Genomic DNA, 56,754 nt, shown 5'->3' with positions numbered 1-56,754 from the left:
CTCGAAGACCCCCCGGGGAACGTTGTGGACGGCCGCCACCGCGCGGCCCACGGCGCTCGCGAGACCGGGGCCGGCGGGCAACCGGCCGAGGTCGATCGGAGAACCCTCCACGAACGGGTAGACCGCAGCGTGCCCGACCGGGCCCAGCGCGGCATACCCGACCGGGGCCGGAACCTTGAACGGCAGGTGGCGCGCCAGCTGCCGGACGAGCTCGTCGTTGCGCTGCATCGCGGCCCCCGCGACCGCCGTGAGGGGAGCACGCACCCACCACCGGCGTCCGGTGGTGTCCTCGACCAGAGCTTGCTGGTGGTCGGGGTCGGTGCCGTCGTCCGCAGGGCCGACCGCGGCCACGGCGACGGGCTGCATGCCGGGGACGGCGGCGCTGGCCAGGGCCGCCAGGGCGAGGTCGCTGCGCTTCACCCCCACACCGTATGCGGTGGGCGTGCCCTGAGCTCGCAGGTGCACCGGCACGTCCCGGTCGGTCAGCGGCGACACCTACAGTGTCGACGTGAGCCGCACGGACGAGACCCTCCTGGACCTTGCCCTGTCCCGGGCCACCGTCGACCGGTCCGCGCACGAGCGTGCCCGGACCGGGACCATCGACGCCGCCCTGGCCGACCCGGGGACCCGGGTGCTCGAGCTGCGTGAGGGCACGGCGCCGGTCCTGGTGCCCGGGCGCGACCGGCTCGCGCTGCGCGCCCCCCGCGACCGGGACGTCGACGCCTCGCCCTGGTTCCTGGGCCGGCACGAGGGAGTCGCGTACGTCGCCGTCAGGCCCGGCCCCGGTGACGGGAGCCCCGGCGTCGAGGCGGTCGAGGACGTGGAGTGGCTGTCGCTGCGGGAGGTGGGGGCCGACCTCGACGACACCGAGGCCGGTCTGCTGACCACGGCCACCGCGTTGCACGGGTGGCACCGTGGCCACCAGCACTGCCCCCGGTGCGGCGCGTTGACCGAGGTCGTGCTCGGGGGGTGGGTCCGGCGGTGCCCTGCCGACGGCTCGGAGCACTACCCGCGCACCGACCCCGCGGTGATCATGGCGGTGGTCGACCCCGACCACCGGCTGCTGCTGGCGACCGGCAACGCGTGGCCCGACGGACGGGTGTCGGTGCTGGCCGGCTTCGTGGAGGCCGGGGAGACGATGGAGGCGGCGGTGGCGCGCGAGGTCCGGGAGGAGGTCGGGGTCTCGGTCACCGACCTCGCCTACCGCGGCAACCAGCCGTGGCCCTTCCCCGCCTCGCTCATGCTCGGCTTCCGTGCACGGGCCACCACCACGGACCTGGTGCCGGACCCCGCGGAGATCCGGTCGGCCGCCTGGTACACGAGGACCGAGCTCGCCGAGCGGATGGTCGACGGCTCTCGCACCCTGCCCTCCCGGGTGTCGATCGCGCGCCTGCTCATCGAGGAGTGGTTCGGCGGTCCGCTGCCCACGCCGCGGGAGGACAGCCCGTGACGGTCGAGCCGCCGGTGCCCGCGAGTCCCGACGACGTGCTGTCCGGCCTCGACCCGGAGCAGCGCCAGGTGGCGGCCCACCCCACCGGGCCGATGGTGGTGCTGGCGGGCGCCGGCACCGGCAAGACGCGGGCGATCACGCACCGGATCGCCTACGGCGTGGCCAGCGGCGCCTATCACCCCTCCCGCGTCCTGGCCGTCACCTTCACCGCGCGCGCAGCCGGTGAGATGCGGACGCGGCTGCGAGGTCTGGGGGTCCCGGCCGTCCAGGCGCGCACCTTCCACGCCGCGGCGCTGCGGCAGCTGCAGTTCTTCTGGCCGCAGGCGGTGGGCGGCGCGCCGCCCGAGGTGATCGCGCAGAAGGTGCCGGCGGTCGTGGAGGCGGCCGGACGGCTCCGGCTGCGCCTGGACAGGGCCGGCCTGCGCGACGCCGCCGCGGAGATCGAGTGGTCCAAGGTGAGCATGCTGACCGCCCAGACCTACCCCGCCGCAGCGCGGGAGCAGCACCGGCAGCCGGCCGGGCTGGACGCGACCGCGATGGCCCGGCTCATCGAGGTCTACGGCGAGGTCTGTGCCGAGCGCCACGTCATCGACTTCGAGGACGTGCTGCTGCTCACCGTCGGGCTGCTCGACGAGCACCCGCGGATCGCGGCGCAGATCCACGAGCAGTACCGGCACTTCGTCGTGGACGAGTACCAGGACGTCAACCTCCTCCAGCAGCACCTGCTCGACCTGTGGGTGGGAGAGCGGTCGGACGTCTGCGTGGTGGGTGACCCGGCCCAGTCGATCTACTCCTTCACGGGGGCCTCGGCCGACCACCTGCTCGGCTTCGCGGACCGGCACCCGGGGGCCCGCAGCGTGCGGCTGGTCAGGAACTACCGCAGCACCCCCCAGGTGATCCACCTGGCCAACCTCGTCCTCGGTGGCGGTCGACGGTCCGACGGGCCCGCCGCCCGTGCGCTGGCACCCAGCATCGAGCTCGTGGCGCAGCGCTCGGACGGCCCGGCCCCGACCCTCACCGCATACCCCGACGACGAGGCGGAGGCTCAGGGGGTCGCGTCCACCATCCGGGGTCTGCTCGAGAGGGGCACGCCCGCGAGCGCCGTCGCCGTCCTCTACCGGACCAACGGTCAGTCCGGAGCGGTGGAGTCCGCGCTGGCGCGGGCCGAGGTGCCCTACCTGGTCAGGGGTGGCGAGCGGTTCTTCTCCCGCGCGGAGGTCCGGGCAGCGGTCGTGCTCCTGCGCGGCGCGGTGCGCTCCGACGACGGCTCGTCGGCTCTCGGCGAGGTGGTGCGGGCTGTGCTCTCCGGTGCCGGGTGGTCCCCGGAGCCGCCCCCGGGCGGGGCAACGCGCGAGCGCTGGGAGAGCCTGCAGGCCCTCGTGCTGCTGGCCGACGACCTGGCACGGACGGCTCCCGGTGCGAGGACGGGGGACCTGGTGGCGGAGCTGGACCGGCGCGCGGCTGAGCAGCACGCCCCGACGGTCCAGGGCATCACCCTGGCCTCGCTGCACGCTGCCAAGGGGCTGGAGTGGGACGTGGTCGTCGTCGTCGGGTGCAGCGACGGGCTGCTGCCGATCACCCTCGCGGACACCCCCGGGCGCGTGGAGGAAGAGCGCCGCCTCCTCTACGTGGGCATCACCCGCGCTCGTGAGCAGCTGCACCTGAGCTGGGCGGCATCACGCGCGCCGGGCACCCGGGGAAGCCGCTCCGTGTCCCGGTTCCTGGGTCCGGCAGCGGGGATCCTCGGCGACGGCGCGGCCCCGGCGGGGCCCAGGAAGAAGGTGGCGCGCCGCGCGGACCGCACGCGCGCGCCCCGAACCTGCCGCACGTGCGGCACCATCCTGCACACGGCCGCCGAGCGCAAGGTGGGTCGGTGCGGGACCTGCCCGCCCACCTACGACGAGGCGGTCTTCGAGGCGCTGCGGGCCTGGCGCACCGTGGTCGCCAAGGAGACGGCGGTGCCGGCCTTCGTGGTCTTCACGGACGCCACGCTGACCGCCATCGCCGAGCGCGAGCCGGTCGACCAGGCTGCGCTGCAGCAGATCTCGGGGGTCGGAGAACGCAAGCTCGCGATGTACGGCGAGGCTGTGCTGAAGGTGCTGCGAGACAATGGTCGATAAATCCATTGCCGAGCGCGCCGTGCCGGTCGTAGAGTGGCACCGTCCAGCCCACGGCCCCTCGCGGCCGTCGGGGTCGAGCACGCACGAGAGGAGGGTGGGAAGCATGGAGACGACGATCGTCACCGGTGTGCGCCGCAACGGCGTCCGCGCCGCAGCACAGCCCGCCTTCGTCATGCCTGCTCTGCGTCCGCGCCCCGCTCGCACCGTCTCGGGCGCAGCCCTGCGGCGACGCGGCTTCGTGCCCGGAACCGCAGGCGTCACCGCGCCGACCACCGACCCCACCCTGGACGTGACCCTGGTCCGGACCAGCTAGGCACCGCCTGCTGCGTCTTCCGGCCGCGAGTCCTCGTCCGAGGATCCGCGGCCGTTCTGCTGTCCGACCCCGGGACCACCGTCCCGGACGTGTCAGCAGCGCGGCACCCGTAGCGCTCCGCGGATCCGCACCACCGCCCAGGAGCTGACCGCCATGACGACCACCCGACCACGACAGCGCTTTCGAGACGACCAGGAAGGACACGACGTGCTCCCGCACGCCAGGACCGCAGAGCATCCGCCGTCCCACGACCAGACGGCCCGGTCCGGGGGCGCACCGTCCACCGGGCGCGGCGGGGCGGCCGGCGCCCTCGCGGCGCTGCTCGGGCTGCTCCCACATCCGGACGAGGAGTGGCAGGAGCTGCCGTGCCGCACCGGCCCGGCGGACCTGTGGTTCGCAGAGCTTCCGCACGAGGTGGAGGAGGCCAAGGCGCTGTGCATGCCCTGCCCGCTGCGCGCGTCCTGCCTCAACGGTGCTCTCGAGCGGGCGGAACCGTGGGGCGTCTGGGGCGGCGAGCTCGTGCTCCAGGGGGTCGTCGTCCCCCGGAAGCGCCCCCGAGGACGGCCGCGCAAGAGCGACGTCGCGGCCTGACATGGTCCTGCCGGACGCTCACCCGGCGTGCCAGGGGCACGCCGGGTGGACGGTCCATCGCCGGGACACGACGTGGGGGGCCTGCGGGCCCAGCTCGTGCGCGAGCCCGGACGAGACGGGTCGTCCCTCGAGGAGCGACCCGACGAGCAGCAGCACCAGCCCCTCGACGGCCAGGGCCAGGGTGCTGCTCATCGGCACCGGGTCCACCTGGACCACCGGGTGACCCAGCTCGATCGCCAGGTCCGGCCACGCGTCGTCGCGGTCGCGCCGGTGCAGGTCGAGGCAGTGGAGGCAGGGGTCGGGGCCGGCGCCGGTCACCGGCCCGACCACCACCCGTCGGCGCTGGACCACGACCGGCAGGGTGCGGCGCCGGGAACGGGCGGCCTGGATCCCGACCTCCGGTGGCACCACGTGCTGGTGCACGAGCACGCTGAGGCTGGGTGCCGCACCGTCGTGGTCGGGCGCGACGTCGCCCAGGACGTGGGCCAGCCGCCGGGCGAGCGGCCCGTGACCCCGCACCGGACACCGGGCCCCGCCGGGATGGGCGTCGCCGCCCGCGGTCGGGCCTGCCAGCCCCGCCGCGAGCCGCACCAGGGCGGGCGGGAAGGGCTCGGCCCCACCCCGCTGCGCGGGCTGGGGCTGGGCCGGCGCCAGGCCGGGCGACGGCTCACCGAGCACGAGGGCCCCGGGTCCCACACCCACCTGCCAGCGGCCGTCCGGCCGCAGCAGCCCGGCGCCGCGTCGCCCGCCCGCCGGAGCCGCCATCGGTCCGCGGGGGCGGGCGGTCGGGACGGGGTCGTCGGGGTTCACCCCGACAGACTGGCACCGCGGGACGAACCCCGACGGGCGTCGTCCACAGGCGCAGGTCAGTCCGTCGGCGGGTGCCCGCGACCGGACGGTCCGCCGGTCGAGCCGTCATCGGGCCCTGCGTCGGGGACGTCGTCGGTCGACGCCTCCGCCGAGCGGAGCAGCTCCTCGATGTCGTCGTCGGTGACCGTCGCGCCCCCCTCGGTGCGGCGCTCGACATACCCCAGGGGGTCGTCCAGGTCCGCCCCGGTGGGGGCCAGGTCCGGGTGCCCCCAGGCCTCGTCGCGGCCCTCGGGCCCGGAGGCGGCCTCCAGCGCCCCCCACAGGTTGGCGGCGTCGCGCAGGCGGCGCGGGCGCAGCTCGAGGCCGACGAGCGAGGCGAAGGTCTTCTCGGCCGGGCCGCCGGTCGCGCGACGACGGCGCACCGCCTCGGCGAGGGCCTCCGCGTGCGGGAGGTGGGGGTCGACCGCCCGGGCGGTCACGACGTCGACCCAGCCCTCGACGAGGGCGAGGAAGGTCTCCAGGCGCGCCAGCGCCGCGCGCTGCGCCGGGCTGGGGTCGGGGGCGAAGAGACTGTCGGTGAGGGCTGCCTGCATCGCCTCCGCGTCCTGCGGGTCGACGGTGCGGACCGCCTCCTCGATACCCTCGGTGTTGATCGTGATGTCCCGGGCGTAGTCCTCCACCGCGGTGAGCAGCTGAGGACCGAGCCACGGCACGGCCGCGAAGAGGCGCACGCGGGCCGCCTCGCGGACGGCCAGGTAGAGGTGCACCTCACCGCCCTCGATCTCGAGCCCCTCGGCGAAGGCGGCGATGTTGGCCGGCAGCAGGGCCACCGACTCGTCGCCCATGAGCGGCAGGCCGACCTCGGCCCCCGAGAGCGTCTCGCCGGCCAGCGTCCCGACGGCCTGCCCGACCTGCCCGCCGAACATCCCGGCACTCATCCGACGCACCATCGGCTCCATCTGGCCCATGAGCGCAGCGGGGTTCAGCCCCGGCGGCAGCCCGGGGATCTCCGGTGCGCCCTCCTCGCCGAACTGCGACAGCTGCTGCTTCATGGCGGCGCTGAGCGCTTCCTGCAGACCCTCCGCGACGGGGGCCGTGAGCCGCTCCCAGACAGGCAGGGTGTGCTCCACCCACTCGGCCCGGCTCAGCGCGAGCGCAGGACCGTCCGGACGCGGGAGGTCGGTGACCTGGTCCAGCCAGAGCGAGGCGACCTGGACGACCTGCTCGACGTCCCGCCGGGTGGCCGGCCCGATCGACGCGTCGCCCTCGCCCTGGGCGACCACCTGCCGGGCGACGTCGTGGGCGAGCTGGGAGTTGACCGGGCCCGTGTCGGTCGCCTCGCCTCCCATGAGCATCTCCAGCTGGGCTCGCATCTGCTGGACCTGGGCGGGGTCGAGGCTGCCCAGCCCCATCGACTCCAGCGCCTCGCGCATCTGCGGGGGCACCGGCCCGCCGAGCAGGGCCTCCAGCGGGTCGGGCTCGTCGTCGGGTCGCTGCTGCGGTGGGTGCTCGGACACGTGGGTGATCCTTCCTGCAGGGGTGCTGTCGCCAGCCTGCCGTTCCTGAGAGTATGGCGTCTCACTCGGACGGACGACGGGGGTCCCGGCGTCCCTCGTGACAACACCAGGAGGCCCCGGTGAGTTCCACGACAGCCCGGACCGGCGTTGCGCCGCGCCGGCGCCACGTCGGTCCGCTGCGGATCGCGCTGACGCGGGCGGCCTCGCCGTTCGGCGAGGCGCTCGCGGCACAGCTGGGCGTCTCCGGCGACCGGGTGGTAGGGCTGGACGACCGGGCAGGGGCCCTGGGCGACGTGGACTGGCGCCCCGGTGACATCGGCTCGCCGACGGTCGTCGGTGCGCTCGACGACGTGGACGTCCTCGTGCACCTCGCCTGGGAGCCCGACCTGTCGCAGGCCCTCGGCGAGCAGTCGTCGGCGCGCAGGGCGCGTCAGCTCGCCCAGGTCCGCACGCTGACGACCGCCGCCGCCGCGGCCGGGGTCGGGCACCTCGTCGTGGTGAGCAGCGCGATGGCGTTCGGTGCCCGGGCCGACAACCCCGTGCCTCTGCCGGAGGACAGCCCCCTGCGGGCCGACGACGCGGAGGGGATGGTCGCCGACCTCGTGGCCGTCGAGCGCGAGCTCGAGGTGGTCGCCCGGCTCCACCCCGGACTGCGCGTCACCGTGGTCCGCCCCTCGGCCATGGTGGGCCCCGGCGTCGACACCATGATCACGCGCCACTTCGAGGCGCCACGCCTGCTCACGGTGCGCGGCACCACGCCCGCCTGGACCTTCTGCCACGTCGACGACCTCGCCTCGGCCCTGCGAGTCGTCGCCCACGAGGACCTCCCGGCCGAGGTCACGGTGTCCTCCTGGGGTGCCCTGACGCAGTCGGAGGTGGAGGAGATCTCCGGGATGCGCCACGTCGAGCTCTCCGAGACGGCCGCCTTCTCCGCGGCCGGGCGCCTGCACCGGCTCGGCGTCGTGCCGGTGCCGGCCACCGACCTCGCCTACGTCGTCCACCCGTGGGCCACCGACCCGGCTGTGCTCGCGGCCCACGGGTGGTTCCCCGCCTACGACAACGCGGCCTGCCTCTCGGTGCTCCTCGAGGGTGTGCGCGGTCACCACGCGGTGATGGCCCGGCGCCTGCGCTCGCGGGACGCGGTCGGCGCCGCGGCAGCCGGGGCCGCCAGCGCAGCGGTCGCGGTCGTGGCGACCGCCGCGCTGATGCGACGCCGTCGTTCGCGCGACTGATCATCCCCAGCCGGATCTCAGGCACGATGAGGCATGATGACGCGGTGACCGAGCAGTCCCCACCCATCGTGACCGACATCCGAGGGGTCGCGCTGTCCGTCGACGAGGCGCTCGCGGCCGTGTCCCACCCTCGGGCCGGTGCCGTCGCCCTGTTCGTGGGCACCGTGCGCGAGCACGACGAGGGCCGTGAGGGCGTGAGCGCCCTCGACTACACGTCCCACCCGGGCGCCCTGGCCGAGCTGACCCGGGTCGCTGCCTCGGTCGCCACCATCCCCCAGGTCCACGGGGTGTATGCCGTGCACCGCGTCGGTCCGCTCGCGGTCGGGGACCTCGCCGTCGTCTGCGCCGTGTCCGCGGAGCACCGGGCCGAGGCCTTCGAGGGTGGTCGCCGGCTCGTCGAGGAGCTCAAGGCGCAGGTGCCGATCTGGAAGCGGCAGGAGTTCGCCGACGGCGACCACACCTGGGTGGGGCTGTGACGGGGCAGGGCTACCACGAGGGCTACGCCAAGGACGGGACCCGGCCGCCGCACACGGGGATCGGGTGGCGGTCCGGGGCCGCCCTGGCCTTCGCGGTCGCGGTGGTGCTCGGCGCGGCCGGCCTCAACTGGGTGAAGGTCGACCAGGTCGTCTACAGCCCCGGCCCGGTCTACGACACCCTCGGCACCATCGACGACGAGGACGTCGTGCGCATGGACCCCGACCTGCCCACCTACCCGACCGACGGTGCTCTCTACTTCACCACCATCCGCCTGGCCGGGGGTCCCGGTGACGACGTGAGCGCCTGGGACTACGTCGTCGCCCGCTGGTTGGACCCGTCCACGACCGTGGTGCCGCGGGAGGACGTGTTCCCCGACGACGTCACCGCCGACCAGATCCGGGAGCAGAACACCGAGCTCATGCAGCACTCGCAGCAGGACGCCGCGGTCGTGGCGCTGCGCGCGGCGGGCATCGAGGTGCCGGAGGACATCGTGGTCGCCCAGGTGATCGCGGACGCCCCCGCCGACGGCGTCCTCCACGTCGACGACCAGATCCTCGCCGTCGAGGGGGAGTCGATGCACGACGCGGAGACCGTCCGGGCCCGCCTGCAGGAGGTGGATCCGGGGCAGAGCGCGACCATGACCCTGGTGCGTGACGGCGAGGAGGTCGAGATCGACGTCCCGACGAAGGCGGACGAGGAGACCGGCCGCACCATCGTGGGTGTCTACCTCGCGCCCCGCTACGACATGCCCTACGACGTCACGATCGACGCGGGCAACGTCGGCGGCCCCAGCGCCGGGATGATGTTCGCCCTGGCGATCTACGACACCATCACCGAGGGCTCGATGACCGGCGGGGAGTCCTTCGCCGGCACCGGCACGATCTCGGGCAACGGCACGGTCGGCCCCATCGGCGGCATCCAGCAGAAGATGTTCGCCTCCGCGCGCGCCGGGTCGGAGGTGTTCCTGGCCCCGGCCGACAACTGCAGGGACGTCGTCGGCCACGAGCCCCGGGGGCTCACGGTGGTGCCGGTCAGCACCTTCGAGGAGGCGCGTGGGTATGTCGAGCAGGTCGCCTCCGCGGACGACGTGGACGACCTGGCGCTGCCGACCTGCGCCGCGACGCTCGAGGACGCCGACGATGCGGACACCACCGGCGGCTGACCGTGGTCGGGCCCGACGTCGCCTCACTCCTGCAGGGTCGCCGCCAGCGCGTGGGTCAGCCCAGGGGCGATGTCCTGGCCGACGGCGACCGCGTCGTCGCTGTCGTGGTCCCGCTGGCGCAGCAGGCAGACCTGCTGACCGTCTCGCAGGCACGCGGCCAGGAGCCGCACGTCCTTGCGGCCGGGGTGCGCGGCCAGCTGCTCGGTGGCCGCGCGGGGGTCCTCGGGAAGGTCGCGCTCGGCCTCCGGCGGAACGACGATCCGTTCGATGGACAGGGCCGCCCCCACGACGTCGTCCGGCCACGCGACGCGGCCCAGCAGGGACTGCAGGTCCGAGGTCGGTGGCAGGCCCTCCTGCTCGACGGCGGTGAAGCCCTCCTCGTCGGCCTCGGCGAGCTGGTCGGCCAGGCTGGGCTCGCGCTCGCGCAGCACTGCGGTCCGGACGAGGGCGAACAGGCGCGGCGGCTGGTCCCAGCCCAGGCGCGCCACGTGGCGCTCGGTGTCGACGGCCGCAGTGAGCAGCGGTGTGGGCAGGACGACGGAAGGCTGGTCGGTGGGCACAGAAGCATGTTCCCATCTCGGGTCCAGGGCCTCCGACCGGTGTCGGTCGCAGGCCCGGTGCGCGGTTAGGCTGAGGTGGTGAGCGAGCAGGGTAGTACCCCCGACCCCGACCAGCCCCAGCGACCGCAGCCGGGTGGCGGATCCGTCCCCGGGCCCTCGGGCCCCGGTGCCGGAGGTCCCGCTGGCAACGGCCCCGGCCCGGGTGGGCCGGGCGGAGGTGGTCCGGGAGGACGAGGTCCGCGGGGTGGACGTCGACCCGGCGCACCGCGGGGCCCGCGCACCCGGGGCAGCCGCCTCATCCCCACCGCCCTCGTGCTCGTCGCCCTGCTGTCCGTCGTCGGCTACGTGGCGACCCTGTGGACCGAGTTCCTGTGGTACGACTCCGTGGGCTACCGCGAGGTGCTCACGACCCGGCTGCTGACTCAGCTCGCGCTCTTCCTCGGCGTCGGTGGCGTGACCGCGGCGATCGTCTGGTCCGGGCTCTTCCTGGCGTGGCGGCACCGGCCGGTCTACGCCCCCAGCACGCCGGAGCAGGCGGCCCTGGACCGCTACCGCGCCGCCCTCGACCCGATGCGGCGCCTGGTCTTCATCGCGGTGCCACTGGTCTTCGGCGCGTTCACCGGCACGGCCGCGGCCTCGCAGTGGCAGACCGTGCTCCTGTTCGCCAACCGGCAGTCGTTCGGCATCGACGACCCGCACTTCGGGCTCGACGTCGGCTTCTTCGTCTTCAGCCTCCCGTTCTGGCAGACGGTGGTCTCCTACGCCACGCTCGCCCTGGGCCTGACGCTCATCGGCGCCCTGCTGACGCACTACATCTACGGCGGGCTGCAGCTGCAGGGCGGCCCCGGCTCCTCGCGGACGACGGGCCCGGCGCGGGTGCACCTGGCTGTCCTGCTGGCCCTGATCCTGCTCGTCCGCGCCCTCGGCTACTGGATCGAGCGCTACACGCTCTCCATGACGCAGCACACCCGGATCACCGGTATGACGTACACCGACGTCAACGCCCTGCTGCCGACCCGCGGGATCCTTGCGGTCGCGGCGGTGCTCGCGGCGGCCTTCTTCGTCTCGACCATCTGGACCCGGACCTGGCGGCTGCCGCTCATCAGCCTCGCCGGCCTCCTCGTGGTGGCGCTCCTGCTGGGCGGCGCCTACCCCGCGCTCGTCCAGCAGCTGCGCGTCGTCCCTTCGGAGGCGCAGCTCGAGGCGCCCTACATCGGCCGGGCGATCGACAGCACCCTGCAGGCCTACGGGCTGGAGGGCACCGAGAAGATCGACTACAACGCCGAGACGGAGGCGGAACAGGGCCAGCTGCGCAGCGACGCCGCGACGGTCCCCGGCATCCGCATCGTCGACCCCATGGTCGTCTCGCCCACCTTCCGCCAGCTCCAGGGTGTGCGCAACTACTACCAGTTCGGCGACGCCCTCGACGTCGACCGCTACGAGGTCGACGGCGAGATGGTCGACACGGTGGTGGCCGTGCGCGAGCTCAACCTCGACGGCGTCTCGGCCGCGCAGCGCAACTGGGTCAACGACCACACCGTCTACACCCACGGGTTCGGCGTCGTGGCTGCGTACGGCAACCGGCGCTCGTCGGAGGGCGAGCCGGTCTTCCTCGAGCGGAACATCCCGCCGATCGGCCAGCTCGGCGACTACGAGCCGCGCATCTACTTCGGCGAGGGGTCCCCCGAGTACTCGATCGTGGGTGCGCCCGCGGGACAGGCGCCCCGCGAGCTGGACTACCCGGCCAGCGGCAACGACACCGGGGAGGTCCGCAACACCTACTCGGGCGGCGGGGGCGTGGCGCTCGGGGACGTGGTGCGGCGCGCGGCCTACGCGATCAAGTACCGCCAGATCGAGATCATGCTCTCCGACTCGGTCACCGACGAGTCCCGGATCCTGGACCACCGCATGCCCCGGGACCGGGTCGAGCGCGTGGCGCCGTGGCTGCGGCTGGACGGCAACCCCTACCCCGCCGTGGTGGACGGGCGCGTGCTGTGGATCGTCGACGGCTACACGGTCAGCGACCGCTACCCCTACAGCCAGATGGAGGAGCTGGGGGAGGCCACCGCCGACACGCTGCAGCGGGCCGGCAACGTCGAGGGGATCGGGCAGGGGCAGGTCAACTACATCCGCAACTCGGTCAAGGCCACCGTCGACGCGTTCGACGGCTCGGTCACGCTCTACGCCTGGGACGAGGAGGACCCGCTGCTCAAGGCCTGGACCCAGATCTTCGACACCTCGGTCGAACCGATGTCCGAGATCGACGGTGAGCTGATGAGCCACCTGCGCTACCCGGAGGACCTGTTCAAGGTGCAGCGCCAGGTGCTCTCCCGCTACCACGTCGAGGACGCCGGCTCCTTCTTCACCGGGCAGGACTTCTGGGTGGTCTCCGAGGACCCGTCGGTCGACGGGGAGAACAAGCCCGACATGCCTCCCTACTACCTGTCCGTGGCGATGCCCGGGCAGGAGAGCCCGACCTTCAGCCTCACCACGACCTACATCCCGACCGGCAGCGAACGGCAGAACCTCACCGGCTACTTCGCCGTCGACGCCGATCCCGGCGACCAGGCCGGAGAGCGACGGGAGGACTACGGCCAGATGCGGCTGCTGGTGCTGCCGCGCGACTCCACGGTGCGCGGTCCTGGCCAGTTCCAGAACGACATCAACTCCTCCAACGCCAGCTCCGAGGCGTTCGCCCAGACGCTGTCTCAGTTCCTCAACCTCAACAGGTCGCAGGGCTCCGAGGTGAAGATCGGCAACCTCCTGACCCTGCCTGTGGGCGGTGGCCTGCTCTACGTCGAACCCGTCTACGTCCAGTCGGAGGGCAGCTCCTCCTACCCCCTCCAGCGGCTCGTCGTGGTCGCCTTCGGCAACGACCTCGCGTGGTCGGACACCCTGGACGGGGCGCTGGACGAGCTCTTCGGGGGCGACTCCGGCGCGACCGCGGGTGACGCCGGCGACGACGGTCCCACCGACGGCGCAGCACCGCCCCCCGACGACGCGAGCGACCCGGAGGCGGCGCTGGCCCAGGCCGTCGCCGACATCCAGCAGGCCTACGAGGACGGCCAGACCGCCCTGGCCGCGGGGGACTGGGACGCCTACGGCGCTGCTCAGGACCGGCTGCAGCAGGCGATCGCGCGGGCCGTGGAGGCCAGCCCCGGGGGAGGCTCCGTCTCGGTCCCCGGCCCGGACGACGCCAGCCAGACGACGGCGCCCTGACCAGCGGATTTGGTGGCCGTCCGGCGCGGGAGTTACAGTTGGGCTTCGCAACGGCGCGGGGTGGAGCAGCTCGGTAGCTCGCCGGGCTCATAACCCGGAGGTCGCAGGTTCAAATCCTGCCCCCGCTACGAAAGATCGCGTCAGCGACACGAGAGGCCCGGACCGTCAGGTCCGGGCCTCTCGTGCTGTCCGCCCCGACCGCGGTCGTTACAGTGACTCTCCTATGCCGCTGGACTACCCGATCACCACGACGACCCTGGCCAACGGGCTGCGCGTCGTCGTCAGCCAGGACCACGCGGTGCCCTCCGTCTCGGTCAACCTCTGGGTGGACGTGGGCTCCAGGCACGAGCAGCCGGGCCGCACCGGCCTGGCGCACCTGTTCGAGCACCTCATGTTCCAGGGCTCCGAGCTGGTCGCCGAGGGCGAGCACATGTCCCTGCTCATGGCCCAGGGTGGTCGGGCCAACGCCACGACGTCCTTCGACCGCACCACGTATGTCGAGTCCGTCCCGACGGGTGCGCTCGAGCTGGCCCTGTGGCTCGAGGCGGACCGGCACGGCCACCTGCTCCCGGCCGTCACCCAGGCCAACCTGGACAACCAGCGGGACGTGGTGGTGGAGGAGAAGCGCCAGCGCTACGACACGATGCCCTACGGCCAGGCCCTCGCCCACGCCTGCCGGCTGGTCTTCCCCGAGGGGCACCCCTACCGGCACACCACGATCGGCGAGATGGAGGACCTGGCTGCGGCGGACGTCGCCGACGTCCACGCGTTCTACCGTGCCCACTACGGTCCGGGCACCAGCGTGCTCACCCTCGTCGGCGACGTCGCCCCGGAGCGCGCCGTCGAGCTGGCCGAGCGCTACCTCGGTCACCTGGAGGACACCACGGTCCCCCGACCGCCGGCCACCGGCGCCCTCGGACCCGCCCCGGCCCCCGTGAGCCTCGACCTGGTGGAGGACGTGCCCTCGCAGCGGCTCTACCTCGCCTTCCGGCTGCCCGGCGTCACGGACCCGGAGTTCCTGCCGTGCGCGATGGCGCTCGACGCGCTGGCCTCCCTGGACGTCTCCCGGTTGCAGCGACGACTCCTGAGGGGGGAGGAGTCGGTCAGCGGCTGCCACGCCTCCGCGCTGGGTCTGGTCGACGGCACCTCGCTCGGGCTCCTGGTCCTCGACGTCTCGGAGGGTGTCGATCCCGGTGTCGTGGAGGCCGCGGTGCACGAGGAGCTGGTCGAGCTGGCGCGCGCGGGTCCCTCGGACGTCGAGCTCGAGGCGTCACGGGCAGACACGGAGCGCTCGTGGCTGGAGGCGCTGGCCAGCTTCGACCAGCGGGCCGAGCTCCTCAGCCGGGCGGCGACCCTCTTCGGCGACCCGCACCAGGTCAACCGCTACGTCGACGAGGTCGTCGCGGTCACGGCCGAGCGGGTGCGCGCAGCAGCCGCGCGCTGGCTCAGTCCGACCGCGGCCGCCACCGTCCGCTATCTGCGCCCCGCAGGCGCGGTCGCCGCCCCCCGTGCGCTCGACGGTGCCGGGCAGGCCGCCCTGGTCCTGGAGGAGGACGCCGTATGCACGTCCGCGTGACCGCTCGCCCCGGCGTCCGCCCCGCGCCCGCCTGGTCCTTCCCGGTGCCCACCGAGCACCAGCTGCCCAACGGTCTGCGCCTGCTCCTCGTGGACCTGCCCGGGCAGCACGTGCTCTCCCTGCGGGTGGTGCTGCCGCTCCCGGTCTCCCAGGAGTCCCCGGGCACGGAGGGTGCCACACTGCTCATGGCGCAGGCGCTCGACGAGGGGACGGCGCAGCACACCAACGAGGAGCTGGTCGAGCTCACCGAGCGCAACGGCATCGCGTGGGGTGCAGGCGCGGGCGAGCGCGGGGTCCACCTGAGCCTGGAGGTCACGGCCCGGGGACTGGGGCCTGCCCTGGACCTGCTGACCGAGTGCCTGTCCAGCCCGGTGTTCCCGACGGTGGAGGTGGCTCGGCTCCTGCGGAACCGGCTGGTGGACATCGCGCACGACGAGGCCGACCCCGGTGCCCGGGCCTCGCTGGAGTTCATCAGGACCTACTTCGACGAGCGCGACCGCGCCCACCTCCCGCTCGGCGGCACCCGCGAGACCGTCGCGTCGACCACCCCCGACCGGTTGCGCGAGCGGCACGACCAGCTCTCGGCCGACGGCGGGACGGTGATCCTCGTGGGCGACCTGTCCACCACGGCGTCCCCGGTCTCGGCGGTGGCCACCACGCTCGGCGCGTGGCAGGGTGCCGGCCGGCGGTCCGGGCCGCCCGGCCCCGCGCGGCGGGCCGCCGACGCCTGTCGGGTGGTGCTGGTCGCCAGACCCGGACTGGCCCAGACCGAGCTCCACCTCGGACGACCGGGTCCTGACCGCCGGACCCCGCACGGGTGGGGCACCTACCAGGCGCTGGCGATGCTCCTCGGGGGGTCGCCGCACGCGCGGATCGACCGGGTGCTGCGCGAGGAGCGTGGGTACACCTACGGCGTGCGGGCGGGTTTTCGGCCGCGGTCCGTGGGGGGACTGACCGTGGTCGGTGGGTCGGTCCGCGCCGACGCGACCACGCCCGCGCTCGCCGAGCTCCTGGGGATCCTGCAGACCCCGGGCTCCGCGCTCACCGACCGCGAGGTCCGGGAGGCGGCCGACTTCGTGGCGATGACCGCGCCGGGCCGTTACGACACGGCGGACGCTGTCGCGGACGAGCTCGTCTCCCTGGTCTCCGACGGGCTCCCGCTGGACACCGTCACCCGGACCCTGGAGCAGCTCGGGGTTCTGGACGCGTCACGGGTCGCTGCGGCCTGGGACGAGGTGCGCAGCGGACCGGGCTGGACGGTGGTGCTCGTCGGTGACCCCGCGCACGCGCAGGGGCTGGCCGACCTGGGGGTGGGACCGGTCACGGTCGTGGAGTGAGGGCGCGGGTGCGGTGCGGCCCCTCGTCGTCGTCAGCGGTGCCGGGGCCGTCAGCCCGCCGGCCCGTCGGAGGGGGCCAGTGCCGCGAGCACCTCGTCGTGCAGGTGCGTGTTGGTGACCAGCACCGGCGTGCCGCGACCGGCCTCCGGCCCCGTGACGTCGGCGCCCCACGGGTCGCTCAGCCGGCCACCGGCCTCGCGCACGATCACGCTCGTGGGGGCGATCTGGAAGCCGTCCATCCGGGCCGCGAGGGCGACGTCGGTCGCGCCCTCGGCCACGAGCGCGTTGGACCAGAAGTCCCCGAAGGCCCGCGTGCGCCAGACACGGTCGGTCAGCTGGGCGAAGCCGGGGCCGAGCCCGCCGAACAACCACGACGCGACCTCGTCGACCGAGACCGACGCGTGCTCGAGGACCCGCGTGTCGCTCACCCGCACCGCGGAGGCCCGCGAGAGGCTGCGCCCGGTCCAGGCGCCGGAGCCGACCTCGGCCCACCATCGTCGGCCCAGCGACGGTGCCGCGATCAGCCCCAGGACCGGCTCGTCCTCGACGACCAGCGAGATGAGCGTCGCCCAGACCGGCACGCCACGCACGTAGTTGGCCGTCCCGTCCAGGGCGTCCAGGACCCACCGGCGCTCGCCCTGGCCGGTCGGCTCGATCATCCGCCCCTCCACCCGGTCGCGTGGTCGGGTCCGCTGGAGCTGGTGCCGCAGGAGCTCTTCCAGGCGGGTGGCGGTGCCGGTGGTCAGGCTTCCGTCGTCGCTGACCACGATCTCGAGGTCGGCGGAGCCGAAGAGCTCCAGCGCGGTGCGCTCGACGGCGTCCACGAGGACGTGCGCGAGGCGGAGGTCGTCGTCATATCTGGGCACCGGCTCACCGTAGCCGCTGGTCGTCGCCCGGCCCGTGCCCCCCGCCGGTGCCGCCGGGCGCCCACCCCATACCCCCGTTCAGTCCGGGTCGCGCTCCTCACCGGTCCGGCTGCGCAGCAGGCGTCGCAGGGACTCCAGGCGGGCGCGGCCGGACGGCCCGGCGTGGCCATCGGCGACCCAGGCGTCCAGGGCGCACTCCGGCTCGTCGTGGCCGCACCCGCGCGGGCACCCGTCGGCGCCGGGGGACAGGTCGTCGAAGTGCTGGATGAACGTCGAGGGGTCCACGTGCCCCAGACCGAAGGACCGCACGCCGGGAGTGTCGACGACCCAGCCCCCCTCGGGCAGCTCCAGCCCGACCGCCGAGCTGGAGGTATGCCGTCCGCGACCGGTCACGGCGTTGACCACCCCGGTCGCCCGGGCGGCGTCCGGGACCAGGGCGTTGACGAGCGTGGACTTGCCGACCCCGGAGTGGCCGACCAGCACGCTGGTGCGTCCGACCAGGTGCGCGCGGACCTCCTCGACGCCGGCGCTGTCGAGGCCGCCGTCCGGTCCGCTGCGGCTGACGACGTGCGGGACGTCCAGGGCGGTGTAGTTCTGCAGGAAGGTGGCCGGGTCGGCGAGGTCGGCCTTGGTCAGCAGGAGCAGCGGGTCCAGGCCGGCGTCGTAGGCGGCGACCAGGCAGCGGTCGACCATCCGGGCCCGCGGCTCGGGGTCGGCCAGGGCGGTGACGATGACGAGCTGGTCCGCGTTGGCCACGATGACCCGCTCGACGGTGTCGGTGTCGTCGGCGCTGCGGCGCAGCACGGTGTCCCGCTCCAGCACGCGCACGATCCGCGCCAGCGCGTCGGGCTCGGCGGAGGTGTCGCCCACCATCGCCACGCGGTCGCCGACCACGATGCGGGTCCGGCCCAGCTCGCGCGCCCGCATGGCGATCACGGTGGTGCCGTCCAGCCGGGTGGTGAACCGACCCCGGTCGACGCCGGTGACGGTGCCGACCACGGCGTCCTCGTGCGCCGGCCGGTCCTTGGTGCGGGGCCGCGAGCCCCTGCGCGACGGGCGCTCCCGCACGGACGACTCGTCGAGGTGGTCGTAGCGCCCGCTCACGGCGCGACCGTCCTGCCGACGCCGACGGCACGCTCCCACACCCGGTCGAAACCGGGGAAGGTCTTGTCGGCCGTGGCGACGTCCTCCACCTCGACGCCGCGGACCGCAGCGCCGACGACGGCGGCGAACATCGCCATCCGGTGGTCGTGGTAGGTCCGCAGGCGGGCGCCGTGGAGGGGCGCCGGTTCGACGACCAGCCCGTCGTCGGTCTCCCGGGCCAGGCCGCCCAGCCGGGTGATCTCGGTGACGAGCGCGGCGAGCCGGTCCGTCTCGTGCCCGCGCAGGTGGGCCACGCCGCGCAGCCTGCTCGGGGAGGAGGCCAGCACCGCCAGCGAGGCCACCACCGGGGTGAGCTCGCCGATCTGGGACAGGTCGAGGTCGGCCCCGTGCAGCGCGCCGCCGACCCGGCCCCGCACCGTCAGTCCGTCCTCACCGAGCGAGGAGGTCGCGCCCATCGCCGTCAGCACCCCGCGCATCTGGTCGCCCGGCTGCGTCGTGCGCGCGGGCCACCCGGGCACCGTGATCGTGCCGCCGGTCACCGCGGCCAGGGCGAGGAAGGGGGCGGCGGAGGACAGGTCGGGCTCGACCGCGACGTCGAAGGCGTGGACGGGCCCCGGCTCGACGCGCCAGGTGCCGCCGGCCGGCCGGGTCACGTCGACCCCCACGCTGCGCAGCACCTGCACCGTCATCTCCAGGTGCGTCCCGCTGGGCAGCGCCGAGCCGGTGTGGACCAGCGTGAGCCCGTCGTCGAACCTGGCGCCCGCGAGCAGCAGCGCGGTGACGAACTGCGAGCTCGCCGAGGCGTCGACCTCGACGGCGCCCCCGCGGACCCCGCCCCTGCCCCGCACCGTGTAGGGGAGGGTGCCGCGCCCGCTGTCCTCCACCCCGACCCCGAGGTCGCGCAGCGCCTTCAGGACCGGCCCCACGGGGCGGCTGCGCGCCGAGGGGTGACCGTCGAAGCGCACCGGGCCGTCGGCGAGGGCGGCCACCGGCGGGACGAAGCGCATCACCGTGCCGGCCTGGCCGCAGTCGACGTCGACGTCGCCCCTCAGCCGGGGCGCGGGGCGCACGGTCCAGACCTCGTCCGAGGACGTGTCGACCTCCGTTCCCAGGCGGGTGAGCGCGCCGACCATCGCCTCGGTGTCGCGCGAGCGCAGCGGACGACGCAGGGTCGAGGGCCCGTCGGCCAGCGCCGCCAGCACCAGCCACCGGTTGGTCAGCGACTTGCTGCCGGGCACGGGCACGACGGCGTCGACGGCACCGTGCGGGCACGGTGCCGCCCAGGTCGGGTCCTCGGTCATGGGTGGTCCTCCCGGACGGCGGGGGCGAGGGTGGCGAGGAACTCGGTCACGTGGGCGCGGACGGCCCTGAGGTCGCGGCTGGGCGAGTGGGCTGCGGGCACCGCGCACAGCGTCAGGAGGTCCCCGCGCACCGCGGCGGACACCTCGTCGGGGGAGCCGAAGGGGTCGGTGCTGCCCTGCACGACAAGGGTGGGCAGCCCCGCGCCCACGGGGAGGGCGAGCTCGTCAGCACGGCTCCGGTCGGGTCGGCCCGGCGGGTGCAGGGGGAAGGCCAGGCAGAGCACGCCGCCGACCCCGGACCGGGGATGCCCGTCGACGACGCTGGTGCGGCAGGCCACCCGGGCACCGGCGCTGCGGCCGCCGACGACCCACGGCCCGGGCAGGGGTAGGCCGTGCGCGTCCTGCCAGTCCGGGCTCGCGAGGGTCGTCAGGACGTCGGTCCAGGCGCGGTCCAGGCTCGCCGGTCGCGTCGCGACGTTGCGTCCTGCCACCCGCCACGGCTGGTCGACGAGGACCACGGTCCAGCCCAGGTCACCCACGTCGGTCAGGGCCAGGACGTCGGCGGCGTCGCGCTGGCCCCCGGCCCCGTGGCCGAGCAGCAGCGTCCCGGACCTGCCGACGGTGGGGTCCGGGACGTGCGCGCGGACCTGCGCCGGGCCCTCCCCGGTCGCCACGTCGATGCGGGGGACCGCGGGCGGGTGCGACGTCATACCCCGACCACCTCGCCCGTGGTGGGGTCCACCGCCCCCTCGAGCTGCTCGCGCGCGAGGGGTTCGAGCAGCCGGGGGCCGTTGGTGCGGGAGGAGTTGACGGCGGTGCTCACCGGCCAGGCCTGGAAGCGCCCGGGGACGTGGGAGGCGTCGAGCAAGGAGCGCACGTCGTCGGGGGAGGTGAGGCCGGGGTCGAGCCAGTCCTCCCACTGCGCCGGCTCCAGCGCGACCGGCTGCCGGTCGTGGATGCGGTGCAGCCCGGGCTCGGCGGCGGTGGTGACGATCGTGTAGGACACGATCCAGGACGACGGGTCCTCGGCCGGGGCGTCGGGGGCCTTCCAGAACTCGTAGAGCCCGGCGAGCGCCAGCGGCACCTGGTCGGCCCGGGTGACGAAGAAGGGCTGCTTGCGCGGCCGGCCGCGGGCGTCGCGGGCGACGGGGCTGGCCTGCCACTCGTACCAGCCGGTGACCGGCACCAGGGCGCGGCGCCGGGCCGCTGCCCGCGCGAACGCGGGCTTGTCGAGGACCGACTCGGAGCGGGCGTTGGTCATCCGGGCGCCGACCGAGGGGTCCTTGGCCCACGATGGCACCAGGCCCCACGTGAGCAGACGGAGCTGACGCACGGCTGCGGCGTCCGCACCGGCGCCACGGGGGGCGCGGGTGAGGACGACGGGTGCCTGCTTGCTGGGGGCGACGTTGTGGTCGGGCGTGCCCGGTGGCGGTTCCTGCGGGTTCTTCAGCACGCTGCGGGAAGGCTCTGCGGTGGCGTCCAGGGCGACCTCGTAGGCCTCGACGAGCTCGTCGGGGGAGGCCGTCGCCGCATACCTGCCGCACATCAGCGACCCGACCTCACTGGGTGTAGCTCGCCAGGAAGTTGCCCATCCGCTCCAGCGCGGCCCGCAGGTCCGTGGCCCAGGGAAGGGTGACGATGCGCAGGTGGTCCGGGGTCGGCCAGTTGAAGCCCGTGCCGTGGACCACGAGGATCTTCTCGCGCTCGAGCAGGTCGAGCACGAGCCGCTCGTCGTCGTGGATCTCGTGGACCTCGGGGTCCAGGCGGGGAAAGACGTAGAGGGCGCCCTCGGGCTTGACGCAGGAGACCCCCTCCATCGCGTTGAGCATCGACCAGGCAAGGTCGCGCTGCTCGGCGAGCCGGCCCCCGGGTCGGATGAGCTCCTCGATGCTCTGGTGGCCCGAGACGGCCACCTGGATCGCGTGCTGGGCGGGGACGTTGGGGCACAGCCGGGTCGAGGCCAGCAGCTCGATCCCCTGCAGGAAGCCGCTCGCGTGGGAGGTCGGTCCGGTGATGGCGACCCAGCCTGCGCGGTAGCCGGCGACCCGGTAGGTCTTGGACAGCCCGTTGAACGTCAGGCAGAGCAGGTCGGGGGCCAGCGCCGCGATCGAGACGTGCTGCGCGTCGTCGTAGAGGATCCGGTCGTAGATCTCGTCGGCCATGATCAGCAGCGAGTGCTCCCGCGCGACCTCGGCGACCTGCTCGAGCACCTCGCGCGAGTAGACCGCGCCCGTGGGGTTGTTGGGGTTGATGACGACGATCGCCTTGGTGCGGGGCGTCACCTTGGCGCGGATGTCCTCGACCGAGGGGTTCCAGCCGTCCTGCTCGTCGCACAGGTAGTGCACCGGCGTGCCGCCGGCCAGGCTGGTGGCCGCCGTCCAGAGCGGGTAGTCGGGGGAGGGGATGAGGACCTCGTCCCCCTCGTCGAGCAGCGCCTGCAGGGTCATCATGATGAGCTCGGAGACGCCGTTGCCGAGGTAGACGTGGTCGACGTCGAGAGGGGGGAACTCCGGGACGTCCTCGTACCGCGCGACGACGGCCCGGCGCGCGGACAGGATCCCCTTGGACTCCGAGTAGCCCTGGGCGGTGGGAAGGGCGGCGATCATGTCTTGCAGGATCGTGTCCGGGGCCTCGAAACCGAAGGGCGCCGGGTTGCCGATGTTGAGCTTGAGGATGCGGTGCCCCTCGGCCTCGAGCTGGGCGGCCCGGGCGGCGACCGGCCCACGGATCTCGTAGAGGACGTTCTGCAGCTTCACCGGCTGGGTGAGGGGCCGCAGCTGGAGGGGTCGGTGCGCGGGGGTCACCGGACCAGTTTCGCACCCCCGGCCCCGGGGCGGTGGGACGGCACCCTCGCCTGGGTCCGGTCGCCGCAGGAGAGCGGCAAAGGTGCCCACGTCGCCCGACATCGCCCTGACCCGGGTCCGGGGGAATGCCCCATGGGGGGAGGGCGTTTCCCGCAGGTCCCCGCACCCCGCACAGGAGGCCACGCGTGCTGATCACCTCGCTCACCCACGGGGAGCGGACCGGAGCGAGCGCTCTGGTCGACGTTCCCGGGCTAGGCTGGTCGTCGATGGATACCGACCAGCCCACGATCGAGGACCTCGAGGCCGCCGCCCTGGCCGAGGCCGACGCCTCGGCCGACGTGTCGACCGAAACTCCCCACGAGCGCGCCGCCAGGTTCGAGCGGGAGGCGATGCCCCTGCTCAACCAGATGTACAGCGCCGCGCTCCGCACGGCGCGCAACCCCACGGACGCCGAGGACCTGGTGCAGGAGACCTACGCCAAGGCGTTCGCGGCCTTCCACCAGTACAAGCCGGGGACCAACCTCAAGGCCTGGATGTACCGCATCCTCACCAACACCTACATCAACACCTACCGCAAGAAGCAGCGCCAGCCGCTGGAGTCGGACGCCGCCGACGTCGAGGACTACCAGCTGGCGCGGGCGGCGTCCCACACCTCCAAGGGCTTGCGCTCGGCGGAGATGGAGGCGTTGGACCACCTCCCGGACAGCGACGTGACGCGTGCCCTGGCCTCCATCGGCGAGGACTTCCGGCTGGCGGTCTACCTCGCCGACGTCGAGGGGTTCTCCTACAAGGAGATCGCCGAGATCATGGAGACCCCCATCGGCACCGTGATGTCCCGGTTGCACCGGGGCCGCAAGCAGCTGCGCGAGATGCTCACCGACTACGCGGTCGGGCGCGGGGTCATCTCGCCCGCGGAGGAGGTCACGCGATGAACCACCACACGGACCAAGGACGTCAGGCCGACTGCGCGGACGTCGTCCTGCGGCTCTTCGAGTTCCTCGACAACGAGACCGGGCCCCTCGACCAGACGCGGATCCAGGCGCACCTCGACGAGTGCGGCTCGTGCCTGGCGGAGTACGAGCGGGACCTGCTCGTCAAGGCGCTGGTGCGGCGAGCCTGTGCCTGTCAGGAGGCGCCCCCCACGCTGCGCACGCAGATCATGACGCGCATCACCACGATCGACGTCGTGCGGGGACGCGACGAGGCCTGACCCACCCGGCCCTGTCGTGAGGGGTGACCTCAGGCGTTGGGCTTGCGCCCGTGGTTCGCGCCCTTCTTCTTGCGGTCGCGACGCTTGCGTGCACGCTTGCTCATGGCTGCCTCCGGGGGTCGTAGGTCGTCGGCCGCCTCGGGTCACGATCCGAGCAGGGTCGGATCCTCCTGGCGGCGGGGACGTGGGGTCACGATTCTCGCACACCGGACGGTCAGGGCCCCACCTTGCTGTGACCTACGTCACACTGTAGGTAAAGACTTGTTCAAGAAATGCCCGGCAGGCCGTCGCCGGCTCGATCGGGGTCGACCCCTGTGTCAGAGTGATAACAGCGCCTTATCCCGTGGCCGCCACCGACTGCCTTCCTGGCATTCCGAAAGGAGCACGACGTGCTTCAGATCCTGACCGACCTGCTCACCAGCGGGGTCCTCGACTCCCTCGCCGGCGTCATCGACATCATCTCCTGGGAGGACTGACGACCCAGGACCCACGGACGCGGGGGAGGCGCACTGGCGCCGACCCCGCGTCTGTGCGTGTCTGGCCCTTCGTGGCCCTGCTCGCCGCGACCGCGGTGCTGCTCGGCTGGTGGGGATGGGTCCTGGACGGGTCCCAGCCCGTCGACGTCACGGTGGTCGTGCCGCTCACGGTCCTCGGGGTTCTCGGGGTGATCCTGCGAGAGCGCAACCTGGGCCCGCACATCGGTGTGTCCGTGGCCACGGTCGTGCTCGCCACCGCGCTCCCGCTCGCAGGGTCTGTCGGTGCCGTGATCGTCGGCTTCTCCTCCTACGCCTGTGACGTGCGGCAGCAGCGGTTGAGGACGCGGGCCTTCAACGCGGCCATGTCGGCAGCGGTCGGCGCCGCGGGCGCGCTCGCCTACCTGGCCACGGGTGGGGTCCGGATCGCCCACATCACCCCCGGTCCGGCCGAGCTGGTCCTGAGGGTCGGCCTGCCGCTTCTCGTCGCGTACGCCGTGATGACCGTCGTCAACGCGGTCGCCATCGCGGTGATGTCAGCCCTCGTGCGGGGCACCCGGGTGCTGGAGCTGCTCGACCAGGTGTGGCGGAGCGTCGGGTGGGGATACCTCAGCCACGTGGTCATCGCCTTCCTCTTCGCGGTGCTCTGGGGCCCGGCCGGTCTGGGTGCCCTCAGCGCCGTCTTCGTCCTCGTCCCTCTCGTCGTCGCGCACTGGTCCATCGGTCGGGAGGCGCTGGCCCGTCGTGAGCACCAGGAGACGGTGACCACCTTCGTCGCCGCCCTGGAGCAGGCCGACCCGCACTCCGTGGGTCACAGCGCACGCGTGGCGGCGCTGGCCGACCAGCTCGCGCCCGCACTGGGGATCGGGGGTCAGGACGCGGAGGACCTCCGGTATGCCGCGCTCCTCCACGACATCGGTCTGGTCGCCGTGCGGTCCGAGCTGCCGGCCGACCCTGCCGCCCAGGAGATCGCCTACCTCTCCGCCATCAGCAGCCATCCGGAGGCGGGCGTCGCGGTGCTGCGGGACCTGGACTTCCTCACCGGTGCGCTGCCGGCCATCGCGCACCACCACGAACGCTACGACGGGCGCGGCTATCCCGCAGGGCTCTCCGGGGAGGACATCCCCCTGGCCGCGAGGATCATCGCCGTCGCGGACGCCTACGACGCGCTCATGGTCCGTCGGGGGCAGGGCAACCGCGGCCGGGACAGGGACGAGGAGTCGGTCGTGGCCGCGCTGCGGGCGCGGGTCGGCACCCACCTGGACCCGGTGGTGGTGGAGGCGCTCGCGGCCGCTCTCACCCGTCGACCCGGTGGGGTCCTGACGGAGCCGACGGCTGCCGGCGCCGCCGCGGCCACCGGCGCGCACGGCCCGTCCCCGGCCGTGCGCGACCACGACCACCCCAGCGTCAGTGACGCCTTCGCCGACTGGCAGCCCGAGGTCGTGGGACGCCCGTGACGCTGACCCCCGTCATCGCCCTCGTCGCCCTGCTGGCCATGCTCCTCGGGGAGACCTGGCGCGTCAGCGGTGCCGGGCTCGTCCGGGACGCACCGCTCGCGCAGGCCACTGCCACGGCCCTCGCCATGGCGACCGCCTGGCCGGTCCAGGGGCGACCCTTGGACTCGCTCGTCGGCCTCCTCGGGCCGCTGCTGCTGTCGCTGCTCCCGACGGTGGCGGTGCCTGCGCTGCGGGGAGCGTGGTCCGGTCTGGCGAGGGACATCGGGCGCACGGTGGCGACCGTGGTCACCGCCGGGCTCCTGGCGCGTGCGCCGTGGCTGGACGGCACCAGCCTGTTCTCGCGTCTGGCCGACCCGAGTGGGCAGCCGGGAGTCGTCGCGATCCTCATCCTGCTGGTGGCCGTGTCCGCCGTGATCGTCCCCGTCCTGGGGCGGGCGCTGCTCATGGCGGGGAGCGAGCGCAGCTCCCTCGTGGCACACCTCGGGGCCGAGCTCGGCCGGCACGGTCCCCTGGCGCTGGCCACCGCGTCCACGGCGGCGGTGACCGCGATCTCCCTGCCGGTGCTCGGCCCGGTCGCGCTGCTCCTCTTCCTCGTGCCCATGGGCGTGCTGCAGCCCGCGGTCACGAGGCAGCGGAGGATCAGGGCCGCCCAGCGCGAGATGCTCTACGCGCTGTCCCGGCTCACCGACCAGGCGGGTCTCACGGCCCCGGGGCACGGCACGCGCGTGGCCCGGCTGGCAGTGCCGGTCGCCCGGGAGGTGGGCGTGCAGGAGGCCGACCTGGCGGACGTGGAGGCCGCCGCCCTGCTCCACGACATCGGCCAGGTCGGGCTGACCCGGCCCATCCCGCGGGGCGCGACCGTCGAGGTCTCCGCGCTCGACCAGCGTCGGATCGCGGCCACCGGGGCGGCCATCCTGGCGCGGACCGCCGACCTGTCCCGGCTGGCCTCGGTCGTCGCCGACGTGGGCGCCCTCCACCACCGGGCTCTGGATCGGGGTGACGTCGCGCTGCCTTCCCGGGTCGTGCGGGTGGTGTCCGCCTACGACGACCTCACGGCCGTCGGCGACCGGCTCCACGGGGGACAGAGCCCGGTCGTCGCCCTCGAACGCATCCAGCGTTCGACCCCGCACGAGTACGACCCCCACGTCGTGCAGGCGCTCGTGCGTCACCTGGAGCGCCGAGGGGTCCTGGCCGCCGCCGACGTCGCCCGGCTCAGCGCGGTGGGGTGGGGGCTCGAGAGCTAGCCTGGGCAGGTGCTCCTCGCGATCGACACCTCCACGTCCGCCATCGGCGCTGCGCTGCACGACGGCACCCGGGTGCTGTCGTCGGTCGTCCACGAGGACCCTCGTCGGCACGCGGAGCTGCTGGCGCCGGCGATCGAGCAGGCACTGACTCACGCCGGCGTGAGCAGGGAGACCCTGACCCGCGTGGTCTGCGGCGTCGGCCCCGGACCGTTCACGGGGCTGCGCGTCGGGGTGGTCACGGCGCTCGTCCTGGCCCACAGCCTGGGACTTCCGCCTCCACGGGGTGTCTGCTCGCTCGACGCGCTCGCCCATGCCCTCGTGGGACGGCATACCGGCCCCGTCCTGGTGGCCAGCGACGCGCGGCGCAAGGAGGTGTACTGGGCGGTCTACGACGTCGGTCCGCACGGAGCGCACCGGCTGGACGGACCCGGCGTCGCGCGGGCGGCGGACCTGCGCGAGGAGGTCCGCTCCCTGCCGGTCGTCGGCCGGGGCGCGGAGCTGTATGCCGACTCCCTTCCGCACCGCCTTCCCGACGCCCCGCGGGACGTCGACCCGGCCGTGCTGGCCGGGCTGGCGCAGGCACTGCTCAGCGGCGAGCACCCGGACGCAGCCGTCGGTGGCGGCCTCGGTCTGCTCGACCCCGAGCCGCTCTACCTGCGCCGCCCCGACGCCGTCGCCGGCGTCCCGACCACCGCCGCCGCCCGATGAGGGTGCGCGAGGCCGGCTGGCGGGACCTGGCCGCGATGGCCGAGCTGGAGGCGCGGTGCTTCCCGGCGGACGCCTGGACCGACGCCACGTTCTGGTCCGAGCTCGCCCAGCGGCCACGGCGGACCTACTGGGTGGCGGTCGACGAGACGGACGGGTCGAGGCTCGTGGGTTACGCCGGGCTGGACCTGGCCGGGGAGGTCGCCGACGTCATGACGATCGCCGTCGACCCGGCGCGGCGCGGGGCTGGGCTCGGCGGGCAGCTCCTGGAGGTCCTGCACGAGGAGGGAGCCCGGGCAGGAGCGGGGGCGATGATGCTCGAGGTCCGCGCGGACAACGAGCCGGCCCGGCAGCTCTACAGCCGTCGCGGCTACGCCGTGGTGCACACGCGCCCCGGCTACTACCGGCTCGGTCCCGGCGGCGCGGCCGCGGTCGACGCCCTCGTCATGCGCAAGGAGCTGGTTCGGCCGTGAACGAACCGGTGGTGCTCGGCATCGAGACCAGCTGCGACGAGACGGGGGTCGGCATCGTGCGGGGTCGGACCCTGCTCGCCGACGCCATCGCCAGCAGCGTGGACGAGCACGCGCGCTTCGGCGGGGTCGTGCCGGAGGTCGCCAGCCGCGCCCACCTCGAGGCGATGGTGCCCACGATCGAACGCGCCTGCCGGGACGCGGGCGTGCGCCTGCAGGACGTGGACGCGGTCGCCGTCACGGCCGGCCCCGGCCTCGCCGGCGCCCTCGTCGTCGGGGTCGCCGCGGCCAAGGCGCTGGCGGTCGGGCTCGGGCGTCCGCTCTACGGCGTCAACCACCTGGCCGCCCACGTGGCCGTCGACGTCGTGGAGCACGGGCCGCTGCCGGAGCCGACCATGAGCCTGCTCGTCAGCGGGGGGCACTCCAACCTGCTCCTCGTGCCCGACGTCACGTGCGACATCACCTCGCTGGGGGCCACGATCGACGATGCCGCGGGCGAGGCCTTCGACAAGGTGGCCCGCCTCCTCGGGCTGCCCTTCCCGGGCGGTCCGCACATCGACCGGGTGTCCCGGGAGGGCAACCGGGTGGCGATCGACTTCCCCCGCGGTCTGACGACAGGACGCGACCTGCAGAGGTACCGCTTCGACTACTCCTTCTCCGGTCTGAAGACCGCGGTCGCCCGGTGGGTGCAGGCCCGCGAGGCCAGCGGTGAACCGGTCCCGGTCGCCGACGTCGCCGCCTCCTTCCAGGAGGCCGTCGTCGACGTGCTCACGCGCAAGGCCGTGCGCGCCTGCCGCGAGCACGGCGTGGACGACCTCCTGCTGGGGGGCGGCGTGGCTGCCAACAGCAGGTTGCGCGCGCTGGCCCAGGAGCGGTGCGACGACGCAGGGATCCGGCTCCGGGTGCCGCGCCCAGGCCTCTGCACGGACAACGGGGCGATGGTCGCCGCCCTCGGCGCGCAGCTGGTGATGAAGGGCCGGGACGCCTCGCGGCTGGACCTGCCGGCCGACTCCTCCCAACCCGTGGAGCAGGTCCGCGCCTGAACCGCCGACGCGGCCCGTGGGTCGCGACGCTCGCGGTGGGTGGCGGGGGCTTGCGCTCCGGGGCCGGCAGGCGGAGCATGGTCGCTCGTGCGTCTCTTCTGGGCCCATCCGGCCCGCCTGGTCACCCTGGGATTCCTCCTCCAGGTCCTCGTCGGCACCACGGTCCTGATGCTGCCGGTCTCGCGCGCGCCCGGCGCCCCGGCGGACCTGCTCGTCGCCGCCTTCACCACGGTCTCGGCGACCTGCGTGACCGGCCTGATCACGGTGGACACCGCCACCTACTGGTCGCCGTTCGGGCACGTCGTGATCATGGGGCTCATCCAGACAGGCGGCATCGGCGTGATGACGCTGGCCACGCTCCTGGCGCTCAAGGTGCGCGGCCGTCTCGGCCTGCGCACCTCGCTGGCCGCCCAGGCGGACTCGCACAGCCTGGACCTGACCGACCTGCGGGGTGTGCTGGTCAGGGTGGTGCGGCTGGCCCTGGCCATCGAGGTCGTCGTCGCCGTCCTCCTCACCCTGCGGCTGCGCCTGGGCTACGACCTGGGGTGGCCCCAGGCCCTCTGGCACGGCGTCTTCCACGCCGTCTCGGCGTTCAACAACGCCGGGTTCGCCCTCTACAGCGACAACCTCATCGGTTTCGTCGGCGACATCTGGATCATCGGGCCGGTGTGCGCGGCCCTCGTCCTGGGCGGGCTCGGCTTCCCCGTGCTGCGCGAGCTGCTCCGTGGCCGCAGGCCCTCGCGGTGGAGCGTGCACACCACGATGACGGTCTGGGGCAGCGCGGTCCTCGTCGTGGTCGGCGTCGCCGTCTTCTGGGTCTTCGAGGCCGGTCGCGGCGGCACCCTCGCCGGGATGTCCCCGTGGCAGCAGGCGGTCGGTGCCCTCGGGGGCGGGGTCTTCCCCCGGACCGCCGGCTTCAACGCGGTGGACTACGCCGCCGTCACCGACGAGGTGGAGGCCGTGACGATCGTGCTCATGTTCATCGGGGGTGGCAGCGCAGGCACGGCAGGGGGCATCAAGGTCACCACGTTCCTGCTCCTGGCGGCGGTGATCTGGTCCGAGGTGCGCGGTGAGCCGGACGTCGTGGTCGGGCGACGGCGGGTGGGCAGCGCCGTGCAGCGCCAGGCCCTCACCGTGGCGCTGCTCGCGGTCGGGCTGGTGATCAGCTCGACCATCCTGCTGATGACCCTCACGGACCTCGAACCGCTCGACCTGGGCTTCGAGGTCGTCTCGGCCTTCGCCACCGTCGGGCTCTCGACCGGCATCACCCACCAGCTCCCGGCGGCCGGGCAGGTCGTCCTCATGGTGCTGATGTTCGTCGGTCGTGTCGGCCCGATCACCGTCGCCTCCGCGCTCGCCATCAACACCCGTCACCGCCACTACCGATTCCCGAAGGAGCGCCCCATTGTCGGCTAAGAGGACCAGACCCCAACCGTTCGGCGGCACCGCCCCCGTCCTCGTCGTCGGGCTCGGCCGTTTCGGCAGCGCCGTCTGCGAGTCGCTCGTCCGCCAAGGGGTGGAGGTGATGGCCGTCGACGTCGACGAGGCGCGCGTGCAGAAGTACGCGGACGAGTTCACCTACACGGTCCGGGCCGACGCCACGGACGGCGAGGCCATGCGCCAGCTCGGGGTCCACGAGATCCAGCGCGCGGTCGTGGCCATCGGCTCCGACATCGAGTCCTCGGTGCTCAGCGTCATCACGCTCAGCGAGGCTGGCATCAGCACGATCTACGCCAAGGCGATCACGCGCAAGCACGGCAAGATCCTGACGAGCATCGGGGCCTCGCACGTCATCTACCCGGAGTACGTCATGGGTCAGCGGGTGGCCCACATGGTGACCGGAGGCCTCTCCGACTACCTCGAGTTCGAGGACGAGTTCGCGATCGCGCGCTGCTACGCCCCCGTGGAGACCTGGGACCGGACGCTCATGGAGTCGGCCCTGCGCTCGCGGCACACCATCACCGTGGTGGGGGTGAAACGGCCCGGGGAGGCCTTCACGTACGCGGTGCCCGAGACGGTCGTGCGCAGCGGGGACGAGCTGGTCGTGTCGGGACGGATCCCCGACGTCGAGCGGTTCACCGCGCTGCCCTCACGTCGGTGACGGCGTCAGGACCGGGGTCACGACGACCACGACCGGGGTCCCCGCCACCCGGGTGAGCACCAGCGTGGCCTCGCCCGCGGCCCGGTCGCCGCGCAGCCGCAGCTCGGCGCGGAACCGCTCCGGGTCGGTCGGGACGCCCCTCTTCTTGATCGTCACCCGTCCCGCGCCCCGCTCGCGCAGCCACGCGCGCACGACCTTGGCGTGCAGCGGCAGCACCTCCTCCACCGCGAACCACCGCGCCCAGGGGACGTCCACGAGCGCCGGCGCCACCACATACCCGGTCCCGGGGTCGGTCTCCTGCCCCCCGACCACGGCCGCCAGGGTCGGGGTCAGCCCCGCGGCGAGGACAGCTCGGTCCGGCTCGGCGAGCCAGGGTCCGGGGGAGGCGCCCGGGGCGAGCGGGGCGGGCGGGTCCGCGACGGGCTCGACGACGACCCATACGGTTCCGTCCCCGGTGCTGCGGCCCACCGCGGCGCTGATCCCCGGCCGCCGGACGGCGGCGCCCCACCACACGGAGCACTCCACCGCGTCCCCGTCGAGGGAGACCCACTCGGCCTCGGCTCCCGAGGGCAGGTCGCCGGCCGAGAACCCGGGTGACAGCTTGGCGCCGGTCGCTGCGGCCGTGGCTGCCACCGAGAGCACGTGCTCCCAGGACGGTGAGAGCTCCGCCAGCCGGAACGTTCGACGGGTGCGCCCCCGCACGTCGGCGACGCCAGGGGTGCGACGGGCGGGGTCGAGCCAGGCGCCGTCGCGCGTCGACGGCGCCACGTCGCCCACGTCCCCGTGCACCACCCGGGCCCGCGGGTATGCCGTGAGGTTGGCCTCGGCGGCGACGGCCACCTCCTCGTCCCTCTCGACCGCCGTCACCGCCAGGCCCGCCTCGGCCAGGGCGGTCGCGTCGAGCCCGAGCCCGCACCCCAGGTCCCACACGTGCTCGACCCCTGCCGCGACGAACCGCGCGGCGTGCCGGCGAGCCACCGCCGGCCGGGTCGCCTGCTCGGCACCGTCGACGGTGAGCAGCAGCCGCCCCGCCAGCGGTCCCAGCCGGTCGGCGGCACGAGCCCGCAGGCGCGACTGGGTCAGCGCGGCAGCCACCAGTGCGGGGTCGACACCCTCGGCCCGCAGGCGCGCGGTGAGCGCGAGCACCTGCGCCTCGTCGTAGGGCGGGAGCGCCTCCAGGAGCGCGCGGCCGGCGTCGTCGCGCAGTCGCAGCAGCAGGTCGGCCGCCTCCTGGCGGGCCGCGGGGTCAGGGGGCACCGCACCATTGTCAGGGCACGTACATTGTCCCTATGCCAGAGGTCCTGTCCCCGCGTCTCGTCCGACGACTGCGGGGCATGCGCCGCACCGCGCTGAAGCTGGCCGGGGTGACGGTCGCGGCACAGCTCTCGCTCGCCGCCGGTGTGGTCGCCGTCGACGCCGTCCGCAAGAGCCGCAGCGGCGAGGTCGCCCTCGCGCCGGACGACACCGCGATCGACGCGCAGGTGCACGGCCACACCTTCACCACCTACACCTACGGCCAGGACCTCTTCGACGCGATGCTCGAGGCGATCGAGGGGGCGCAGGACTACGTCTACCTCGCGTCCTACATCTGGAAGGGCGACGAGATCGGGCAGGCATTCAAGGACGCGGTTGTCCGCGCGGCCGACCGTGGCGTGCTCGTCTGCCTGGTCTACGACGGGTTCGCCAACCTCGTCGTGCGCCCGGCCTTCAAGCGGTTCCCCGCCTCGGTGCACGTGATGCAGTTCCCGGTGATCCGGGCGGCCGTCCCGCTCATCGACATCCGCAGCACCGGCCGGGACCACCGCAAGATCCTCGTCGTCGACGGCCGCGTCGGGTTCGTGGGCGGCTACAACATCGGGTCGACCTATGCCACCTCCTGGCGCGACACCCACCTGCGGGTCACGGGGTCGGGCGTGTGGGAGCTGCAGAACTCGTTCGTCGACTTCTGGAACAGGCACCGCCGGTCCGGGCTGCCCGAGCTGCCCGACAGCGGCTCGCCGACCTGGGACGGCTCGGTCCGCGCCGCCCGCAACGAACCCAGCCGGCTCATCTACCCCGTCCGGGCGCTCTATCTGGAGGCCATCGACCGGGCCTCCGAGCGGATCTGGATCACCCAGGGCTACTTCATCCCCGACCGGGAGGTGCTCGAGGCGCTGCTCGCCGCCGCCGCCCGCGGTGTCGACGTGCGGGTGATCATGCCGGAGCGCTCCAACCACGTGCTCGCCGACGTCGTGGCCCGTTCCTACTGGACGCAGCTGCTCGAGGGCGGGGTCCGGCTGCACCTCTACCAGGACGTCATGGTGCACGCCAAGACCGCGACCGTCGACGGGCGCTGGGCCACGATCGGCAGTGCCAACATCGACCGGCTCTCGCTGCGCGGCAACTACGAGATCAACATGGAGATCTTCGACGAGGTCCAGGCCGAGGTGATGGAGCGGATCTTCGGGCGCGACCTCGAGGACTGCCGGGAGCTCACCCTGGAGGAGTGGCTGGAGCGCCCCTGGTACTACCGCGCGCTCGAGCGCGGGCTGCGTCCGCTCGAGCTGATGCTCTGAGTCGCTGGCACTCGGCTTGACCGAGTGCTAATCACTGCCTAGATTCTTTCCTAGCACTCCGGGCACGCAAGTGCCAGCGGTCGTGAGACCGGCCGACCCCCGCGACGGCGGTCGGCTCGCGCCAGGAGTGGCATCCGCATGAACCACCACGCCGTCGGCGCCCGCCGGCCGGCTCACGAAGGGAAGGTAACCGTGTCGGTTTCCATCAAGCCGCTCGAGGACCGCATCGTCATCAAGGCCATCGAGGCCGAGCAGACCACGGCCTCGGGCCTGGTCATCCCGGACACCGCCAAGGAGAAGCCCCAGGAGGGCGAGGTCCTGGCAGTCGGTCCCGGCCGCTGGAACGAGGACGGCGACGAGCGCGTCCCGATGGACGTCAAGGTCGGCGACCGCGTCATCTACAGCAAGTACGGCGGCACCGAGATCAAGCACTCGGGGACCGAGTACCTCATCCTCTCGGCCCGCGACGTGCTGGCCATCGTCGGCTGACCTGGCTGACCTTCCTGTCCTCCCGGACAGACCCGCTGTGTGAGCGCCGCCCCGTCACACCCCGGCCCGCTCGGCCGAGGTGCGGCGGGGCGGTGGCCGTGCACACCCCATAACCCCCTGTTTGTGAAAGGAGCTGTGCGCCGATGGCGAAGCAGCTGCAGTTCAACGACAACGCCCGTAAGTCCCTGGAGCGTGGAGTCGACGCCCTGGCCAACGCCGTCAAGGTGACGCTCGGCCCGAAGGGTCGCAACGTCGTCCTCGACAAGAAGTGGGGCGCGCCCACCATCACCAACGACGGTGTGACGATCGCCCGAGAGGTCGAGCTGGACGACCCCTTCGAGAACCTGGGTGCCCAGCTCGCCAAGGAGGTCGCGACCAAGACCAACGACATCGCCGGCGACGGCACCACCACCGCGACCGTCCTGGCGCAGGCCATGGTCAAGGAGGGTCTGCGCAACGTCGCCGCCGGTGCTGCGCCCTCGAGCCTCAAGCGCGGGATCGACAAGGCCGTCTCGGCCATCAACGACCGTCTCCTGGAGACGGCCCGCGAGCTGGACGGCCGCGAGGAGATCGCCCAGATCGCCAGCCTGTCCGCGCAGGACCCGAGCATCGGCGAGCTCATCGCCGACGCGTTCGACAAGGTCGGCAAGGACGGCGTCATCACCGTGGAGGAGTCCTCCACCACGTCGATGGAGCTGGAGTTCACCGAGGGCATGCAGTTCGACAAGGGCTACCTCTCGCCGTACTTCGTGAGCGACACCGAGCGCATGGAGGCCGTCGTGGAGGACGCCTACGTGCTCCTGCACCAGGGCAAGATCTCCGCGGTCGCCGACCTGCTCCCGCTGCTCGAGAAGGTCGTGGGGGCCAGCAAGCCGCTGGTCATCATCGCCGAGGACGTCGAGGGCGAGGCCCTGTCCACGCTCGTCGTCAACAAGATCCGCGGCACCTTCAACGCCGTCGCGGTCAAGGCCCCCGGCTTCGGGGACCGTCGCAAGGCGATGCTGCAGGACATGGCGATCCTCACGGGTGGCCAGGTCGTCGCCGAGGAGGTCGGGCTCAAGCTTGACCAGGTCGGCCTCGAGGTGCTCGGCACCGCGCGCCGCGTGGTCTCCACCAAGGACTCCACGACGATCGTCGAGGGTGGCGGCGACCACCAGGCTGTCAGCGACCGCGTCTCGCAGCTTCAGGCCGAGTCCGAGAACAGCGACAGCGACTGGGACCGCGAGAAGCTCCAGGAGCGGATCGCCAAGCTCGCCGGCGGCGTGTGCGTCATCAAGGTCGGCGCGCACACCGAGGTCGAGCTCAAGGAGAAGAAGCACCGGATCGAGGACGCGGTCTCCGCGACCCGCGCGGCCATCGAGGAGGGCATCGTCGCCGGAGGCGGCTCCGCCCTCATCCACGCCTCCACCGCGGTGGACGACCTGGACCTCGAGGGTGACGAGGCCGTCGGCGCCAACCTGGTCCGCAAGGCCGTGCGCGAGCCGCTGCGCTGGATCGCCGAGAACGCCGGCCTGCAGGGCTACGTGGCGACCGCCAAGGTCGCCGAGATGTCCGCCGGCCGCGGTCTGAACGCCGAGAGCGGGGAGTACGTGGACCTCGTGGCCGCGGGCGTCATCGACCCGGTCAAGGTCACCCGGTCCGCGCTGCGCAACGCCGCGTCCATCGCCTCGATGGTGCTGACGACCGACACCCTGGTCGTGGAGAAGCCCGAGGACGAGGACGACGACCACGGGCACGGCCACAGCCACTGACCCGCACGCACGCAGGCCCCCGCCGGGACTCCCGGACGGGGGCCTGCGTGCGTGCGGGGGTGCGGTCAGACACCCGCTGCGGGGCGCGCCGCCTCCTGCGCGTCCTCGATGGCGTAGTGGGCGGCGCGCTCGTCCTCGGTCATGCCACCCCACACGCCGTAGGGCTCGTGGGCCGCGAGGGCGTGCTCGCGGCACCGGCGAAGAACCAGGCAGGTGCCGCACACCTGCTTGGCCCGCTCGTCGCGATGACGGCGGGCGGGTCCTCGTTCACCTTCGGGATGGAAGAAGACCTCGGGGCTGGCGGTCCGGCAGGCCCCTTGGAACTGCCACTCCCACAGGTCTGCCACCGGTCCCGGCTGGCGCGCGGTCTCTGCCACGTCGTTGGCTCCCCTTCTCGCGCGGACAGGCACACTCTAGTACCGAAAAGGGTCAGTGCCTCACCCCCGACCAACTAGGATTTGCGGCATGACCCCGGCTGACGACCACGCTTCCGTGCCCCCCGCGTTCGCACGCCTCGGCCTGACCTACGACGACGTGCTGCTGCTGCCCGGGGAGACCGACCTCACGCCCGACGAGATCGACACCTCGAGCCGCCTGACCAGGGAGATCACCCTGCGGGTGCCGCTGGTCTCGGCGGCCATGGACACCGTCACCGAGGGTCGGATGGCGATCGCGATGGCACGGCAGGGCGGCATCGGCATCCTGCACCGCAACCTGTCCATCGAGGACCAGGCCTACCAGGTCGACCTCGTCAAGCGCACCCAGACCGGTCGCATCACCAACCCGGTGACGATCGGCCCGGACGCGACGCTGGAGGACCTCGACACCCGCTGCGGTCAGTACCGTGTCTCGGGGCTGCCGGTGCTGGGACCGGACGGGCACCTGCTGGGCATCTGCACCAACCGCGACCTGCGCTTCACGCCGGTGGCCGAGTGGGACCGCACCCTGGTCTCGGACGTGATGACGCCGATGCCGCTGGTGACGGCACCCTCGGGGGTCGGCCGCGACGAGGCCACCGCCATCCTGCGCGCGCACAAGCGCGAGCGCCTGCCGCTCGTCGACGCCGAGGGCCGGCTCACCGGGCTCATCACGGTCAAGGACTTCGTCAAGTCCGAGCAGTACCCGCACGCCAGCAAGGACGGTCAGGGCAGGCTCCTCGTCGGTGCCGCGATCGGCTACTTCGGCGACGCCTGGGAGCGTGCCACCACGCTGGTCGACGCCGGGGTGGACGTCCTCGTCGCAGACACCGCGCACGGCCACGTCCGGCTGCTCATCGAGATGGTGCAGCGGCTGAAGTCCGACCCGGCGACCAGGCACGTGCAGGTGGTCGGCGGCAACGTGGCCACCGGTGCCGGTGCCCGGGCGTTCGTCGAGGCCGGTGCGGACGCCGTCAAGGTCGGCGTGGGTCCGGGGGCGATCTGCACGACCCGCGTCGTCACCGGCGTCGGGGCCCCCCAGCTGACCGCCGTCCACGAGGCGGCGGCAGCGACCCGCGACGCCGGCGTCCCGGTCATCGCCGACGGCGGTCTGAAGTACTCCGGCGACATCGCCAAGGCGCTGGTGGCCGGTGCCGAGTCGGTCATGATGGGCTCGATGCTCGCCGGCTGCGAGGAGGGCCCCGGCGAGCTGATCTTCGTCAACGGCAAGCAGTACAAGAGCTACCGCGGCATGGGCTCGCTCGGGGCGATGAGCTCCCGCGGCAAGAAGTCGTTCTCCAAGGACCGCTACTTCCAGGCCGAGGTCACCAGTGACGACCAGCTGATCCCGGAGGGGGTCGAGGGCAAGGTCGCCTACCGCGGGGCGGTCAGCGCGGTCGTGCACCAGATGGTCGGCGGGCTGCGGCAGGCGATGTTCTACGTCGGTGCGAGCACCGTGCCCGAGCTGCAGGAGAAGGGACGGTTCGTGCGCATCACGCAGGCCAGCCTCCAGGAGTCGCACCCCCATGACATCGAGATGACGGCCGAGGCGCCCAACTACAGCCGCTGAGGTCAGTCGAACTGCCAGGACCGCTTGGAGAGGCCGAACCAGAATCCCTCGACCGTGCTGCGGCCGGCGAGGTCGCCCGACGCCTCGGCGGCCCCCAGGGCGAGGTAGAGCGGCGCCCAGTGCTCGGTCCGCGGGTGCGCCTCCCGCGCGGCGGGCGCGCGGTGCTCGAAGTCGAGGACCGCGTCGACGTCGCCTGCCGCCAGGGCCTCGGCCGCCCACTGGTCGAACTCCGCCGAGGCGGCGGGCGGCGTGGTGTCGGGGCCCTTTCGCGGGTCGAACCAGGCCAGGTTGTGCGTCGTGAAGCCGGACCCGACGATCAGGGTGCCCTGGTCGCGCAGGGGCGCCAGGCGGCGTCCGAGCTCGAAGAGGTCGCGAGGCTCCAGGGTGGGCATCGACATCTGCAGGACCGGCACGTCGGCCTCGGGGAACATCTCCTTCAGCGGGACGTAGGCGCCGTGGTCCAGTCCCCGGGTCTCGTCCCGGTGGACGCCCCCGTGGACCTGGGCGCCGAGGAGCGCCTCGACGTCGTCGGCCAGCGCGGGCGCCTGGGGCGCGTCGTAGGTCACCTCGTAGTACTTCTGCGGGAATCCCCAGAAGTCGTAGACGAGCGGCTGCGGGGTCCGCGTCGCCGAGAGGGACAGCGGGGCGTTCTCCCAGTGGGCCGAGATCATCAGCACGTCGCGCGGCCGGGGCAGGTCCTGGGACCAGCCCGCCAGCTCGGCCGTCCACCGGGCGTCGTCGGCCAGCGGCGGGGCGCCGTGCGAGAGGTAGAGGATCGGCGTGCGCACGGCCGGGAGGGTCTTCATCCCCTCAGTATAAGTGACGCGTCACCTAGATGGCAACCGTCGGCCACCCACGGCTCCCGGGTGCGCCTGTTCGGCGCAGCGGCAGCCGCTGGGTAGCCTGTGGCGGTGAGCGAGATCGAGATAGGCCGGGGCAAGCGTGGGCGTCGTGCCTACTCCTTCGACGACATCGCCGTCGTCCCCTCCCGGCGCACGCGCGACCCGGAGGACGTCTCCATCTCCTGGCAGATCGACGCCTACCACTTCGAGCTGCCGGTGCTGGCGGCGCCGATGGACTCGGTGGTCTCGCCGGCGACCGCCATCGAGATGGGACGGCTGGGCGGCCTGGGCGTCCTCGACCTCGAGGGCCTGTGGACCCGCTACGAGGACCCCGAGTCCGCCCTGCAGGAGATCGGCGGGCTCGACCGGACGGCCACCACGGCCCGGATGCGGGAGCTGTATGCCGCACCGGTGCGCCCCGAGCTGATCACCGAGCGGCTGCGGGAGGTCCGCGCCGCCGGGGTCACGGTGGCGGGCGCCCTCTCGCCGCAGCGCACCCAGCAGTTCTGGAAGGTCGTCGTCGACGCGGGCGTGGACCTCTTCGTCATCCGCGGCACCACCGTCTCCGCCGAGCACGTCTCCAGCCAGGCCGAGCCGCTCAACCTCAAGCGCTTCATCTACGAGCTCGACGTCCCCGTCGTCGTGGGGGGCGCCGGCACCTACACCGCCGCGCTCCACCTCATGCGCACCGGAGCCGCCGGCGTGCTCGTCGGCTTCGGCGGCGGGTCGGCCCACCGCACCCGCACCACGCTGGGGATCCACACCCCGGCTGCGACCGCCATCGCCGACGTGGCCGCCGCCCGTCGTGACTACCTCGACGAGTCCGGTGGGCGCTACGTCCACGTCATCGCCGACGGCGGGACCAGCACCTCGGGCGAGCTGGTCAAAGCGGTCGCCTGCGGCGCGGACGCCGTCATGCTCGGGGCGGCGCTCGCCCGGGCCGACGAGGCGCCCGGCGGAGGGTTCCACTGGGGCAGCGAGGCGCACCACCCGGAGCTCCCGCGCGGCGAGCGGGTGGACGTCGGCACGGTCGGTACCCTGGAAGAGATCCTCCTCGGACCGGCCGTCGCGGCGGACGGCACGACGAACATGATGGGTGCCCTGCGTCGAGCGATGGCGACGACGGGGTACACCGACCTCAAAGAGTTCCAGCGCGTGGAAGTGGTGGTGGCACCGTATGGCGACCGATGACTCGTATCCCGTCGACCCTCCCGGCGGCGACGACGACTTCGACCGGGTGGACACCCGCGCCGGCCGTCGGACGCGCGGCGGCGAGCGTGGCCGGGCCCTGCAGGTGCGCCAGGAGCAGGTCTACGTGCGGCGTCGCCGCGCGGTGATCGCCGGGCTGGGCGCCTTCCTCCTGCTCCTCGTGGCGCTCGTCGGCTTCTGGGTGCTTGACCGGCCGGGGTCGGGGGACGACGCCGCGACCGCCGGGGCCGGTGACGCGGTCGAGGCCGCGAGCGGCACCGGGACCGCGTCCGAGGCGTCGGCGGACGAGGACGCGGACGAGGGGGAGAAAGCCTCCGAGGAGGACGGGCCAGAGGCCACCGACCCGCTGTGGCAGAAGGAGCCTGTGGCGGTCGAGCGGCCCAGCGACACGACCGCGATGGAGCAGGTCGACTACCTGACAGGGAACATGACGCCCAAGTCGGTGATGGCCTCCGGCCACGGGCTGATGATCGCCAACAACATGATGTACCAGCACACCTCCACCGTCTACGACGCCACCACCCGGGAGCAGGTGGCCGTCCTCGACGACTCCCTCGACCTGGCCGAGTTCGGCGTCGAGGGGCACCCCGGCATCTCCAAGGGGTCCCCGGTCGAGGCGGTGTGGACCGACGACGGTCGTTACGCCTACGTCTCGCAGTACACGATGTACGGCGAGAACTTCGGGGTCGAGGGCTTCGACGCCTGCACCAAGGACAGCGGAGTGGGCGACTCGATGGTCTACCGCTTCGACGCGGAGGAGCTCGCCTGGGACCAGGTCATCCGGGTCGGTGCGGTGCCGAAGTACCTCGAGATCACCCCGGACCAGAGCACGATCCTGGTGAGCAACTGGTGCGACGCGACGCTGTCGGTCGTCGACGTGGAGAAGGGCCAGGAGATCAAGGTCATCGACGTCAACGCCTCGCCGCGCGGCATCGCGACCATGCCGGACAGCAACACCGCCTACGCCGTGGCGATGTACGCCGAGGAGCTCTACGAGATCGACATCGAGGCCGGGACGAGCGAGGTGGTGATGAACACGGCGCTGCGCCCCCGCCACCTCAACATCAGCGAGGACGGCCGCTGGCTCTACCTCACCGCCAGCGCCGGCAACGCGATCGTCAAGATCGACACCGAGACGATGGAGGTCGTCGACCAGGTCACGCCCGGGCTGGAGCCGCGGAGCGTCACCCTGTCCCCGGACGAGACGGCGCTCTACGTCGTGAACTACAACGAGGCGTCGGTCTCCAAGATCCGCACCTCGGACATGGAGCTGATCGACAAGCAGCAGGTGGACGCGGACCCGATCGGGATCGACTACGACCCGGTGACCAACACCGTCTGGGTCGCCTGCTACAACGGCGCGATCTACGTCTTCGACGACCAGAGCACCCCGTTACCCTGACGGGGTGATCCGGACCGCCCTCAAGCCACGTTGGTTGGCGCTGCTCGCGCTCCTGGTGGTCGTCGTGTGGTCCTTCACCCAGCTCGGTCTCTGGCAGCTCGGCGTGAGTTCCAACGCGGCGTCGCGTGAGCTCGCGGAGGCGCAGGCGGCCCGCCCGACCGAGTCCCTCGGCGCGGTCACGGCTCCCCACCAGCCCTTCCCGCAGGACGGGGCGGGGCTGTCGGTGACCACCACGGGGGAGTATGTCGTGGCAGACCAGTTCCTCGTGCCCGACCGCCTTCTCGAGGACCGCGCGGGCTACTGGGTGGTGACCCCGCTGCGCACCGACGCGTCCGGCGAGGAGGCTCTGCTCCCGGTGGTGCGCGGCTTCGTGACCGACCCGGCGCTGGCCGACCGGCCGTCGCCGGCGACGGTGCGGGTGACCGGCACGCTGGCCCCCAGCGAGGCACCGGTCCCGGGGTCGCAGCCGGAGGGTCAGCGCGGTTCGATCGACACGGCCGACCTGGCCAACGACTGGGACGGCGCGATCTACAGCGGTTTCGTCTTCCTCGTGGAGGAGGAGCCCGCCGTGACCGCCGCCGCCGTGGACCGGATCCCGCCGCCGGTGTTCGGCGAGTCCGGCGTCGTCTGGCGCAACGTCGGCTACGGCCTGCAGTGGTTCGTCTTCGCCGGCTTCGCCGTGTACATGTACCTCCGGTTCCTTCGCGACGACACGCTCAAGGACCGACCCGCCGCCCCAGCCCGTCCCGCTCTCGTCCCTACCGCCAGCCAAGGAGACACTCCATGACCCCCCGCGCCAAGCTCCTGTTCTTCCGCGTGATGGCCTTCGTCGTCGGCGTGGGGCTGCTGCTGCTGGTGGCCCACATGGTGCTGCGCTACGGGTTCGACAATCGGGCGCTCGCCTGGTGGCCGGCACCGCACGGCTGGGTCTACATGGTCTACCTCGTCGCGGTGGCGCTGCTCGGCTTCGAGCTGCGGTGGGGCCTGGGCAGGATGGTGCTCGTCATGCTCGCCGGCTGCGTGCCCTTCCTGTCGTTCTGGGTCGAGCACCGCGTGCACACCGCGGCCTCGGCGCAGATCGCGGCCGGGCGCACCGACGCGGATAGGGTGTCCGCGTGACCCAGCCCCTCGACCAGCGACCGGTCCTCGTCGTCGACTTCGGCGCGCAGTACGCCCAGCTCATCGCCCGCCGCGTCCGGGAGGCGAACGTCTACAGCGAGATCGTGCCGCACACGATGCCGGCCGCCGAGATGCTGGCCAAGGACCCCGCCGCGATCATCCTCTCCGGCGGACCTTCCTCGGTGTACGCCGAGGGGGCGCCGGCCCTGGAGGAGGCCGTGGTCACCGCCGGTGTGCCGGTCCTGGGCATCTGCTACGGGTTTCAGGTGATGGCTGCCGTCCTGGGCGGGGAGGTGGCCCGGACCGGGTCCCGCGAGTACGGCGACACCGTGGCCGCGGTCACCGACACGACGAGCACCCTGTTCGCCGGACAGCCGGGCGGCCAGCAGGTCTGGATGTCGCACGGCGACTCGGTCACCGTGACGCCGCCCGGGACACGCGTGACGGCGACCACCCCCGGCGCTCAGGTGGCGGCCTTCGAGGACGACGAGCGGCACCTCTACGGCGTGCAGTGGCACCCCGAGGTGCTCCACTCCGCGCACGGCCAGGAGGTGCTCACCAACTTCCTGGTCAGCGGTGCCGGCATCGAGCCCACCTGGACCAGCGACAACGTCGTCGAGCAGCTCGTCGCCGAGATCCGTGGGACGGTCGGGGAGGACCGGGTGATCTGCGGCCTCTCCGGGGGCGTCGACTCCTCGGTGGCGGCAGCGCTCGTCCAGCGGGCCGTGGGCGACCAGCTCACCTGCGTCTTCGTCGACCACGGGTTGCTGCGTGAGGGTGAGGCCGAGCAGGTGGAGGAGGACTTCGTCGCCGCGACCGGCGTCGACCTCGTCGTGGTGGACGCGCGCGAGCGGTTCCTCTCCGCCTTGACCGGGGTCAGCGATCCCGAGGAGAAGCGCAAGATCATCGGCCGGGAGTTCATCCGGGTCTTCGAGCAGGCGGCCCGCGACGTCGTGCGCGCGCACGAGGGGTCGGACGCGGACCACCGCGGCGACCACCCGGTGAAGTGGCTGGTCCAGGGCACGCTCTACCCCGACGTCGTCGAGTCCGGCGGAGGCTCAGGCACCGCCAACATCAAGAGCCACCACAACGTCGGCGGACTGCCTGCCGACCTGCAGTTCCAGCTGATCGAGCCGCTGCGGGCCCTCTTCAAGGACGAGGTCCGCCAGGTCGGGCTGGAGCTCGGCGTGCCCGAGGTGATCGTGTGGCGCCAGCCGTTCCCGGGGCCGGGCCTGGGCATCCGGATCGTCGGCGAGGTCACCGGCGAGCGGCTGGAGATCCTGCGCCGCGCCGACGCCATCGCGCGGGCCGAGCTCAGCGCGGCCGGTCTTGACCGCGCCATCTGGCAGTGCCCTGTCGTGCTGCTGGCCGACGTCCGGTCCGTCGGCGTCCAGGGCGACGGCCGCACCTACGGACACCCGGTCGTGCTGCGCCCCGTCTCCAGCGAGGACGCGATGACGGCCGACTGGACCCGGGTGCCCTACGACGTGCTGGCCCGGATCTCCTCGCGCATCACCAACGAGGTGGAGGACGTCAACCGCGTCGTCCTCGACGTCACGAGCAAGCCGCCGGGCACGATCGAGTGGGAGTAGGCCACCTCGGCTCCTCCCCTGCGGACCCCCCCGGTCGAGGGGAGGACGGGGGCGTGAGCTGCGTGAGCCGGGTGGTCCGGCTGGTCCTGCTCGGCGTCGTGGCGCTGGTGGTCGCCGTGCTCGCGCGCGACGTCACCGGCCCGGCGGCGGCGACGCCCTCACCGGCCGAGGTCGAGGTGGTCGTCGAGTACTACTACGGCGAGGACTGCCCCGTGTGCGCCGTGACCGAGCCGTGGTTGAAGGACCTGGAGGCCCGCACGCCCGGGATGCGCCTGGTGTCGGTCGAGGTGTGGAACGACGACGTCGGCCGGGTGCGTCTTCAGGATGCGCTGGAGCGGTACCACGTCCCGGCGGTCGGCGTGCCGGTGGTCTTCGTCGGCGAGCGGGCCTGGGTGGGCTTCCGCGAGGGTGTGCACGACGTCCAGATCGAGGAGGAGGTCCAGCGCTGCGCCGAGACCGGCTGCCCCGACCCCGCGGACGTCCGACTGCCGGAGGGCACCTCCGGCACCGTCACCACGGGAGAGGTGTGCGAGGGAGACCCGGACAACCCGTTCCGGTGCGCCCCTGCGGATGACACCTCCGACGTGCTGCGCCTGCCGCTGGTCGGCGACGTCCACCTCGGCGAGCGCTCCCTGCTCGTCTCCACCGTCCTGATCGCCGTCGTGGACGGCTTCAACCCCTGCTCGCTGTGGGTGCTGACCGTGCTCATCGCGCTGTCGCTCCACTCGGGCTCCCGCCGCCGGACGATGATCATCGGGGTGACCTTCATCACGGTCACAGCCCTCATCTACGCGCTGTTCATCGCCGGCCTCTTCACGGTCTTCACCGTCGTGGCCTTCGCGCCGTGGATCAGGATGGTGGTCGCCACGGTCGCGCTCCTCTTCGCCGTGGTGAGCATCAAGGACTACTTCTGGTTCAAGCGAGGGCTCTCGTTCACGATCGCCGACGACAAGAAGCCCGGCATCTACCGGGGCATGCGGCGGGTGCTGGCGCAGGGCGACAACCTCCTGGCGCTGGTCGGGGCCACGGTCGTCCTGGCGGCCGGGGTGTCGCTGGTGGAGTTCGGCTGCACCGCCGGCTTCCCGCTGCTGTGGACCAACCTCCTCAGCGCCCAGCAGGCTACCGTCACGACCTTCGTGGTGCTGCTGCTGGTCTACATGCTGATCTACCAGCTGGACGAGCTGGCCATCTTCACCACAGCCGTGGTCACGATGCGCGCCTCCAGGATGCAGGAGCGGCACGGCCGGATCCTCAAGCTCGTCGGCGGCATGCTCATGCTGACCCTGGCCGTCGTCGTCATCGTCGACCCCGACCTGATGAGCGGGGTGGGCTCCTCGCTGGTCGTGTTCGCCCTGGCGCTGGGCGCCACCGCGCTGCTGCTGGTCGTGCACCGGGTGCTCCTGCCCCGCCTGGGAATCCACGTCGGCTCGGAGACCGACCTCGCCCCCGACGTGGACGCACCCGCGGACAAGACCAGCGCGAGCGGCACGGCGTCCCCGGCCCGGCGAGACCCGCCACCCGTCTGACGCGCGACGAGCCGCGGCCCGGACCCGGTCCGCAGGTAGGCTGCGACGGCGTCGTCCAAGGAGAGAGAAGCATGAAGAGTCACCTGTCCACACGCCCTCCGACACCGGATGCGCTCCGGTCCTGCGCCCGGCGGGCCGCTGCGGACCAGACGCCACCCTGGTGTGTTGCCCACGCGTCCGACCGGGCGTGAGGGGTATGCGGCCACGCACCACCGCCGCGCTCGTCGCGGGGCGTGCAGCTCGGCTCGCGTCGCGTCTGCGCGGCGGCGGGTCCGCCCTGCCCGGGCTCGTGGCGGAGAAGATCGACCCCGCGGTGCTGCGGCACACCCTCGGGTCCTTGCCGCGGGGCGTCGTCGTGGTCTCGGGCACCAACGGCAAGACCACGACCACCAAGATGCTCGTCGCGCTGCTGCGCGCGCACGGCTGGCGGGTGTTCACCAACCCGACGGGGTCCAACTTCACGCGCGGCGTCATCTCCTCGCTCCTGGGGGAGGTGAGGCTGAGCGGGCGGCTGGACGCCGACGTGGCGGTCGTCGAGCTCGACGAGGCGCACGCGCTGCACTTCGCGGCCCAGGTGCCGCCGACGCACGCGCTGCTGCTCAACGTCGCGCGCGACCAGCTCGACAGGTTCGCGGAGATCGACCACACCGCCCGCCTGCTGACCCAGCTCGGTGAGCAGACCACGACGGGTGTCGTGCTCAACGCCGACGACTCGTTCATCTCGCGGGTGCGCGGACAGCTGCGGCCCGGGGTCGAGGTGCGCTGGTTCGGCGTCGACCCCAGCATCGCGGACCGGTTGCCGGAGCTGCAGGAGGCCGACGTGCGGTTCGAGGGCGCGGACGAACGGCCCCAGATGGGTGACCACGACGGTCTCCTGCTTCCCGACGACGACGGACGTGCGCTCACCGTCCGCTTCCCCGGCGGGGTCGACGTCGGACCGGTGACGCTGCGCCAGCGCGGCCTGGCCGCGATGATCAACGCCACCGCGGCGACGACGATGGCGCGGCAGCTGCTCGGCGACGAGTTCAGCGCCGAGGTCGCGGCCCAGTCGCTGGCGGCCGTCAACCCGCCGTTCGGCCGGGGCGAGGTCATCGACGTCGACGGGGCCCCGCTGGAGCTGGTCCTCGTGAAGAACCCGGCCGGCTTCACGGTTGCCCTGGGCACCTACGGCACCGAGCCGGTGGACACGATGATCGCGATCAACGACAACTACGCCGACGGGCGGGACGTGTCGTGGCTCTACGACGTGTCCTTCGAGTCGCTGCGCGAGCGCGGCGTGGCGCTGACCAGCGGCGTGCGCGGCTGGGACATGGCGCTGCGCCTGCGCTACGACGGTGTCGAGGTCGCCGACGTGGAGACGGACCTGGACCGCGCGCTCGACCGCTTCCTGGCGGACCACCGCGCCCGGCCCACCCGCATCTTCTGCACCTACACCGCGATGATGCACCTGCGGCGGCGCCTCGCCGACCGCTACGGCCTGGCCCGCTTCGGAGAGGACCCCACGGCATGAGCGCTCTGCCCCCCGAGTTCGGCGACGGGCTGCCCAGCGCGATCACCGGGCTGGCCGACGTCCCCGCGGACAAGGGCGAGGTGCACGTCGTGCACCTCTACCCCCGCGAGATGAGCATCTACGGCGACCTCGGCAACACCCGCTGCCTGGCGGCCCGGCTGAGGTGGCACGGCTACACCCCGGTCGTCCACGACCACCACCCGGGTGGACCCTGGCCCGCGCGCGCGGACCTCGTCCTCGGCGGCGGTGGCCAGGACAGCGGGCAGCTGCGCGTCCAGGACGACCTCGCGACCAACGCCGACAGGCTCAGGGGGCTGGCCGAGGACGGCGTGCCGATGCTCATGATCTGCGGGATGTACCAGCTCTTCGGCGAGGCGTTCATCACCGTCGAGGGCGCGCGCCTGCCCGGGCTGGGCATCCTCGACGTCACCACCCGCGGCAACGAGACCCGGATGATCGGACCGGTCGTGCTGGACACGGAGTTCGGCTCGGTCGTCGGCTACGAGAACCACTCCGGCTCCACGGTGCTCGGGCCGGACCAGGGCGCCTTCGGTCGGGTCCGGCACGGTCACGGCAACAACGGTGCGGACGGCACCGAGGGCGCGCGCGTCTCCAACGTCGTCGGCAGCTATCTCCACGGGCCGGTGCTCCCCGCCAACCCCGAGCTCGCCGACGGCCTCCTGCGGATCGCGGCCGAGCGGGCGACGGGGGAGTGGGCGCCCGGCGTCGTCGACGACACGGTCGCGCTCGAGGCTCACGACCGGCAGGTCCGTCGGCTCCTGGGCTGACGGACCCTCCGCCGCCGGGTCAGGCGGGCAACCGGTCGTTTACCGCGGCCCGCCGGTCGGGACCGACCCACCACGACCCCAGCGCCGCGATGCCGAAGGGCACGACGAGCAGGTGCGCATAGATGGCGTAGAGCAGGGCCGTGGCCGACGCGGCTCCACCGTCGCCACCGAAGAGGACGAGCAGTCCCGCCGTCCCGACCTCGGTCACCCCCAGACCGCCGGGCGTCACGGCCACGACGGTGAGCAGCTGGCGGAAGGTGTAGGCGCAGATCAGCTCGGCCACCGGCAGGTCCAGCCCGACGACGCGCGCGGCGAGCCAGTACAGCCCGAAGAGGAACACGAACTGGCCGGCCATCCCCGCCGTCATCTGCGGCCAGCCCCTCCGCACCACGGCCTCGATCCGGTGCCGCTGGTCGGTGACGACGTGGGCGATCCCGCCGCCCTCGCGCACCGTGCGGCTGAAGGGGGACAGGAGGGCCCGCAGCACCACCGCCACCACCGCAGCCACCCGGTCCGAGAAGATCATGAGCGCGCAGACGACGACCAGCCCGGTCCCCACCGCTCCCGCCACGAGCGCGCCCTGCACGACGACCCGCGGTGCGTCGATGGGCGCCACGACGAGGACGAGGCAGCCCACCACGGGCAGCACGAGCCGGGCCAGGACGTTCCACAGGCCGGTGACCAGGAACGACGACGAGATCGCCCGTCTCGCGAAGCCCCACGACCGCAGCATCTTCCAGGACAGGGCGGCCCCGGCCGCCGCGCCCAGCGGCACGATGTTGGCGACCGTCGCGGCGACCGCGTTGACCCGCAGCGCCTGCGGGACCCGCAGCTCGGGCAACGAGCCGATCAGCACCCAGGTGTAGCAGAGCAGCCCGGCGAGCAGCAGCGCCCCCATCGCCAGCGCCGTGTGCAGCCGGACCCGCGAGAGCTGGGCCCAGATGGCCTCCCAGGAGGTGTCCATGAGGTGCGGCAGCCCGTAGGCGATGAGCAGCACGACCAGCGACAGGCCCACCAGGGACTGGACCGCCTCCCGCCAGCCCAGCCCCGGCAGTGCGGGACCGGTGCTCGTCATCGCGCCGCCCTGGCACCGCGGTCGGACAGCAGCCACCACAGGCCGGCGACGGGCAGCACCAGCGGGATGAAGAGGTAGCCCCGGCCGAACGCGCTCCACACCGTCGCGTCCGGGAACATCTCGGGCGCCAGCAGGCTCCAGGTGCCGACCACCAGGACCCCCACCAGCTCCACGCTCAGCGCCACCACGCTCACCCACCAGGCCCGGTGCCCACGCAGCGAGAGGGAGACCAGTGCGACGACATACACGCTCGCGGCGAGGGCGGACAGCGCGTAGGCGAGCGGGGCCTGCTCCCAGCGCGTGCTGATCTGGGCCGCCGACCTCGACACTGTCCCGATGACGAAGATCAGGTAGAGCGCCAGGATGACCCGCCCCGGCCCGTGGCGGCGGTCGCCCGGGTCGGCGCGGGGTGCTCTCACGGCAGCATCCCGACGCCGTGCCAGATCTGCGCCGTCCGGGCCCCCATGACGGCGACGGTGAAGGCCGCGACCGCGAGCACGAAGGTGCTCCAGCGGGTCGGCTCCTCGCGCGCCCAGATGAGGGCCAGGGCCGGCAGGAAGGCGATCGTGACGAGGTAGGCCCACAGCTCCCAGCCGGGCCCCACCGGTGAGGCGCCCGAGACCTGGCGCACCAGGTAGAGGCCCGCGTAGGCGAGCACGCCGGCCTGCAGCAGCACCATGAGACCGACGGTGACCCGCCCGGGTGCGCGGCCGTTGAGCCCGCTGACGAGGCACAGGAGGGCGATCACCATGCCGGCCACGAGCAGGGCCGTGGTCGGGGGGTCGAGGTAGGCCGAGGAGCCGTCGGTCATGGGCGCCCACCTCGGGCGGTGCGTGGGGAGGTCACGGGCATCAGGGTATGCCGCCGGCTCCTGTGGACGGGCCAGGGGCGTCGGCGGGCGCGCCTAGGATGAGGGACGATGAGCAGCCTCTTCGACCACCTCACCTTCGACCTGCCGATGCCCCCGCTGTCGGCGTCGTCGGCGAGCGGGCACGCCGACGAGGTTGACGACCGCGGGGTCCCCGCGTGGGCACTGGGGGACGGTGAGGCACCACCACCGCGGGCCGGGAGGCCGCAGCACGAGGGGCGCAGCGTCGCCGAGCTCCTCGCCGGTCTCAACGAGCCCCAGCGCGAGGCGGTGACGCACGCCGGCAGCCCGCTGCTCATCGTCGCCGGCGCAGGCTCGGGCAAGACCCGGGTCCTGACCCACCGGGTCGCCTACCTGCTCGCGGAGCGCGGCGTCCACCCGGGACAGGTGCTGGCCATCACCTTCACGAACAAGGCGGCCGCCGAGATGCGCGAGCGGGTCGCGACCCTCGTCGGCCCGAGGGCCAAGGCGATGTGGGTCTCCACCTTCCACTCCGCCTGCGTCCGCATCCTGCGCCGGGAGGCGACGACGGCCGGGCTGCGGTCCAGCTTCTCCATCTACGACGCCGCCGACAGTCAGCGGCTCATGGGCATGGTCATCCGTGACCTGGACCTCGACCCCAAGCGCTACCCCGCCCGGGCGTTCCTGTCCAAGGTGTCCTCGGCCAAGAACGAGCTGGTCGACGAGGAGACCTTCGCCTCCCGGGTGGGCAACAACCCCTACGAGCAGAAGGTCGCCGAGGCCTACACCCTCTACCAGCGCCGCCTCCGGGCCGCCAACGCCCTCGACTTCGACGACATCATCTCCACGACCGTGCACCTGCTCCAGGCTTTCCCGGACGTCCGTGAGCACTACCGCCGCCGCTTCCGGCACGTCCTCGTGGACGAGTACCAGGACACCAACCACGCGCAGTACACCCTCGTCCGCGAGCTCGTCGGCGAGGTCGGCGACATCGTCGACGGGGCCGGGCGAGCCCTGCCGCCGGCCGAGCTGTGCGTCGTCGGTGACGCCGACCAGTCGATCTACGCCTTCCGCGGCGCGACGATCCGCAACATCGTCGAGTTCGAGCAGGACTACCCCGACGCCCGCACGATCCTGCTCGAGCAGAACTACCGCAGCACCGCGACGATCCTGCGCGCCGCCAACGCGGTGATCGCCCGCAACCCCAGGCGCCGCGAGAAGAGGCTGTGGACCGACGCCGGGGAGGGTCACCCCATCGTCGGCTACGTCGCCGACAGCGAGCACGACGAGGCATCCTTCGTCGCCCGCCGGATCGACCAGCTCGGCGACGAGCGCGGCGTGCGTCCCGGCGACGTCGCCGTCTTCTACCGCACCAACGCCCAGTCGCGGGCGCTGGAGGAGGTCCTCGTGCGCACCGGCCTGCCCTACAAGGTGGTCGGCGGCACGCGCTTCTACGAGCGTCGCGAGATCAAGGACGCGCTGGCCTACCTGCGGGTGCTGGCCAACCCCGCCGACGACGTCAACCTGCGCCGCATCCTCAACACCCCCAAGCGGGGCATCGGCGACCGGGCGGTCGGCGCGGTCGGCGCCCTGGCCGAGCGCGAGCGCATCCCTTTCGTGGCTGCGCTGGGCCGGGCCGAGGACGCCCCGGCCATCGCCACCCGTTCGGTCGCGGCGATCCAGGGCTTCACGGCGCTGCTGGAGGAGCTGGGGCAGCTGGCGGCCGACGACGCGACGGGGGTGGGCGACCTGCTGGAGACGATCCTGGACCGCACCGGCTACCTCGCCGAGCTGCGCGCCAGCACCGACCCGCAGGACGAGACCCGGGTGGAGAACCTCGCCGAGCTGGTCGCGGTCGCCCGCGAGTTCGACGACAACTACCCCGAGGGTGGCCTCGTCGACTTCCTCGAGCAGGTCTCGCTGGTGGCGGACGCCGACGAGATCCCCGAGGGCGACGAGTCGTCCGGGGTCGTCACCCTCATGACGCTGCACACGGCCAAGGGGCTGGAGTTCCCGGTCGTCTTCCTCACCGGCCTGGAGGACGGCACCTTCCCCCACCAGCGCAGCCTCGACGACCCGGCCGAGCTGGAGGAGGAGCGGCGCCTGGCCTACGTCGGCATCACCCGGGCCCGCGAGCAGCTGCACCTGTCGCGTGCCGGCAGCCGGGCGGCGTTCGGGTCGCCGCAGTGGTTTCCGGCCTCGCGCTTCCTCGACGAGATCCCGCCCGAGCTCCTCACCTGGGAGCGGACCGACGCCGACCGCTCCAGCTTCGCCGGTCGGCCCTCGGCGGCGGAGGGCCTGGGCTGGTCCGGGGGGTATGCCGCTCGCGGCGGCTCGGGCGGGTACGGGTCCCGCGGCGGTGCCGGCGGTCGGCCCGACGTCGTCCGGCTCGACCCGCGGGGGAGCGCCCCGCGGACGCCGCGCAGCGAGGCGGAGGTCGCCGAGCTCGAGGCCCTCTCTGCGGGCGACAAGGTCAGCCACGACACCTTCGGGCTGGGCACGGTCGTGCGGGTCGAGGGCACCGGCAGGCACACGATGGCGCACGTCGACTTCGGCGACGTCGGCGTGAAGCGCCTGCTCGTCAGGGTCGCCCCGCTGGTGCGGCTGTGAGCGCTCCGCAGACGCCATCCGGCTCCGGGCGCCGCCTTCCGTTGCGATAGTCTCTGGCCCATGTCGTCTGCACCGATGCGCGTCGTCGTGGCCAAGCCCGGCCTCGACGGCCACGACCGGGGAGCCAAGGTCGTCGCCCGCGCGCTGCGCGACGCAGGGGTCGAGGTCATCTACACCGGTCTTCACCAGACGCCCGAGCAGATCGTCGCGGCGGCCCTCGCCGAGGACGCCGACGCGGTGGGCCTGTCGGTCCTCTCCGGGGCGCACCTCACCCTCTTCAAGAGGGTCCTCGACCTGCTCGCCGAGCAGGACGCCGCCGACATCGTGGTCTTCGGGGGCGGGATCATCCCGGCCGAGGACATCGCGGTGCTCAAGGAGATGGGTGTGGCCGAGGTGTTCACCCCCGGCGCCCGCACGAGCGACATCACGCGCTGGGTGCACGAGCACCTGGCGACCCCTGACTAGGGCCTTCGTCGGCCCGGCACCCTCACACCACCCACCACCTCACACCGATGGGAATCTGACTCGTGGATCTGTTCGAGTACCAAGCACGCGACATGTTCGAGAAGCACGGCGTGCCCGTGCTCGCCGGCGCCACCGCCGACACCCCGGAGGAGGCGCGGGCGGCTGCCGAGCGGATCGGGACGAGGTCCGGCGGCGTCACGGTTGTCAAGGCCCAGGTCAAGACCGGCGGGCGTGGCAAGGCCGGTGGCGTCAAGGTGGCCAAGAGCGCCGAGGACGCGGAGGCGGCCGCGGAGGCGATCCTCGGCATGGACATCAAGGGCCACACCGTCCACCGCGTGATGATCGCCCAGGGTGCACGGATCGCCGAGGAGTACTACTTCTCCGTCCTGCTGGACCGCGCCAACCGTTCGCTGCTGGCCATGTGCTCCAAGGAGGGCGGCATGGACATCGAGCAGCTGGCGGTGGAGCGCCCGGAGGCGCTGGCCAAGGTGGAGGTCGACGCCAACACCGGCATCGACGAGGCCAAGGCGCAGGAGATCGTCCAGGAGGCCGGCTTCGACGCCGGGACCGGCGCCAAGATCGTCCCCGTGCTGCAGAAGCTGTGGGCCGTCTACCGGGACGAGGACGCCACGCTCGTCGAGGTGAACCCGTTGGTGCTGACCGAGGACGGCGAGATCGTGGCCCTGGACGGCAAGGTCACCCTCGACGCCAACGCCGACTTCCGCCAGCCCCACCACGCCGAGCTCGAGGACAAGGCCTCCACCGACCCGCTGGAGGCGCAGGCCAAGGAGCTCGGCCTCAACTACGTCAAGCTCGACGGCAACGTCGGGATCATCGGCAACGGCGCGGGGCTCGTCATGTCGACCCTGGACGTCGTCGCCTACGCCGGTGAGGAGTTCACCGGCGGGGTCGCCAAGCCCGCCAACTTCCTGGACATCGGCGGTGGCGCCTCGGCCGAGGTGATGGCCAACGGGCTGCACGTCATCCTGGGCGACGAGCAGGTGAAGTCGGTCTTCGTCAACGTCTTCGGCGGCATCACCTCCTGCGACGCCGTCGCCAACGGCATCGTCAGGGCCCTGGAGATCCTGGGCGACGAGGAGACCAAGCCGCTGGTCGTGCGGCTCGACGGCAACAACGTCGAGGAGGGTCGGCGGATCCTCGCCGAGGCCGCCCACCCCCTCGTGACCATCGAGGAGACCATGGACGGCGCTGCCCGCAGGGCCGCCGAGGTGGCCGCCGAGCTGGCCGTCAACTGAAGCCCCGACGAGACAACGACAAAGGACCAGAGACTTCTATGGCAATCTTCCTCGACAACAGCTCCAAGGTCATCGTCCAGGGCATGACCGGCTCCGAGGGTATGAAGCACACCCAGCGGATGCTGGCCTCCGGGACCCGGGTGGTCGGTGGGGTCAACCCCCGCAAGGCCGGCACCGAGGTCGAGTTCGAGGGCGGCAGCACCGTCCCCGTCTTCGGCAGCGTGGCCGAGGCCATGGCGACCACCGGCGCCGACGTGTCGGTCGTCTTCGTCCCGCCGACGTTCGCCAAGGACGCGGTGATCGAGGCCGTCGACGCCGGCATGCCGCTGCTCGTGGTCATCACCGAGGGCATCACGGTGCGCGACACGGCGGAGTTCTGGGCCTACGCCCGGGACCGGGGCACGACCCGCATCGTCGGCCCCAACTGCCCCGGCCTCATCAGCCCCGGGAAGTCCAACGCCGGGATCATCCCGGCCGACATCGCCGGTCCTGGCCGTGTGGGTCTGGTGTCCAAGTCGGGCACGCTGACCTACCAGATGATGTACGAGCTGCGCGAGATCGGCTTCTCCACGGCCGTCGGCATCGGTGGTGACCCGATCATCGGCACCACCCACATCGACTGCCTGCAGGCGTTCCAGGACGACCCCGAGACCGACGCGATCGTCATGATCGGCGAGATCGGCGGCGACGCCGAGGAGCGTGCGGCGGCCTACATCAAGGAGAACGTGACGAAGCCGGTCGTCGGCTACGTCGCCGGCTTCACCGCCCCCGAGGGCAAGACGATGGGTCACGCGGGTGCGATCGTGTCCGGCTCCTTGGGCACCGCGCAGGCCAAGAAGGAGGCCCTCGAGGCCGCCGGCGTCAAGGTGGGCAAGACGCCGTCCGAGACCGCCGAGCTGATGCGCGAGATCATCGCCGGCATGGCCTGACGGGCGAGGTCTGCGACGGGCGGTACCCCTGTCGGGTGCCGCCCGTCGGCACACCCCGGACCCCGGCTTGTGGTTGGCTGCGGCACGCCCGCCCCGGCGCGCCTCCCTCCCGGGCCTGCGCGCGGAGGCGACGATGGGGGAGCTATGACTGTGCTGCAACGACCGGAGACCACCACCGGGGACGAGGACGCCGCCCCCGGAAGGCGACCCACGACCGGGCTGACCCTCGGGCGCGTCCTCGACCTGACGATCGCGGCGGTGGCCGGTGGGGTCTGCGTGCTGCTGGGGCTCGTCGCCGTGGCCCTGCCCCTCGTCGTCGCCTGGGTCGCCGACGAGCGGAGCACCGCCTCGTTCTGGCAGACGATGGGCGCGTCCGTGGACGTCTGGGCGCTGGCCCACCGGGCCGGGGTCACCACGGCCGACGCCGACATCGTCTTCGCGCCGCTGCTCCTGACGGCCGTCCCGGTCCTCGTCTGCTGGTGGGCAGGGACCCACGTGGTGATGAACCGGGTCGAGCTGCAGGCCCGGATCCCGAGCATCGGCGGCTGGCGCAGCGCCTGGCACGCCCTGGGTGGCCCGGATGCCGCCGCCTTCGTGCTGGGGTACGTCGTGGCCGGCCTCCTGCTCGCGCACACCGCCAGCTTCGGGCTGGCCCCGGTGCGCCTGCCCAGCCTCGTACCGGGGGCGGTGCTGGTGCCCGCGGTCGCGCTCGCGCTGGTCTGGTGGGGGGAGCACCGGCGCGACGAGCACCCGACGGTCGACGCAGGCCTGCGCTGGGTGTCCGACCGGACCCCTGTCCTCGTGCGCCGTGCCCTGCCGGCCGCCGTCGAGGTGGTCGTCGGCCTGACGGCCGTGAGCTTTCTCATCGTCCTGGGGCTCCTGCTCATCCGGGGGGAACGGGTGCTGACCCTCTACGGGGCGCTCGACGCCGGGCTGGTCGGCACGGCCGTGCTCACGCTGGTCCAGGTGGCCGCGCTGCCCAACCTGATGCTCTGGGCGATGGCCTGGCTGACCGGGTCCGGCGTGACCGTCGGCACGGTGCACGTCGGGTGGTCCGAGTCCACCGCCGGCGACCTGCCGGTGCTCCCCGTGCTGGCGGCGCTGCCGGAGCCCGGTGCGCTCCCACCCGGTATGTGGGCGATGGCTCTGGTGCCGCTCGTGGCCGGTGGGTGGCTCGGGCACCGGGCGGCCGGCTCGACGTCCCGCCTGTCGAGCTGGTGGACGAAGGCGCAGATCGGGCTGCTGGGGGCGGCGGTGGTGAGCCTGGTGGCCCTGCTGCTCGGCTGGCTGTCCACGGGAGGGCTGACGCCGGGGCTGCTCGGCACGGTCGGCGTCGAGCCGTGGCGCTTCGCCGGGCTGCTCGGTCTGGAGATCGCTGCGGGTGCGCTCGTCATGATCACCGTCGCGCACCTCACCGGTTCCCGCGGCGGGGCGCTGCGCCGCTGAGCCCCCTCCCCCTCCTGCCGCCGTCCGGCGCCGGGGTGGGGTGGTGCCTAGACTGCCGAACGTGAACCCCGGACCAGCACGCCCCGTGCCCGTCGTCGTGCTCGCCTCGGGGTCGGGCACGCTGCTGCAGTCGCTGCTCGAGGCGTGCGACGACCCCCGCTACGGTCTGCAGGTCGTGGCCGTCGGTGCCGATCGCGACGGCACGCTCGCCCTCGAGAGGGCCACCGCGCGCG

General features: G+C 73.0%; 54 protein-coding genes and 1 tRNA gene (2 of these 55 cut by a window edge). 38 read left to right on the top strand and 17 right to left on the bottom strand.

Going from position 1 to position 56,754, the window contains the following annotated elements; genetic code table 11:
* Window positions 1-420, bottom strand: the start of a protein-coding gene (locus ACI3ET_RS08505) for a phosphotransferase (protein ID WP_405032583.1). 1,077 nt of this gene lie to the left of the window's left edge; 420 of the gene's 1,497 nt are visible here — the first part of the coding sequence; it begins with the start codon at window positions 418-420; its stop codon lies off the left edge, out of view.
* Between the two features lie 88 nt (window positions 421-508).
* On the opposite strand from ACI3ET_RS08505, the gene nudC reads away from it, so the two are divergent.
* The 4 genes from nudC to ACI3ET_RS08485 all read left to right on the top strand — a co-directional run bounded on the left by nudC (window position 509) and on the right by ACI3ET_RS08485 (window position 4,474).
* Window positions 509-1,450, top strand: coding sequence for an NAD(+) diphosphatase (gene nudC / locus ACI3ET_RS08500; protein ID WP_405032582.1), 942 nt, complete (start codon window positions 509-511; stop codon window positions 1,448-1,450).
* A gap of 92 nt (window positions 1,451-1,542) precedes the next feature.
* A complete protein-coding gene (locus ACI3ET_RS08495) occupies window positions 1,543-3,570 on the top strand; it encodes an ATP-dependent DNA helicase UvrD2 (RefSeq protein ID WP_405032659.1) in 2,028 nt (675 codons plus the stop codon).
* A 103-nt stretch (window positions 3,571-3,673) separates the two neighbouring features.
* The gene (locus tag ACI3ET_RS08490; RefSeq protein WP_405032581.1) at window positions 3,674-3,883 is read left to right on the top strand and encodes a hypothetical protein; all 210 of its coding nucleotides are present in this window, start codon (window positions 3,674-3,676) and stop codon (window positions 3,881-3,883) included.
* Between the two features lie 207 nt (window positions 3,884-4,090).
* Window positions 4,091-4,474 (top strand): WhiB family transcriptional regulator, encoded by a 384-nt coding sequence (locus tag ACI3ET_RS08485; RefSeq protein ID WP_405032580.1) that lies wholly within the window; start codon window positions 4,091-4,093, stop codon window positions 4,472-4,474.
* Window positions 4,475-4,492: 18 nt separating this feature from the next.
* Here the strand turns inward: ACI3ET_RS08485 and ACI3ET_RS08480 are convergent, their stop codons facing one another.
* The gene (locus ACI3ET_RS08480; RefSeq protein ID WP_405032579.1) at window positions 4,493-5,284 is read right to left on the bottom strand and encodes a hypothetical protein; all 792 of its coding nucleotides are present in this window, start codon (window positions 5,282-5,284) and stop codon (window positions 4,493-4,495) included.
* A gap of 56 nt (window positions 5,285-5,340) precedes the next feature.
* Complete coding sequence (locus ACI3ET_RS08475) at window positions 5,341-6,801, bottom strand: zinc-dependent metalloprotease (RefSeq protein WP_405032578.1); 1,461 nt, start codon at window positions 6,799-6,801, stop codon at window positions 5,341-5,343.
* A 119-nt stretch (window positions 6,802-6,920) separates the two neighbouring features.
* Here ACI3ET_RS08475 and ACI3ET_RS08470 point away from each other — a divergent pair, with 119 nt between their 5' ends.
* The 3 genes from ACI3ET_RS08470 to ACI3ET_RS08460 are packed head-to-tail and all read left to right on the top strand — an operon-like array spanning window position 6,921 to window position 9,672.
* Window positions 6,921-8,033 (top strand): NAD-dependent epimerase/dehydratase family protein, encoded by a 1,113-nt coding sequence (locus ACI3ET_RS08470; protein ID WP_405032577.1) that lies wholly within the window; start codon window positions 6,921-6,923, stop codon window positions 8,031-8,033.
* 44 nt (window positions 8,034-8,077) lie between these two features.
* Entirely contained in the window at window positions 8,078-8,509 is a 432-nt protein-coding gene (locus tag ACI3ET_RS08465) for a molybdenum cofactor biosynthesis protein MoaE (protein ID WP_405032576.1), read from the top strand.
* Window positions 8,506-9,672 carry a YlbL family protein gene (locus ACI3ET_RS08460; protein ID WP_405032574.1) on the top strand — a complete coding sequence of 389 codons (1,167 nt, stop codon included), beginning with the start codon at window positions 8,506-8,508 and terminating at the stop codon, window positions 9,670-9,672. The genes ACI3ET_RS08465 and ACI3ET_RS08460 overlap by 4 nt, the downstream gene beginning before the upstream one ends.
* Window positions 9,673-9,695: 23 nt before the next feature.
* On the opposite strand, the gene ACI3ET_RS08455 is transcribed toward ACI3ET_RS08460, so the two are convergent.
* Window positions 9,696-10,232 (bottom strand): PPA1309 family protein, encoded by a 537-nt coding sequence (locus tag ACI3ET_RS08455; protein ID WP_405032573.1) that lies wholly within the window; start codon window positions 10,230-10,232, stop codon window positions 9,696-9,698.
* Between the two features lie 78 nt (window positions 10,233-10,310).
* On the opposite strand from ACI3ET_RS08455, the gene ACI3ET_RS08450 reads away from it, so the two are divergent.
* The 4 genes from ACI3ET_RS08450 (at window position 10,311) to ACI3ET_RS08435 (ending at window position 16,364) form a co-directional block, all read left to right on the top strand.
* On the top strand, window positions 10,311-13,451 hold the full coding sequence (locus ACI3ET_RS08450) for a UPF0182 family membrane protein (protein ID WP_405032572.1): 3,141 nt from the start codon (window positions 10,311-10,313) through the stop codon (window positions 13,449-13,451).
* A gap of 54 nt (window positions 13,452-13,505) precedes the next feature.
* Window positions 13,506-13,579 (top strand) — tRNA-Met (locus ACI3ET_RS08445).
* Window positions 13,580-13,674: 95 nt separating this feature from the next.
* Window positions 13,675-15,027: a M16 family metallopeptidase gene (locus ACI3ET_RS08440; protein ID WP_405032571.1), complete on the top strand. Its 1,353-nt coding sequence runs from the start codon at window positions 13,675-13,677 to the stop codon at window positions 15,025-15,027.
* Window positions 15,024-16,364 (top strand): M16 family metallopeptidase, encoded by a 1,341-nt coding sequence (locus ACI3ET_RS08435; protein WP_405032570.1) that lies wholly within the window; start codon window positions 15,024-15,026, stop codon window positions 16,362-16,364. Before ACI3ET_RS08440 ends, ACI3ET_RS08435 begins: the two co-directional genes overlap by 4 nt.
* A gap of 50 nt (window positions 16,365-16,414) precedes the next feature.
* Here the strand turns inward: ACI3ET_RS08435 and ACI3ET_RS08430 are convergent, their stop codons facing one another.
* The 6 genes from ACI3ET_RS08430 to ACI3ET_RS08405 all read right to left on the bottom strand — a co-directional run bounded on the left by ACI3ET_RS08430 (window position 16,415) and on the right by ACI3ET_RS08405 (window position 22,439).
* Window positions 16,415-17,230, bottom strand: a complete 816-nt coding sequence (locus tag ACI3ET_RS08430) for an inositol monophosphatase family protein (RefSeq protein ID WP_405032569.1) — start codon at window positions 17,228-17,230, stop codon at window positions 16,415-16,417.
* A 78-nt stretch (window positions 17,231-17,308) separates the two neighbouring features.
* Window positions 17,309-18,334: a ribosome small subunit-dependent GTPase A gene (gene rsgA / locus ACI3ET_RS08425; RefSeq protein ID WP_405032567.1), complete on the bottom strand. Its 1,026-nt coding sequence runs from the start codon at window positions 18,332-18,334 to the stop codon at window positions 17,309-17,311.
* Window positions 18,331-19,635, bottom strand: a complete 1,305-nt coding sequence (aroA, locus tag ACI3ET_RS08420; protein WP_405032566.1) for a 3-phosphoshikimate 1-carboxyvinyltransferase — start codon at window positions 19,633-19,635, stop codon at window positions 18,331-18,333. Before aroA ends, rsgA begins: the two co-directional genes overlap by 4 nt.
* Window positions 19,632-20,345, bottom strand: coding sequence for an alpha/beta hydrolase family protein (locus tag ACI3ET_RS08415; protein ID WP_405032565.1), 714 nt, complete (start codon window positions 20,343-20,345; stop codon window positions 19,632-19,634). Before ACI3ET_RS08415 ends, aroA begins: the two co-directional genes overlap by 4 nt.
* Window positions 20,342-21,181 (bottom strand): SOS response-associated peptidase, encoded by an 840-nt coding sequence (locus ACI3ET_RS08410; protein WP_405032564.1) that lies wholly within the window; start codon window positions 21,179-21,181, stop codon window positions 20,342-20,344. Before ACI3ET_RS08410 ends, ACI3ET_RS08415 begins: the two co-directional genes overlap by 4 nt.
* 13 nt (window positions 21,182-21,194) lie before the next feature.
* Window positions 21,195-22,439: a pyridoxal phosphate-dependent aminotransferase gene (locus tag ACI3ET_RS08405; protein ID WP_405032563.1), complete on the bottom strand. Its 1,245-nt coding sequence runs from the start codon at window positions 22,437-22,439 to the stop codon at window positions 21,195-21,197.
* 266 nt (window positions 22,440-22,705) lie between these two features.
* On the opposite strand from ACI3ET_RS08405, the gene ACI3ET_RS08400 reads away from it, so the two are divergent.
* Window positions 22,706-23,371: a sigma-70 family RNA polymerase sigma factor gene (locus ACI3ET_RS08400; RefSeq protein ID WP_405032561.1), complete on the top strand. Its 666-nt coding sequence runs from the start codon at window positions 22,706-22,708 to the stop codon at window positions 23,369-23,371.
* On the top strand, window positions 23,368-23,649 hold the full coding sequence (gene rsrA, locus ACI3ET_RS08395) for a mycothiol system anti-sigma-R factor (protein WP_405032560.1): 282 nt from the start codon (window positions 23,368-23,370) through the stop codon (window positions 23,647-23,649). Before ACI3ET_RS08400 ends, rsrA begins: the two co-directional genes overlap by 4 nt.
* A gap of 29 nt (window positions 23,650-23,678) precedes the next feature.
* Here the strand turns inward: rsrA and ACI3ET_RS08390 are convergent, their stop codons facing one another.
* Window positions 23,679-23,753, bottom strand: coding sequence for a 50S ribosomal protein bL37 (locus ACI3ET_RS08390; RefSeq protein ID WP_369299113.1), 75 nt, complete (start codon window positions 23,751-23,753; stop codon window positions 23,679-23,681).
* A gap of 425 nt (window positions 23,754-24,178) precedes the next feature.
* Here ACI3ET_RS08390 and ACI3ET_RS08385 point away from each other — a divergent pair, with 425 nt between their 5' ends.
* The 7 genes from ACI3ET_RS08385 to ACI3ET_RS08355 all read left to right on the top strand — a co-directional run bounded on the left by ACI3ET_RS08385 (window position 24,179) and on the right by ACI3ET_RS08355 (window position 31,142).
* Window positions 24,179-25,579 (top strand): HD-GYP domain-containing protein, encoded by a 1,401-nt coding sequence (locus ACI3ET_RS08385; RefSeq protein WP_405032559.1) that lies wholly within the window; start codon window positions 24,179-24,181, stop codon window positions 25,577-25,579.
* Window positions 25,576-26,823, top strand: coding sequence for an HD-GYP domain-containing protein (locus tag ACI3ET_RS08380; RefSeq protein WP_405032558.1), 1,248 nt, complete (start codon window positions 25,576-25,578; stop codon window positions 26,821-26,823). Before ACI3ET_RS08385 ends, ACI3ET_RS08380 begins: the two co-directional genes overlap by 4 nt.
* 9 nt (window positions 26,824-26,832) lie before the next feature.
* Window positions 26,833-27,531: a tRNA (adenosine(37)-N6)-threonylcarbamoyltransferase complex dimerization subunit type 1 TsaB gene (gene tsaB / locus ACI3ET_RS08375; RefSeq protein ID WP_405032557.1), complete on the top strand. Its 699-nt coding sequence runs from the start codon at window positions 26,833-26,835 to the stop codon at window positions 27,529-27,531.
* Window positions 27,528-28,001 carry a ribosomal protein S18-alanine N-acetyltransferase gene (gene rimI / locus ACI3ET_RS08370; RefSeq protein ID WP_405032556.1) on the top strand — a complete coding sequence of 158 codons (474 nt, stop codon included), beginning with the start codon at window positions 27,528-27,530 and terminating at the stop codon, window positions 27,999-28,001. Before tsaB ends, rimI begins: the two co-directional genes overlap by 4 nt.
* On the top strand, window positions 27,998-29,041 hold the full coding sequence (gene tsaD, locus ACI3ET_RS08365) for a tRNA (adenosine(37)-N6)-threonylcarbamoyltransferase complex transferase subunit TsaD (protein ID WP_405032555.1): 1,044 nt from the start codon (window positions 27,998-28,000) through the stop codon (window positions 29,039-29,041). Before rimI ends, tsaD begins: the two co-directional genes overlap by 4 nt.
* A gap of 87 nt (window positions 29,042-29,128) precedes the next feature.
* Window positions 29,129-30,457 carry a TrkH family potassium uptake protein gene (locus tag ACI3ET_RS08360; protein ID WP_405032554.1) on the top strand — a complete coding sequence of 443 codons (1,329 nt, stop codon included), beginning with the start codon at window positions 29,129-29,131 and terminating at the stop codon, window positions 30,455-30,457.
* Window positions 30,447-31,142 carry a potassium channel family protein gene (locus ACI3ET_RS08355; RefSeq protein WP_405032553.1) on the top strand — a complete coding sequence of 232 codons (696 nt, stop codon included), beginning with the start codon at window positions 30,447-30,449 and terminating at the stop codon, window positions 31,140-31,142. The genes ACI3ET_RS08360 and ACI3ET_RS08355 overlap by 11 nt, the downstream gene beginning before the upstream one ends.
* Here ACI3ET_RS08355 and ACI3ET_RS08350 read toward each other — a convergent pair.
* Entirely contained in the window at window positions 31,131-32,399 is a 1,269-nt protein-coding gene (locus ACI3ET_RS08350) for a class I SAM-dependent methyltransferase (RefSeq protein WP_405032552.1), read from the bottom strand. The two genes, ACI3ET_RS08355 and ACI3ET_RS08350, sit on opposite strands and share 12 nt — an antisense overlap.
* Window positions 32,400-32,431: 32 nt before the next feature.
* On the opposite strand from ACI3ET_RS08350, the gene ACI3ET_RS08345 reads away from it, so the two are divergent.
* The 3 genes from ACI3ET_RS08345 to groL all read left to right on the top strand — a co-directional run bounded on the left by ACI3ET_RS08345 (window position 32,432) and on the right by groL (window position 35,937).
* Window positions 32,432-33,697, top strand: coding sequence for a phospholipase D-like domain-containing protein (locus tag ACI3ET_RS08345; protein WP_405032551.1), 1,266 nt, complete (start codon window positions 32,432-32,434; stop codon window positions 33,695-33,697).
* 192 nt (window positions 33,698-33,889) lie between these two features.
* A complete protein-coding gene (gene groES / locus ACI3ET_RS08340; protein ID WP_405032550.1) occupies window positions 33,890-34,186 on the top strand; it encodes a co-chaperone GroES in 297 nt (98 codons plus the stop codon).
* A 143-nt stretch (window positions 34,187-34,329) separates the two neighbouring features.
* Window positions 34,330-35,937 (top strand): chaperonin GroEL, encoded by a 1,608-nt coding sequence (gene groL / locus ACI3ET_RS08335; RefSeq protein ID WP_405032549.1) that lies wholly within the window; start codon window positions 34,330-34,332, stop codon window positions 35,935-35,937.
* Window positions 35,938-36,002: 65 nt separating this feature from the next.
* Here groL and ACI3ET_RS08330 read toward each other — a convergent pair whose 3' ends face one another.
* The gene (locus ACI3ET_RS08330; protein ID WP_405032548.1) at window positions 36,003-36,314 is read right to left on the bottom strand and encodes a WhiB family transcriptional regulator; all 312 of its coding nucleotides are present in this window, start codon (window positions 36,312-36,314) and stop codon (window positions 36,003-36,005) included.
* 88 nt (window positions 36,315-36,402) lie between these two features.
* On the opposite strand from ACI3ET_RS08330, the gene guaB reads away from it, so the two are divergent.
* The gene (gene guaB / locus ACI3ET_RS08325) at window positions 36,403-37,923 is read left to right on the top strand and encodes an IMP dehydrogenase (RefSeq protein WP_405032547.1); all 1,521 of its coding nucleotides are present in this window, start codon (window positions 36,403-36,405) and stop codon (window positions 37,921-37,923) included.
* Between the two features lie 2 nt (window positions 37,924-37,925).
* On the opposite strand, the gene ACI3ET_RS08320 is transcribed toward guaB, so the two are convergent.
* A complete protein-coding gene (locus ACI3ET_RS08320; RefSeq protein WP_405032546.1) occupies window positions 37,926-38,729 on the bottom strand; it encodes a dioxygenase family protein in 804 nt (267 codons plus the stop codon).
* 105 nt (window positions 38,730-38,834) lie between these two features.
* Here ACI3ET_RS08320 and ACI3ET_RS08315 point away from each other — a divergent pair, with 105 nt between their 5' ends.
* From ACI3ET_RS08315 to ACI3ET_RS08280, 8 genes are all read left to right on the top strand, one after another.
* Entirely contained in the window at window positions 38,835-39,956 is a 1,122-nt protein-coding gene (locus ACI3ET_RS08315; RefSeq protein WP_405032545.1) for a GuaB3 family IMP dehydrogenase-related protein, read from the top strand.
* Window positions 39,943-41,376: a YncE family protein gene (locus ACI3ET_RS08310; protein ID WP_405032544.1), complete on the top strand. Its 1,434-nt coding sequence runs from the start codon at window positions 39,943-39,945 to the stop codon at window positions 41,374-41,376. The genes ACI3ET_RS08315 and ACI3ET_RS08310 overlap by 14 nt, the downstream gene beginning before the upstream one ends.
* A 4-nt stretch (window positions 41,377-41,380) precedes the next feature.
* Window positions 41,381-42,163, top strand: coding sequence for an SURF1 family protein (locus ACI3ET_RS08305; RefSeq protein WP_405032543.1), 783 nt, complete (start codon window positions 41,381-41,383; stop codon window positions 42,161-42,163).
* Window positions 42,160-42,495 carry a DUF3817 domain-containing protein gene (locus ACI3ET_RS08300; protein WP_405032542.1) on the top strand — a complete coding sequence of 112 codons (336 nt, stop codon included), beginning with the start codon at window positions 42,160-42,162 and terminating at the stop codon, window positions 42,493-42,495. The genes ACI3ET_RS08305 and ACI3ET_RS08300 overlap by 4 nt, the downstream gene beginning before the upstream one ends.
* Entirely contained in the window at window positions 42,492-44,087 is a 1,596-nt protein-coding gene (gene guaA, locus ACI3ET_RS08295; RefSeq protein WP_405032541.1) for a glutamine-hydrolyzing GMP synthase, read from the top strand. Before ACI3ET_RS08300 ends, guaA begins: the two co-directional genes overlap by 4 nt.
* A gap of 53 nt (window positions 44,088-44,140) precedes the next feature.
* Entirely contained in the window at window positions 44,141-45,613 is a 1,473-nt protein-coding gene (locus ACI3ET_RS08290) for a hypothetical protein (RefSeq protein ID WP_405032540.1), read from the top strand.
* 196 nt (window positions 45,614-45,809) lie between these two features.
* Window positions 45,810-47,123: a MurT ligase domain-containing protein gene (locus ACI3ET_RS08285; protein WP_405032539.1), complete on the top strand. Its 1,314-nt coding sequence runs from the start codon at window positions 45,810-45,812 to the stop codon at window positions 47,121-47,123.
* Window positions 47,120-47,911 (top strand): type 1 glutamine amidotransferase, encoded by a 792-nt coding sequence (locus tag ACI3ET_RS08280; protein ID WP_405032538.1) that lies wholly within the window; start codon window positions 47,120-47,122, stop codon window positions 47,909-47,911. The genes ACI3ET_RS08285 and ACI3ET_RS08280 overlap by 4 nt, the downstream gene beginning before the upstream one ends.
* Window positions 47,912-47,930: 19 nt before the next feature.
* Here the strand turns inward: ACI3ET_RS08280 and ACI3ET_RS08275 are convergent, their stop codons facing one another.
* Genes ACI3ET_RS08275 through ACI3ET_RS08265 form a run of 3 tightly spaced genes read right to left on the bottom strand, consistent with a single transcriptional unit; the run spans window position 47,931 to window position 49,797 of the window.
* Window positions 47,931-48,986, bottom strand: a complete 1,056-nt coding sequence (locus tag ACI3ET_RS08275) for a lysylphosphatidylglycerol synthase transmembrane domain-containing protein (protein ID WP_405032537.1) — start codon at window positions 48,984-48,986, stop codon at window positions 47,931-47,933.
* The gene (locus tag ACI3ET_RS08270; RefSeq protein WP_405032536.1) at window positions 48,983-49,405 is read right to left on the bottom strand and encodes a hypothetical protein; all 423 of its coding nucleotides are present in this window, start codon (window positions 49,403-49,405) and stop codon (window positions 48,983-48,985) included. Before ACI3ET_RS08270 ends, ACI3ET_RS08275 begins: the two co-directional genes overlap by 4 nt.
* The gene (locus tag ACI3ET_RS08265) at window positions 49,402-49,797 is read right to left on the bottom strand and encodes a hypothetical protein (RefSeq protein ID WP_405032535.1); all 396 of its coding nucleotides are present in this window, start codon (window positions 49,795-49,797) and stop codon (window positions 49,402-49,404) included. The genes ACI3ET_RS08270 and ACI3ET_RS08265 overlap by 4 nt, the downstream gene beginning before the upstream one ends.
* Window positions 49,798-49,905: 108 nt before the next feature.
* Here ACI3ET_RS08265 and pcrA point away from each other — a divergent pair, with 108 nt between their 5' ends.
* The 6 genes from pcrA to purN all read left to right on the top strand — a co-directional run.
* Window positions 49,906-52,425, top strand: coding sequence for a DNA helicase PcrA (pcrA, locus tag ACI3ET_RS08260; RefSeq protein WP_405032534.1), 2,520 nt, complete (start codon window positions 49,906-49,908; stop codon window positions 52,423-52,425).
* A 60-nt stretch (window positions 52,426-52,485) separates the two neighbouring features.
* A complete protein-coding gene (locus tag ACI3ET_RS08255; protein ID WP_405032533.1) occupies window positions 52,486-52,890 on the top strand; it encodes a cobalamin B12-binding domain-containing protein in 405 nt (134 codons plus the stop codon).
* Window positions 52,891-52,952: 62 nt separating this feature from the next.
* Complete coding sequence (sucC, locus tag ACI3ET_RS08250) at window positions 52,953-54,146, top strand: ADP-forming succinate--CoA ligase subunit beta (RefSeq protein WP_405032532.1); 1,194 nt, start codon at window positions 52,953-52,955, stop codon at window positions 54,144-54,146.
* 38 nt (window positions 54,147-54,184) lie between these two features.
* The gene (sucD, locus tag ACI3ET_RS08245) at window positions 54,185-55,075 is read left to right on the top strand and encodes a succinate--CoA ligase subunit alpha (RefSeq protein ID WP_405032531.1); all 891 of its coding nucleotides are present in this window, start codon (window positions 54,185-54,187) and stop codon (window positions 55,073-55,075) included.
* A gap of 144 nt (window positions 55,076-55,219) precedes the next feature.
* Complete coding sequence (locus tag ACI3ET_RS08240; RefSeq protein WP_405032530.1) at window positions 55,220-56,521, top strand: cell division protein PerM; 1,302 nt, start codon at window positions 55,220-55,222, stop codon at window positions 56,519-56,521.
* Between the two features lie 61 nt (window positions 56,522-56,582).
* Window positions 56,583-56,754, top strand: partial view of a phosphoribosylglycinamide formyltransferase gene (gene purN / locus ACI3ET_RS08235; RefSeq protein WP_405032529.1) — the 5' portion only. Its footprint extends 425 nt past the window's final position; only the first 172 of its 597 coding nucleotides appear in the window; the start codon lies at window positions 56,583-56,585; its stop codon lies beyond the right edge, outside the window.

This window comes from Ornithinimicrobium jinqii, assembly GCF_045032595.1.
In the GTDB taxonomy this organism is placed as follows: domain Bacteria; phylum Actinomycetota; class Actinomycetes; order Actinomycetales; family Dermatophilaceae; genus Ornithinicoccus.
This window is presented reverse-complemented; position numbering and strand designations above follow the sequence as displayed.

Excerpts from the sequence above, each read along its gene's own strand:
- ACI3ET_RS08495 (WP_405032659.1), top strand. The coding sequence starts at position 1,543 with ATGGTGGTGCTGGCGGGCGCCGGCACCGGCAAGACGCGGGCGATCACG.
- ACI3ET_RS08490 (WP_405032581.1), top strand. The coding sequence starts at position 3,674 with ATGGAGACGACGATCGTCACCGGTGTGCGCCGCAACGGCGTCCGCGCC.
- ACI3ET_RS08440 (WP_405032571.1), top strand. The coding sequence starts at position 13,675 with ATGCCGCTGGACTACCCGATCACCACGACGACCCTGGCCAACGGGCTG.
- aroA (WP_405032566.1), bottom strand. The coding sequence starts at position 19,635 with ATGACCGAGGACCCGACCTGGGCGGCACCGTGCCCGCACGGTGCCGTC.
- ACI3ET_RS08415 (WP_405032565.1), bottom strand. The coding sequence starts at position 20,345 with ATGACGTCGCACCCGCCCGCGGTCCCCCGCATCGACGTGGCGACCGGG.
- ACI3ET_RS08410 (WP_405032564.1), bottom strand. The coding sequence starts at position 21,181 with ATGTGCGGCAGGTATGCGGCGACGGCCTCCCCCGACGAGCTCGTCGAG.
- ACI3ET_RS08400 (WP_405032561.1), top strand. The coding sequence starts at position 22,706 with ATGGATACCGACCAGCCCACGATCGAGGACCTCGAGGCCGCCGCCCTG.
- rsrA (WP_405032560.1), top strand. The coding sequence starts at position 23,368 with ATGAACCACCACACGGACCAAGGACGTCAGGCCGACTGCGCGGACGTC.
- rimI (WP_405032556.1), top strand. The coding sequence starts at position 27,528 with ATGAGGGTGCGCGAGGCCGGCTGGCGGGACCTGGCCGCGATGGCCGAG.
- ACI3ET_RS08345 (WP_405032551.1), top strand. The coding sequence starts at position 32,432 with ATGCCAGAGGTCCTGTCCCCGCGTCTCGTCCGACGACTGCGGGGCATG.
- groL (WP_405032549.1), top strand. The coding sequence starts at position 34,330 with ATGGCGAAGCAGCTGCAGTTCAACGACAACGCCCGTAAGTCCCTGGAG.
- guaB (WP_405032547.1), top strand. The coding sequence starts at position 36,403 with ATGACCCCGGCTGACGACCACGCTTCCGTGCCCCCCGCGTTCGCACGC.
- ACI3ET_RS08320 (WP_405032546.1), bottom strand. The coding sequence starts at position 38,729 with ATGAAGACCCTCCCGGCCGTGCGCACGCCGATCCTCTACCTCTCGCAC.
- ACI3ET_RS08310 (WP_405032544.1), top strand. The coding sequence starts at position 39,943 with ATGGCGACCGATGACTCGTATCCCGTCGACCCTCCCGGCGGCGACGAC.
- ACI3ET_RS08300 (WP_405032542.1), top strand. The coding sequence starts at position 42,160 with ATGACCCCCCGCGCCAAGCTCCTGTTCTTCCGCGTGATGGCCTTCGTC.
- ACI3ET_RS08285 (WP_405032539.1), top strand. The coding sequence starts at position 45,810 with ATGCGGCCACGCACCACCGCCGCGCTCGTCGCGGGGCGTGCAGCTCGG.
- ACI3ET_RS08280 (WP_405032538.1), top strand. The coding sequence starts at position 47,120 with ATGAGCGCTCTGCCCCCCGAGTTCGGCGACGGGCTGCCCAGCGCGATC.
- ACI3ET_RS08275 (WP_405032537.1), bottom strand. The coding sequence starts at position 48,986 with ATGACGAGCACCGGTCCCGCACTGCCGGGGCTGGGCTGGCGGGAGGCG.
- ACI3ET_RS08265 (WP_405032535.1), bottom strand. The coding sequence starts at position 49,797 with ATGACCGACGGCTCCTCGGCCTACCTCGACCCCCCGACCACGGCCCTG.
- pcrA (WP_405032534.1), top strand. The coding sequence starts at position 49,906 with ATGAGCAGCCTCTTCGACCACCTCACCTTCGACCTGCCGATGCCCCCG.
- ACI3ET_RS08255 (WP_405032533.1), top strand. The coding sequence starts at position 52,486 with ATGTCGTCTGCACCGATGCGCGTCGTCGTGGCCAAGCCCGGCCTCGAC.
- sucD (WP_405032531.1), top strand. The coding sequence starts at position 54,185 with ATGGCAATCTTCCTCGACAACAGCTCCAAGGTCATCGTCCAGGGCATG.
- ACI3ET_RS08240 (WP_405032530.1), top strand. The coding sequence starts at position 55,220 with ATGACTGTGCTGCAACGACCGGAGACCACCACCGGGGACGAGGACGCC.